Consider the following 55,401-nt stretch of genomic DNA (forward strand, 5'->3'; position numbering starts at 1 on the left):
TCCAGACCAACTCGCAGGGCCAGCTCGTGACGTCGAGCGGCTACCAGGTGATCCCGGCCATCACGATTCCGTCGAACGCCACCTCGCTCACCATCGGCAGCGACGGCGTGGTCACGATCACGACGCCGGGTTCGTCCAGCAACACGACCGTGGGCTCGCTGCAGCTCGCCATGTTCATCAACCCGGCCGGCCTGCAGTCCAACGGCGAAAACCTGCTCTCGGAAACGGCCTCGTCGGGCACGCCCACGGTGAGCACGCCGGGCCTGAACGGCTCGGGCACGCTCAACCAGGGCTACGTGGAAGCGTCGAACGTGAACGTGGTGCAGGAGCTCGTGAACATGATCGAGACCCAGCGCGCCTACGAAATCAACAGCAAGGCGGTGACGACCTCCGACCAGATGCTGCAGACGCTGAGCCAGATGTCGGTCTGATGGCGAGCAAGGAATCGAAGCGGTGAACAGCATGGCGCAGTCTTCAAGAACCCACCTTCGCAGGCACGCGGCGGCCCTCCTGGCCGGGGCGGCCTTGATGGCGCTCGCCGGCTGCGCTTACTACCCGAAGCGGGAGCCGATCACGCAGCAGCCGATGACGGCCGTGCCGCCGGCGCCCCCGCCCAATGCGTCGCCCGGCGCGATCTTCAACCCGGGCTACGCGGGCCGTCCGCTCTTCGAAGACCAGCGGCCGCGCAATATCGGCGACATCCTCACCATCGTCATTTCGGAAAACATCAACGCCACCAAGTCGTCCGGCGCCAATACGAACCGCTCGTCCACCACGCAGTTCGGCACCGCGAGCTCGGGCTTCCTGAGCGGCCTGTTCGGCAAGATGAACATGAATTCGACCGGCTCGAACGTGTTCTCGGGCGCGGGCGGCGCGAATGCGTCCAACACGTTCAACGGCGTGCTCACCGTGACCGTGACGAACGTGCTGCCCAACGGCAACCTCGTCGTCTCCGGCGAGAAGCAGATGCTCATCAACCAGGGCAACGAGTTCGTGCGCTTCTCGGGCGTGGTCAATCCCAACACCGTTGCGGGGGACAACTCCGTGCTCTCCACCGACGTCGCCGACGCGAAGATCGAGTATTCCGCGAAGGGCGTGATCGACGAGGCCGAGACCATGGGCTGGCTGCAACGCTTTTTCCTGAATGTCGCGCCATGGTGAAGATCCACTTCCAGCGTGCGCGCCGCTCGCGCGTGAAAGACGTGCTCGCCGCGCTCGGCGTGGCGATGGGCTTCGTCTTCGCGTGCGGGGCGCTCCTCGCCTTCGCCACCCCCGCCCGCGCCGAGCGCGTGAAGGACCTCGTGCAGTTCCAGGGCGTGCGCGACAACCCGCTGATCGGCTACGGCCTCGTGGTGGGCCTCGACGGCACGGGCGACCAGACCACCCAGGCGCCGTTCACGACCCAGACGCTCGCGAACATGCTCGCGAACCTCGGCATCTCGATCAACAACACGTCGAGCGCGACGGGCTCCAGCTCCCAGACGCTCAACAACATGCAGCTGAAGAACGTCGCCGCCGTGATGGTGACGGCGGTGCTGCCGCCGTTCGCGCGGCCCGGCGAGCAGATCGACGTGACCGTTTCGTCGCTCGCGAACGCGAAGAGCATTCGCGGCGGCACGCTCCTGCTCACGCCGCTCAAGGGCGCGGACGGCCAGGTCTACGCGCTCGCGCAGGGCAACGTGGCGGTGGGCGGCGCGGGCGCCTCGGCCAACGGCAGCCGGGTGCAGGTGAACCAGCTCGCGGCGGGACGCATCGCGGGCGGCGCCATCGTCGAGCGCGCGGTGCCTTCGCCCGTGGCGCAGCAGGGCGGCATCCTGCAGATGGAAGTCAACGACATGGACTACGACACGACGCAGCGCATCGTGGCGGCCATCAACAATCTGTTCGGCCAGGGCACGGCCACGCCGCTCGACGGCCGCACGATCCAGGTGCACGGGCCGGCCGATCCGGCGGCGCAGGTGGGCTTCATCGCCCAGATCCAGGACCTCGACGTGCGCCCGGCGCAGCCGGCGGCGAAGGTGATCCTCAACGCGCGCACCGGGTCGATCGTCATGAACCAGATGGTGACGCTCGAAAGCTGCGCGGTGGCGCACGGCAATCTTTCGGTCGTCGTCAACACGCAAACGGTGGTGAGCCAGCCCGGGGCGTTCTCGAACGGCCAGACCGTGGCGGCGCGCCAGTCGCAGATCCAGTTGAAGCAGGACAACGGGTCGCTCAAGCTCGTGACGGCGGGCGCCAATCTCGCCGATGTCGTGAAGGCGCTCAACGCGCTCGGCGCGACCCCGGCGGACCTCATGTCGATCCTGCAGGCGATGAAGGCGGCGGGCGCGTTGCGCGCCGACCTCGAAATCATCTAGGGACTACGCGATGGACAATTCTTCGATCGGCGGTAACTTCGACCTCACGAACCGCTTCGCGCTCGACGTGCAGGGCTTCGACGCCATGCGCGCCGCGGCCAGTGCCTCGCCGCAGCAGGGCGTGAAGATGGCCGCAAAGCAGTTCGACGCGGTGTTCACGCAGATGATGCTCAAGAGCATGCGCGAAGCGACGCCCGAGGACGGTCCGCTCGACTCGCGCGACGGCGCCCAGTTCACCTCGATGCTCGACCAGCAGCTTTCGCAGCAGATGTCCAACAAGGGCATCGGCGTGGCCAACGCGATGATCAAGCAGCTCATGCGCGCCATGGGCGGGCAGGGCGCCGATGGCGCCGGCGCAGCCGGCGGCGTGGGCGATGCGCTTTCGGGCCTCGCGGGCCAGGGCGGCGGCGGCAGCGCGGGCAACCTCGCGATGCTCAACGCGCTCGGCCGCGCCTACGGCAACGCGGCGGCCAATGGGGCGCTCACGCATGGTTCGGGCTACGGCCCGAACAGCGACCTCGTGCCTTCGGGCAACAGCGGCGACGCCTCGGTGGACGCCTTCGTCGGCAAGCTCGCCAGTGCGGCGCAGCAGGCGAGCTCCGCCACCGGCATTCCGGCGCGCTTCATCATCGGCCAGGCGGCGCTCGAATCGGGCTGGGGCAAGCGCGAGATCAAGAAGGCCGACGGCTCCACGAGCCACAACGTGTTCGGCATCAAGGCCACCCGGGACTGGGCCGGCAAGACCGTTTCGACCATCACGACCGAGTACGTGAACGGCGCGCCGCACCGCGTGGTGGAGAAGTTCCGCGCCTACGATTCCTACGAAGACGCGATGGCCGACTACGCGGGCATGCTGAAGAACAACCCGCGTTATGCCTCCGTCATCAACAGCTCGCACAGCGCCGAAGGCTTTGCCCAGGGCATGCAGCGCGCCGGTTACGCCACCGACCCGCACTACGCGCGCAAGCTCATTTCGATCATGCAGCAGATGGTTTGACGGGCCGCACAGTCGGCCCGGATGGCCCAAATTCGGTGCACGCAAACGTTGCTACGCCGCGAGTACGCCGAAGTTAGCGGCAAGCCGGCGCCGGCAGCGGGCGCCGAAGCGGCGCGAAATGGCCGCAAAGCCCCGCCGGGCGGCGCTTTTGTCCGAAAATATTTCAGCCGTAACCCTAAATTTTCCCGCCGCCCTGCCGCTAAAGCTGACGAGATGGGAAGAACATGGGGCGGCGGCTTTTGCCGCCCGGATGGCGCGCGCCGGGTCCGTCTCACGCGCGCCGGCACGTTCACGAAATTCCGGCAGCCCGATGAATACCGTTCAGTCGAATCAACAGGACCAGGCAGGGGACGAAGGCGAGATCCCCGACTTTGGTCGCCGCAACCCGCTCGAAGTGGGCGTGCAGTTGCGCAACCTCGCCAATCGCGGCGATTTCCTCACCCTCCAGTACCGCGGCGGCCAGCTCGTCACGCGCATCCTGGAGGTCGATCCGCGCGCGCGCACCTTCGTGTTCGACTGGGGCGCGCTCGCCGAGCAGAACTCGGGCGTGCTCGAGACCGCGCAATGCCAGTTCCACGCTTCGCCCGACGGCGTGCGCGTGGAATTCACCACCCTCACGCCGCGGCGCACCGAATTCGAAGGCCGGCCCGCGTTCGAGGCGTCGTTTCCCGACGTGCTCTTCTACGTGCAGCGCCGCGAGTACTTCCGCGTGGATACGCCGGTGCTGGACCCGTGCGTCTGCCGCGGCACGCTGGCGGACGGCGAGCGCTTCGCCTTCGAGGTGCACGACGTTTCGCTGGGCGGCGTGGGCCTGCGCACGAACGACGATCGCGCCGCCACGATCGTCAGTGGCGAAGTGCTGGCCGACGTCGAGCTCGACCTGCGCGCGCACGGCAAGCTGCGCGTGGATCTGGCGCTCGTGGTGATGCGCTTCATCGACCTGCCCAACGGCGAGCGCCGCTACCACCTCGGCCTGCGCTTCGAGTCGCTGCCGGGTTCGACCGAAAACAGCCTGCAGCGCTACATCACGCAGCTCGAAATGAAGCGCCGCTCGCTCGCGCGCGCCTGATAGACCGCACGGTCCCGTTCTCCGGAACCGTCCCGCGCATTTGCCCAGCGCAGCGGCCCGGCCGGGCCGCTTCGGCCAAACGTTTTCGAGGCGGATTTCGCGCGCCCCGGCACTCAATTTTCGTCGCGTTCTGCCGTTATAAGAGGGAGTCCACCCAACGTGGCCGCCCCCGGCGGACGGACGTTCACGAGGATCACGCATGACCACGAATATCTACTCGATCGGTTTGAGCGGTTTGCAGGCGGCCCAGATCGGGATCGCGACTTCGGGCGAGAACATCAGCAACTCGTCCACCCCGGGTTATGACGTCGAGTCGCCCGTTTTCGCCGAGGCAAGCGGCCAGCAGACGGGCTCGGGCTATCTCGGCAACGGCGTCACCACGGCGACGGTCCAGCGCGCCTACAGCCAGTACCTCACGACCGCGCTCAACAACGCGCAGTCCAGCAACAGCTCGCTCACCGCGTCGTACAACCTGGCTTCGCAGCTGTCGAACCTCGTCGGCAGCCCGACCTCGGGCATCGCGACCTCGATCACCTCGTTCTTCACCGGCCTGCAGTCGGTCGCGAACGCGCCGTCGAACACCTCGACGATGCAGACCGCGCTCTCGAACGCGCAGACGCTCGCCGCCCAGATCAACGCGGCCGGCCAGCAGTACGACTCGATGCGCCAGGGCGTGAACACGCAGCTCTCGAACTCGGTCACGCAGATCAACTCGTACTCGCAGCAGATCGCGCAGCTCAACGCGCAGATCACGACGGCCACCACGAACGGCCAGCAGCCGAACCAGCTCCTCGACGCGCGCGACCAGGCCGTGGCGAACCTTTCGCAGCTGGTCGGCGTGCAGGTGGTGCAGAGCAACAACGGCTACAGCGTGTTCCTCGGCAACGGCCAGCCGCTCGTCGTGAGCAACCAGAGCTACAACCTCGCCACGCAGCCGTCGAGCACCAACTCGGCCGAACTCACCGTGACGTGGACGGGCCTCGCGGGTTCGAATTCCACGCCCCAGCCGCTTTCCTCCGCTGCGCTGCAAGGCGGTACCGTGGGCGGCCTCGTCTCGTTCGTGCAGAACACGCTCGATCCGGCCGAGGCGCAGCTCGGCGCCATCGCCACGAGCTTCGCGGCGCAGGTCAACAACCAGAACGAACTGGGCTACACGCTCAACGGCCAGCCGGGCGGCGCGCTCTTCTCGGTGAGCCCGGCGCTCGTCACGGGCAACACGGCGAACACGGGCAATGCGGCCGTGGGCGTGACGCTCACCAACCCGACGCAGCCGTCCACCGACACCTACGCGCTCTCGTATTCGACCGCGAGCGGCACCGGCACCTGGACGCTCACCGATACGACGACCAACACGGTGATGGGCTCGACCACCACGGCGCCCAGCAGCACCACGCCGTTTACCGCCGGGGGGCTCAGCATCACGGTGAGTTCGGGCACGATGAACAACGGCGACTCGTACACGATCCAGCCGACCGGCAACGCGCTCGACAGCTTCGCCGTGGCCGCCACGAGCGCCACCGCCATCGCGGCCGCCGCGCCGGTGCTGGTTGCGGCGGGCACCGCGAACACGGGCTCGGCCACGGTCACGCCGGGCACCGTTACCTCCGGCTACACGGTGCCTTCGACGCCCGTCAAGCTCACCTACACGGCGCCGGCCTCGGGCACCGTGGGCACGCTCTCGGGTTTCCCGGTTGGCACCACGGTCAGCATCACGACGCCCGGTTCGTCCACGCCGACCTCGGTGGCGATCACCTCGGCCACGCAGACGGTGAACTACGATTCGAGCACGGGCGCCACGTTCACGATCACCGGCCCGGCGGCCGACGGCGTGAACAACGTGAGCTTCACGATGAGCGGTGCGCCGGCCAACAACGACACCTTCACGATCTCGGCGAACACGAGCGGCTCGCAGGACGGCCGCAATGCGCTCGCGCTCGCGAACCTCACGTCGAGCACGCAGTTCAACGGCTCCGCCACGCTCACGAGCGCCTACGCGAACTACGTGAACTCGGTCGGCAACACGGCCACGCAGTTGCAGGCTTCCAGCACCTCGCAGCAGTCGCTCGTCACGCAGCTCACCTCGCAGCAGCAGTCGGTGCAGGGCGTGAACCTCGACGAAGAGGCGGCCAACCTGATGCAGTACGAACAGCTTTATCAGGCCAACAGCAAGGTGATCCAGACGGCGGCCACGCTGTTCCAGACCCTGATCGGCATTTTCCAGTGAGGCGCTGACCCATGCGTATCGCGACTTCCCAGCTCTACACCACCAGCGTCTCCAACATGGAGAGCCAGCAGTCGCAACTGCTGCAGATCGAGCAGCAGATCTCGTCGGGCGTGGCGCTCACGAACCCGGCCGACGATCCGCTCGGCGCGGCCGAAGCGGTGCAGCTCTCGGCCACGAGCGCGACGCTCTCGCAGTACGCGACGAACCAGAACACGGCGCTCTCGTCGCTGCAGACCGAGGACTCGACGCTCCAGAGCATCACGACCACGCTGCAAAGCGCGAACTCGCTGATGCAGGAAGCAGCGGGCGGCACGCTCAACAACACGAACGACACGGCGCTCGCGCAGCAGCTGGAGGGCTACCGCAACCAGTTGCTCTCGCTCGCCAACACCACCGACGGCCAGGGCAACTACATCTTCTCGGGCTTCCAGAGCACCTCGCAGGTGTTTTCGACCAACTCGGCCGGCGCCGTTACCTACAACGGCGATTCGGGCCAGCGTCTCGTCCAGGTGTCCAGCACGCGCCAGATCGCGGTGGGCGACACGGGCAGCTCGGTGTTCATGAGCGTGCCTTCGGTGGGCTCGGCGCAGGTGCCCGCGGGCAATGCGAACAACACCGGCACAGGCACGATCGGCCCGGTCACGGTGACCAATTCCACGGCCTCGACCAACAACGACAACTACTCGATCTCGTTCAGCGATGCGACCGGCACGCTGCAGTACACGGTGACGGACAACAGCCAGCCGTCGCCCGGCAACGTGGTGGGCCCGACGGCCTACACGGCGGGCTCGGCGATCTCGCTCGGCAGCGGCATGAACGTGACGATCTCGGGCACGCCCGCGAGCGGCGATTCGTTCTCGGTCACGCCCGGTTCGGCGTCGACGAACAGCAACATCTTCCAGACGCTCGACAACGTGATCAACGCGCTCAATACGCCGTCGCAGGGCAACACGGCCGCGAGCGCGAACCTCACCAATGCGCTCACGACCGGCATGACGGCGCTCAGCAATTCGCTGAACAACGTGATTACGATTCACGCTTCGGTGGGCGGGCGCGAGCAGGAAGTGACCGCGCTGCAGTCGGTGACGTCCACGAGCGCGCTGCAGACCACCACCAATCTGTCGAATCTCACGAGCACGGACATGACTTCGGCGATCAGCCAGTACACGCAGCTGGAAAATGCGTTGACGGCTTCGCAGAAGAGTTTCGCTACCACGCAGGGGCTTTCGCTCTTCCAGTACATCAATCCGTAAAGCGGGTCGAGGGAGGGGCGGGGGTGGTGCGCGGTTTCTGGCTGCGGTGCCGCCCTGGACCCTCTGGTCTGCGTGGGGCTGCACGGCGGACCTGCAATGCAACGTCACCGTAGAGGCGCGACAGCCGCCCTACGGCGACGACCTTTCTCGCCATTCATTTGCCAGGGGGCGGTGTGTCGCCCCGTTCCTGCAAGCTCTGGCTATCCCAGATACCCCGGTCAATGGCACGTTGGAGCATCGAGACGTTGAGCGATTGCCTGACGTATTGGCGTGCGCCCAATATCCTTCTTTTAATCCATTTGTCTAAAAATGGGATGGGAAAACCGGATGCTTCCATTTCGAAGTATCGATGAAAATCGTAATCCCCTCGCTCAACGGGAAATTCTCTAAAGAACGCATCCATTAAAATATTGGCATCATCTCCGGTTATTCCGAAGTCGTCCTCGATAACGCTCGACGGGAGTATTTCCAGTTTGTCCGGGACCCCCGCTTCTTTGCGGAAAAAAGCTTCCAGCTCAACCGAAACTCCCTTCTGTTGCGTCATTTATACGATCCTCTTCATCGACAATATCGTTGTAATGCGCCAGGGAGCGGGCGGCGATCTTCACCACATCATAAGCCGTCAGCATTGCGCCGGCCCACGGTATCCAGCGGCCGATAAACGCGCCCAGATTTCGCGTCATGGAAAATTGAAATCGCCTCGCTGACCGGGTTGTCAGTGTAGGTAAAATGGCTTTTTCGAAATTGATATCGACCAAAGCCCGAAGGACAAGCGAAGCGATCGAGGTTCCCGCAGTCGCTCCCCCAGGCTTTGCGCGCGTTGAAATCCACGGACGACCCAGTAAAATCATCACTACGCCAGTCACGCCGTTATAGTCTTTTATGTGGAAATATTTGCAAATTTCCTCGGCCGTTACGCACAGGAAGAGTGTCTGGGCGTCTATGGACTTCCCGTCATAGCTGTACCTGCGTGCCTTCTCCGGCGTCGCGTCGCTTATGAGCCGTTCGTAATCGTTCATCGTCGCCTCAGCCAAAAAGCCGGTTCGAGGCGGCACTGTTCTGTTTCACGTCAATTAGCGCAGTTACCGTACCCTGGCTGCCGCCCGTTGCACCTTGTACGACATACTCTTGCTTCATTCGCGCAAAAGATAGCGCGACGTGTTCCAGTACTAGTCCGGCGCCCGCGGCCGGTTCAACACGCGTGACCATCACCTCGGACAGGGTGTATCTCAGGTATTCGAGCGGCACACCACCGGCTTTGCGCATGGTCAGCACGACTCTCGGAACAGGCTTTCCCTGAAAGCAGTAGCTCGCCAGATTGGGGCTTGCACGGTCTATCGCGTGCGTGAAATGTAAATCCGAAACCGAGGCCTTTGCCGCCCCGCCTCCTGAACCGGAATGCATGCCGGATTGTTGCGCTATATGCCAGCCCCAATGAAGCACCTCGACTTCGTCAGGGTGCGCTGCATCCCGCGACTCTCCAGAAATACCGTCAATCTTGATAAAGATATCCGCCATTGCAATTCCAGCCAAGGTTCAGGAGCGTCCAGCGTACTCCGTACTTCCATCGGAATTTGCAAAACAACGGTGAGGTCTTGTGCCATGTCATGCCCTGCTGTGCAACCCAGGGCAGGACGAGCGCAGGGAAGGGGCGGGGCGGGAGGCTACCCCGCCGGCCGCAACCCGCCGGCCACCCGCCCCATCTCGTCGATTCCGATATCGAAGAGCCGCCCGAAGAACGGAATCAGATTGGGCACCATCATCAGCGTGAGCGTAATCCCCACGAGCGTGGTCAGCGCGAACCCCACCTGAAAGATGCCGATCTGCGGCGCCGCGCGGTTCAGAATGCCGAGGCACAGGTTGGCGATCAGCAGCGCGACCACCACCGGCAGCGAAAGCAGCAGCCCCGTGGCAATCACGATCGAACCGAAATCCGAGATCTGCCGCCAACCCGCGGCACCGAGCACGTCTGCGGAAACCGGCACCGACTGGAACGAGGCGACGAGCGCCGCGATCATTTGCAGATGACCGTCGAAGACGAGAAAGGTCATCATCGCGATCATGTTGAAGAGGCTCGAAACCGCCGAGGCATTGGTGTCCGCCATCGGGTCGAAGAACGAGGCGAAGCCGAGCCCCATGCCGAGTCCCATGAGGTCGCCCGCCGCCGTGACGACGCCGAACACGATCTGCATGGTGAAGCCGAGCGCAAGTCCGATCAGGACCTGGTTCGCGAGGATCCACACCCCGGACGCCGAAAACACCGTGACCTGCGGCATGGGTCCGAGCGTGGGCGCGACGATGAGCGTGGTGAACGCCGCGAGGCCGATCTTCACGCGCGACTGCAGCGACTTGTTGCCGAGCACGGGCGCCGCCGCGATCAGCGCGAGCATGCGCGTGAACGGCCACAGGAACGCGGTGAGCCAGATGTTCAGCTGCGCATAGGTGACCGAGAACATCGCGCGGCGAGCCTGAAGGCGGGCTTTAGCCCGCGACCGCCGGAATGCTCGCGAACATGCGGTGCATGTAGTCGAGCAGCGTCTGCAGCATCCACGGCCCGATCAGCACGAGCGTGAGCGCGATGGCGATGAGCTTGGGAATGAACGTGAGCGTGGTTTCGTTGATCTGCGTGGCGGCCTGAAACAGGCTCACCAGCAGGCCCACCACGAGCGAGACGAGCAGCAGAGGCGCGGCCACCAGCATCGCGACGTACATCGCGTCGTGGGCCATCGTCATGACCATTTCGGGCGTCATGGGCGTCTCTCCTTACGTGAAGCTCTGCGCGAGCGAGCCGATCAAAAGCTGCCAGCCGTCCACGAGCACGAACAGCATGAGCTTGAACGGCAACGAGATCGTGATGGGCGAGACCATCATCATCCCCATCGACATCAGCACGCTCGCCACCACCAGGTCGATGATGAGGAACGGGATGAAGATGGTGAAGCCGATCTGGAAACCCGTCTTCAGCTCGCTCGTCACGAACGCCGGCACGAGCAGCGTGAGCGGCACGTCCTCGGGGCCCTGCATGGGCGCCGCGTGCGAAATGCGCGCGAAGAGCGCGAGGTCCGATTCGCGCGTCTGGCGCAGCATGAAGGTCTTGAACGGCGCGACGCCGCGCGAGACCGCCTCGTCCATCGGCAGCGTGCCCGCCGAGAAAGGCTTGTAGCCGTCGTTGTACGCCTTGTCGATCACGGGCGACATGATGAACAGCGTGAGAAAGAGCGCAAGGCCCACCAGCACCTGGTTGGGCGGCGTGGTGGTCGTGCCGAGCGCCTGGCGCAGCAGCGAAAGCACGATGATGATGCGCGTGAAGCTCGTCATCATCAGCAGCATCGCCGGCAGGAACGACAGCATCGTGAGCAGCAGCATCGTCTGCACGCTCAGCGAGTACGTCGTGCCGCCGCCGGGGCCCGCGCTCGTGGTGAAGGCGGGCAGGCCCATGGGCTGTGCGGCCTGGGCCCAGGCCGCGTGCGGCAGCGTCAGCGCAAGGGCCGCGCCGCCGAAGCCCAGTACGAGGGGCAGGACGCGACCGGGTGCGATACGGGCGCGGGCGGTGCCGCGCGCGTCGCAACCGTGCGTTGCGTGGAGGGAACTGCTGTGCATTTACTGCGCTCCGCCGTCGTGACGCCTGAATCGTTTGCCGGCTTCGTTTTTCAGCGCGTCACGAAAGCGTTGTCCGAAGCTGCCTGCGAGAGGACCTGCTGGGTCCGCGAGGGGACCGGCAGGCGCGCCCTGCGGCGCGGTGCCGGCGGGCATGGTGTGGAGAAGCCGCACGTTGCCGGGTGCGGCGCCGAGTACGAGCCAGGTGTCGCCGATCTCGACGACGGCCACGCGCTCCTTGCCGCCGAGCGAAGCGCCGCCCACGGTCTTCACGAGCGCATTGCGCGGCGCGCCTTGCAGGCCGAGGCGCCGGGCGAGCCAGGCGCAGCCGAACACCACGGCGATCACCACCGCCAGGCCGAACACGGTTTGCAGCACGGCGCCGAAGCCGAGTGCGGGCACGGCGCTGCCTGCGCCGAGCACCGCGGTGCCCGAGGCCGCCGAAGCCGCAACGGCGCCCGATGCACTGGATGCACTGGATGCACCCAACGCCGCGGCCTCGTTCACGGCCTTGAGGTCCGCCGCCTGCGCGGCGAGCGGTGCGAACGCGGCGAGCATCGGGATGGCGGCGCAGGCAATGGCGGCGCTCGCCCCCTTCAACGCGTTCACGGCCCCGATCGTGCGGCGCCGGCAAGACGCGAGCGCCGCCTTGCCGCCGCGTCCTGCCAGCGGTTTCATCGGTTGAGCTTCCGGATCCGCTCGGACGGCGTGATGATGTCGGTCAGGCGAATGCCGAACTTGTCGTTCACCACCACCACTTCGCCCTGGGCGATCAGGCAGCCGTTCACGAGCACGTCCATGGGCTCGCCCGCGAGGCCGTCCAGTTCCACCACCGACCCCTGCGCGAGTTGCAGCAGGTTGCGGATCGCGATCTTGGTGCGCCCGAGCTCGACGGTCATCTGGACCGGGATGTCCAGGATCATGTCGATGTCGTTGCGCGTATTCGTGGCGCTCACCTTCGAGAGCGGCTGGAACACGCCCGCGGTGGTGGCCGACGGCGCGCTCACTTCGTTGCCGTTCTGCTCGGCCAGCGCGCTCGCCCAGTCGTCCATCGCGTCGTCGTCCTGGGCTTGCGCAGCGGCTTCGGCGCCGGCACCGGCTGCTGCGGGGATCGGTTCGTCTGCGGGCGTGGCGTTCACGTCACTCATATCCACCTTCCTTCATCGTGTCGGCTGCGCTGATCATCTTCTGGACCCTCAACGCGTATTGACCATTGAAAATTCCGTAGCCGCATTCCATCACCGGCACGCCGTCCACCTTGGCGACGATGTGTTCGGGAATGTTCAGCGGCAGCACGTCGCCCTTCTGCATGTTCAGGATCTGCTCGAACGTCACGGGCACCTGCGCGAGATCGGCGGTGAGCTCCACCTCGGCGGCCTGTACCTGCTGCGAGAGCACGCGCACCCAGCGGCGGTCCACGTCGAGCACTTCGCCCTGGATGGGCGAGGCGAGCACGTCGCGGATCGGCTCGATCATCGAGTAGGGCATGCAGATGTGCAGCGTGCCGCCCGTGGGCCCGAACTCGATCGAGAACTGCGTGACGATCACGATCTCGTTGGGCGTGGCAACGTTGGCGAACTGCGTGTGCATCTCGGAGCGCACGAATTCGAACTGCAGCGGCCGCACGCTCTTCCACGCGGTGGTGTAGTGCTCGAACACGAGGTTGAGCAGTTTGCCGATGATGCGCTGTTCGGTCTGCGTGAAGTCGCGGCCTTCCACGCGCGTGTGAAAGCGCCCGTCGCCGCCGAACAGGTTGTCCACCACGAAGAACACGAGGTTCGGGTCGAACACGAACAGCGACGTGCCGCGCAGCGGCTTCACGTGCACGAGGTTCAGGTTCGTCGGGATCGGCAGGTTGCGGGTGAATTCGCTGTACTTCTGCACGCGCACGGGCCCCACCGAAATTTCGGCGGTGCGGCGCATGAAGTTGAAAACGCCCACGCGCAACAGACGCGCGAAGCGCTCGTTGATGATCTCGAGGCCGGGCATCCGGCCGCGGACGATGCGCTCCTGCGTCGCGATGTTGTAGGGGCGAACACCTTGCTTCTCGGTCTGGCTCGGGTCGGAATCGACCTCCCCGGTGACGCCCTTCAGGAGGGCATCGACCTCCTCCTGGGACATGAACTCGCTGTGGTTCATGCTCATGATGCGTGGCTCTCCCCGCGAGAGACGCGGCCGCTCGCGGGCCGCGTGCGTAGCTCTGGTGCGCGCTGAGTCATGGGTGTGCCGCTCACTGCACGACGAATTCGGTGAACAGCACGTCTTCGACGTGCGCGGGCGTGCCGTGCGGTTCGGTGGGCTGCGCGATCAGCGCGGCCAGCTCGGTGGCGAGCGCGTGCTTGCCGTCGAGCGTCGCGAGGTCTTCGGGATGCTTGTTCGAGAGCGCGAGCAGCAAGCGGCTGCGGATCTCGGGCATGCGGTCGCGCAGTTCGTCCTGGGTCTTCAGGGTGTCGAGCTTGAGCGTGAGGCCGATGCGCAGGTAGTGCGTTTCGCCGTCGTCGGACTGCAGGTTCACCGTCATCGGCTCGAGCGCGAAATACACGGGCACGGCCGGCACCGGCGCGGTGGGCGCGGCGGGCTCGCTCGCGGCGTGGCGCTGCATCACGAACCACGTCGCGCCGGCTGCGGCGCCGGCGGCAAGGATCGCAATGACGGCGATCACGAGAAGGCGCTTCATCGGGCCGGGTTTTGCGCTCTGCGGCGCGGCTTGCTGGTTTGCGGTCGTGGTCGCCATGTCGGTTTTAAGCCTGCGGGTGTGCCTGCGGTGTGCCTTGCGTACATGCCGGGCAAGGGCCTGGGGCCGTTAATGCCGGTAGCTTGCATTGTTCTGGCTTTTGGCTTGCAGCGATGGGAGGAATAGAAGGGGGATTTCCGGCTATCTCGTGCTTTTGTCGCACAAGCTGCGAAAGGCGATGGAAAGCTGGCGGTGCGCCGTTGCGCGCGCAAGGATCGGCTGCGCGGCCGGACGGTCGCCGCTCCCCGCGCGAGGCGGGGCGGCGGGCGGCGGTGTGGTGGGGGCGTGGGTTGTGTCGGCGGTCGGGTCGGGGGCGGGCGGGGGCGGATCGAGGCGGCGGTATGCGCGCCGTCGCCTCGTTTGCGCCGCTTGCGCCGGTCAGGCGAACGTGTCGATCAGGCCCACGCTGCGCTGCGTGGCCGTGGCGGCGGTCACGGGCGCGGTGTCGTCGAGGGTCGTGCCGCCGTTGCTGGCCGTGCGCGTGCCGCTGCCGCTGCTGCCGTTGCCGCCGCTGTTCTGCTGCCCCTGCTGGTTCGCCTGGCGTGCGAAGCTGTCGCTCACGCTCGTGCTGCCAAGGCCAATGCCGTTCTGCTCCATCGCCTCGCGCAGCTTCGGCAGGGCCGCTTCCACGGCTTCGCGCACCTGCTGGTGCTGCGAGACGAAGAGCGCATGAGCGTGGCTTTCGGAGACCTGCAGCACGACCTGGAGCGGGCCGAGATCCTTCGGATTGAGCGTGAGTTCGGCGCTCGACTGACCCGAGTTCGAGAGGAACACCACCTTCTGGCTGAGCGCGTCTTCCCAGTCGGAGGTGCCCACTTGCGGGGCCAGGGCGGCGCCGTTCGCGCCGGCGGCCGCGGCGGCCGTGGGCGCCAGCGTGGTGGCCTGGAGCTGGGCCGCCGCGGCGGCGGCCGCCTGGGTGGCCGTGAGCGCGTCTGCGGCGCTCTGGCCCGTGCCGCTTCCGGCCGTCTGGGTCGTGCCCTGCTGGGCGGCCGCGGCCGCGGCGACGGCTTCTGCCGTAGTCTGGGCGGGGCTCCCGCCCGCACTCGCGCCGGAGGCGACGTTGACGTCGCCCGCGCCTTTGTCGGCGGTATGCGTCGCGAAGTGAGCCGCGAAGCTGCTGGCCGTGCCGGTCGTCGCGCTGCCGGCGCCGTTGGTGGCATTGGCGCCCGCGCCCGCGGTGGCGGTGTTGCCCGCGCCGCCGCCCGTCGCGGAGAGGCGGGCCGAGATGGCGCCCTGGCCGCCGCGCAGCGAAGACAGCGCGGCTTGCAGCGCGTCGTGAACCGATTTCGGATTGCCGGAGGCGCCGCCGTCCGCCGTGGCGCCGCCCGAACCGCCGGTGGCCGCGCCTGCGGCGGCTGCGGCCGCCGTGGAGGCGAGGCCCTGAAGCGCGGCGTCCGCGCCGGCTTCGCCGGCCGCGGCCGTGCCCGCCGCGGCTTGCGCTTGCGCCTGAGCCTGGGCTTGCGCCTGCATGGCCGCGGCTGCGGCCTGCGCGCCGGCGGCATCGGCCTGCTGCTGGGTGGCGGTCCCGTTGCTGTGCTGCTGCCCTTTGCCCCATGTGTGCTGCACGCCCTGCGCGCCCGAGCCCGAGGCTTGCGAGCCGCTGCTGGTCGAGGCCGTCTGCTGCCCGCTGCTGCCCTGCGCATTGCCGGAGGACGCCGTCTGCGAGGAGGAGGATGAAGCCGACGACGCACTCTGCTGCGCTTGAGCCGGCGAACTGCTGCCCGCACTCTGCTGCGGCGAGGGCGCGCTGTTTTGCTGCTGCGCGTCCATGCTTTGCTGGAGTGTCTGCGCGAAGCCCTGGCTTGCCTGGCTGGCCTGGCTGGCGGTGGCGCCCGAAACGGCGTCCCCGACGGCGCCGAGCAGCGAGCTGATAGCTAAGAGGATCGTCATGCCGATTCCTTCGGATGCGGTGCGGTTGCGGGTGTCACGGGTGCTGCGCCGCACGCATGCGCAGGATGCGCGCGGCGTGCTCGTCGGCGTCGCGCTGTTCGCGGCGCGCTTCGTTGCGGGCGGCCACGTCGTCCTGGCGCGCCTGCAGCACTTCGTAGGAGCCGAGTTTCTGCTTGCTGCGCTGCCATTCCGGCTTCGCCGCCTCGAGGCGCGCGCTCGCCTGTTCGACGAGGCGGCGCTGCTGTTCGATGGCGCTGTCGAGCGTGTCGATGAACGCCTGGAAGTTGCGCACGTTGCCCGCCGCCATGCCGTGGCGGGCCGACTCGGTGAAGCGCGTGTGGTACTCGTCGCGATACGTGACGAGCGACTGGAGCTGCGTTTCGGCCTCGGTCTTCTCGCGCTGCATGCGGCCGAGCCGCTGCGCGGCGGCGTCCAGCTCGTCCTGCGCGAGTCCGATGAGGGTTTGCAGCGGTGATTGCTTCGTCATGTCCTGGCTCCTTTGTCGGCCGGCCCGCGGGCGTCAGCCCTGCGTCCTGCCCCGTCCGGTTGCGCTCATCCCTGCTGGCCCTGGCCCATCCTGGGTCCGCCCGCCTGGCCGATGAGCGTGCCGAGCGCATCGAGGCTCGCTTCGTAGCTGGCCGTCTCGCGATAGCCCTGCTGCAGGAACGCCTCGATGCGCGGATACAGTGCGATCGCCCGGTCGAGCACCGCGTCGCGCCCGCTCACATAGGCGCCCACATTGATGAGGTCGCGGTTGCGCTGGTAACGCGAGAGCATCTGCTTGAACGCTCGCGTGCGATTCAAATGCTGGTCGTCGATCAGCGCCGTCATCGCGCGGCTGATCGAGGCTTCGATATCGATGGCCGGGTAGTGACCGGCCTCCGCGAGCGTTCTGGACAGCACGATGTGGCCGTCCAGGATCGCGCGCGCCGAATCGGCGATGGGGTCCTGCTGGTCGTCGCCTTCGGTCAGAACAGTATAGAACGCCGTAATCGAACCGCCGCCTTCCGGGCCATTGCCGGTGCGCTCGACGAGCGCGGGCAGGCGCGCGAACACCGAAGGCGGGTAGCCCTTGGTGGCGGGCGGCTCGCCGATGGCGAGCGCGATCTCGCGCTGCGCCATGGCGTAGCGCGTGAGCGAGTCCATCAGCAGCAGCACGTGCTTGCCCTGGTCGCGGAAATACTCGGCGAGCGTCGTGGCGTAGGCGGCGCCCTGCATGCGCAGGAGCGGCGAAACGTCGGCCGGCGCGGCCACCACCACCGAGCGCGCGAGCCCGTCGGGCCCGAGGATCTGCTCGATGAACTCCTTCACTTCGCGGCCCCGTTCGCCGATCAGGCCGATCACGATCACCTCGGCGCTCGTGGCGCGCGCCATGGTGCCGAGCAGCACCGACTTGCCCACGCCCGAGCCCGCGAAGAGGCCCATGCGCTGGCCGCGCCCCACCGTGAGGAGGGCATTGATCGCGCGCACGCCCACGTCGAGCACCTTGTGGATGGGCTCGCGGTTGAGCGGGTTGATCGAGGGCGCGGTGAGCGGCGCGTCGGCTTCGGTCGCAAGCGGGCCGAGGCCGTCGAGCGGCTTGCCCGAGGCATCCACCACGCGGCCGAGCATGCCCCAGCCCACCGGCAGGCGCTTGGCGCCCGCCATGGGGTCGGCGATGGGCGCGGTTTCGAGCGGCCACACGCGCGCGCCGGGCAAGAGGCCCGCGAATTCGGTCGTGGGCATGAGAAAGAGCTTGTCGCCCGCGAAGCCCACCACCTCGGCTTCGGCCATCGCCAGCGTGCTGCCCGGCGGCAGTTCGATCATCACTTCCGCGCCCACCGCGAGGCGCAGGCCCACGGCTTCGAGCACGAGTCCCGCCGCGCGCGTGAGGCGGCCGCAGGCGCGCAGCGGCCGCGCCCGCACGTTGCGCTGGCGCACGTCCGCGAGAAGCGCGTTCCAGGACTTCAGATGCGGGTTGGCGGGATCGAAGTGGGGCGGCGGGGTAAAGGGCGGGAACGGGGAGGCATCGTCGGCGGCTTCGGCGGGTGTGCCGGCGGCGTGCGCCGCATCGTGCGCGGCCGGCCCGAACGAGGCCAGCGCGAGTTCCTGTTCGAGCGGCGTCATGCCGTTCGTGTGGATCGTGCCCACAGACCCGTTCGGCGGCGTCACCACGTCCGCACCTTGCCGAGCGCGGCGGCCACACGCTCCCAGCGCGAGGCGACGCCTGCCTCCACTTCACCGGTCGCGGCCTGGGCGCGGCAGCCGCCGCGTTCGAGCGCCGGGTCGGTCCGCACGGTCCAGCCGCGCGCTTCGAGTTCTTCCTGCAAATAGGCTTCCACCACCGGCAGATCGGCCGGGCTCACCACGAGCTGCGGCGAGCCGGCGAGCGCGGGCTCGGCGGCCAGCACTTCGCGGGCCACCGCGACGAGCGCGGTCGGGTCGTGCTGGACGTGCTGGCGCACGACCTGCTGGGCGATGTCGAGCGCGAGCTCGACGAGCGAGTCGGCCACGCCCGCTTCGACAGTGGTGAGCGCATCGGAGAAACGCTGGGCGATCTGCGCGAGCTGGCGCGCCTGGGCGCGGGCGTCGGCGAGACCCTGCTCGAAGCCCTGCTTGTGGCCCTGCTCATAGCCGGCCTGGTAGCCGAGCGCCTGGCCGGCCACGTGGCCCGCCGCCACGCCTTGCGTGTGCGCTTCGTCGCGCAGGCGCTGGAGTTCGGCTTCGAAGGCGGCCTCTTCGTCGGGCGAAGGCGGCGGGGGCGGGGGCGGCGGCGGGTCGAACGACGCCATCTCCCAGCGCTGGTACGCCGAGGCTTTCGCTTTGGCCTGGGCCGTGGCTTGCGCCGTGGCCGCCGTTTCGTCAGACATACGCGTCTTCCGCCTTGCCGCCGATCACGATCTGGCCGCTCTCGGCCAGATTGCGCACGATCTGCAGGATGCGCCGCTGCTGGGCTTCCACTTCCGACACGCGCACCGGGCCGCGCGCGTCGAGGTCTTCGGCGAGCAGTTCGGCCGCGCGCTGCGACATGTTGGCGAGGAACTTCTGGCGCAGCGCGGGCGGCGCGCCCTTGAGCGAGATGATGAGCGACTCCGACTCCACTTCCTTGAGCAGGAGCTGGATCGCGCGGTCTTCGAGGTCGAGCAGGTTCTCGAACACGAACATCTGGTCGATGATCTTCTGCGCGAGTTCGGCGTCGTACTGGCGCACGTTCTCGAGCACGCCTTCCTCGTGCTGGCTCGTCATGAAGTTGAGGATTTCGGCCGCCGTGCGGATGCCGCCCATCGGGCTGCGCTTGAGGTTGTCGCTGCCCGAGAGCAGGCCCGTGAGCACGTCGTCGAGTTCGCGCAGCGCCTGCGGCTGAATGCCGTCGAGCGTCGCGATGCGCAGCAGCACGTCGTTGCGCAGGCGCTCGCTGAAGCACGAGGCGATTTCGGAGGCCTGGTCGCGGTCGAGGTGCACGAGGATCGTGGCGATGATCTGCGGATGCTCGTTCTTGATGAGCTCGGCCACCGACCCCGAGTCCATCCACTTGAGCCCTTCGATGCCGCTCGTGTCGCCGCCCTGCAGGATGCGGTCGATGATCGCGCCGGCCTTGTCCTCGCCGAGCGCCTTGTTGAGCACGTTGCGGATGTAGTCGTTCGAGTCGAGCGAGAACGCCGTGTGCTGCTCCGCCTCCTTCACGAACTCCTGAAGGATGACTTCGATCTCTTCGCGCTTGACGTTCTTCAGCGTGGCCATGGCCGTGCCGATCTTCTGCACTTCGCGCGGGCCGAGGAACTTGAAGACCTCCGCGGCCTCTTCCTCGCCGATCGACATCAGCAGCAGTGCACTCTTGACAGCCCCTTCAGCGCTCATCGTTCACCCAGTTCTTGACGACGGTTGCGACGATCTTCGGATCCTGGCGCGCGATCGTGCGCGCGTATTCCAGGTTCCGCTCGAATTTGTTCTTCTCGCTTTCGAAGGCGAGCAGGGCGGCTTCGCTGTCCGTGTCCTCGTGCTTCCGGTCGGCGGGGGGCAGCCCGTCGAGCAGCAGCGGTTCGGCGTCGTCGGCTCCGGCCAGGGCCGGCGCGGCGGCCTCGGGCGGCGGGAATGCGCGGCGCAGCGCCGGCTTCACCATCACGAAGTAGAGGAACAAGGCGACCGCGCCGATGCCGAGCCACGTTGCGACCTGCTTCGCGAGCGCGACGATGTCGGGCTGGCGCCACCACGGCAGGTTCGCGTTCGCGTCGGTATCGGGGATGAAAGCGGCGTTCACCACGTTCACCGAGTCGCCGCGCTTCGCGTCGTAGCCCATGGCGTCCTTCACGAGCTGTTCGACCTGCGCGAGCTTTTGCGCGTCGAGCGGCTGCATGCTCGCGTGGCCCTTCGCGTCGAGCTTCGGCTGGTAGTTCACGATCACCGCCACCGACAGCCGCTTGACGTCGCCCGGGGCCTGGCTGTAGTGGCGCACGGTCTTGTCGAGCTCGTAGTTGGTCGTGGTGTCGCGGTGGTCCGAGATCGGCGTGGCGGGTGCCGCGCCGCTTGCGCCCGCGGGCGCGTCGATCGGCGCCGAGGCCGGCTGCGGCGGCTGGTTCGAGAGCGCGCCGGGCACGCCCGAGGCGCCGCCTTGCTGCATTTCGGTCGAAATGCTCTGCTGCTGGCTGCGAATCGCGCTTTGCTGCGGGTTGCCGTTCGGGCCGTAGGCTTCGGAGGTCTGCTCGAGCTTGGAGAAGTCCACGTCGGCGCTCACCTGCGAGCGCGCGTTGCCGGCGCCGAAGAGGGGCGCGAGGATCGCGTCGATGCGCGACTGCGTGTCGTGCTCCACCTGGTGCACATACTTGAGCTGCGAGGCGTCGAGCCCGGCGCCCGAGCTGTTCTGCGTGAGCAGGTTGCCGTCCTGATCGACCACGGTGACGTTGCGCACGGGCAGGTCCGGCACCGCCGAAGCCACCATGTGCGTGATCGCGGCCACCTGGCCGTCGTCGAGCGCGCGGCCCGGGTACAGGTTCACGAGCACGGAGGCGGTGGGCGCCTCGCGGTCGCGCACGAACACGGTGGGCTTCGGAATGGCCAGATGCACGCGCGCCGACTTCACGCTCGCGACCGATTCGATGGTCTGCTCGAGCTCGCCCTCCAGCGCGCGCTGGTAGTTGACCTGCTCGGCGAACTGGCTGATGCCGAACTTCTGGTTGTCCATCAGCTCGAAGCCGACCGAACCGTTCTTGGGCAGGCCCTGGGAGGCGAGGCGCAGGCGCATTTCGTTCACTTCGTCGGAGGGCACGAGGATCGCGCCGCCGCCGTCGGAAAACTTGTAGGGAACGTTTGCGGCCTGGAGCGCCGTAATGATCGCGCCCCCGTCACGGTCGGAGAGGTTGCTGTACAGCACCTTGTAGTCGGGCGCGCGCGACCACAGCACGAGCGCGGCCACGACCGCGACGAGCACTGCGACCGCGACGATGAGCGGCGCGCGCGGGTTGCCGCGCATGCCGCCCAGCGACGAAAGCGACCCGAGGCGCTGCGCGAAGCCGCCGCCGGTGCCGAATTCGTCCGCGGCACCGGGCGTCGCCGCGCCGGCTGCGGCGCCCGTGGCGAGGCCCATGCGGGCGTCGGGGTTGATCAAAGAGTTGGCTGACGAATCCATGCGTCGGGTTTCTCCGGGAAGCCTGCTGCGTCCCGCGCGCGGCGCGCGCAAGGCGGGACTTTCACACTGGGGATTATCCGCAGGCCCACGCAAGCCGATTGCGCGAATAGAGCCGGGTTTCCCCCCTAGTTTCGGCGCTCCCGCCAGGACCCCGCTGCTATGCTCTGCACCAGACTCGGCGCCCTGTATTCGCCGGCTGCGGCGGCCGGTGGCCGGCGGGCCAGGCCCGGCGCCGGGGGCGCCCTTCCTTCCTTACCGTGGAGCAACCATGACAATCTCTCCGCTCACTTCCGCGCTCGCGCAGATGCAATCGATGGCGGCGCAGGCGGCCGGCGGCACCAGCGCCGCCGACGAGTCCTCCGGCGCGGCGACGGCGGGCGGATTCGCCGCGGCGCTCAAGGCCTCGCTCGACAAGATCAGCGACGACCAGCAAAAGGCGGTGGGCGAGTCGCAGGCGTTCGAGCTGGGGTCGAACAACGTCTCGCTGAACGACGTCATGGTGGACATGCAAAAGGCCAACATCGGCTTCCAGTTCGGGCTGCAGGTGCGCAACAAACTGGTCTCGGCGTACACGGACCTCATGCAGATTCAGGTCTGAGGCCGGCGGCGGCCGTGGGTCTCGCAGGCGGGCCGGGCGTCTGGGCACGCCTCGCGCCCCCCGGCCTCGCGCGTTCCCCGGGCGATTTTTGGGGCCAGTTTGCGGGCCGTTTCGAGGTCATCCTCGGGATTGCCCTGCAGGCCGGCCTGCGGGGCCTTGCCGCCGAAGTGGACCGAAAGCGCACCTAAAGCTTCTCCCGCTTCTTTCCGATAACCCGGCTACAGGCCGGCCGGCGCACCGTGCGCGCCTCGGCCGACGAACCGTATCCACCGCCGCACGTATCGAGGAGAAGCACCGATGTTTTCCCCTGCACATTCAGGAGCCAACGCTTACGCACGCGTGGGTGTCGAAACGGGGGTCATGGGTGCGAGTCCGCACAAGCTGATCGCGCTCCTGTACCAGGGGGCGCGCAAGGCGGTTGCACAGGCACGCATGCATTTGCAGATGGGCAATGTCGGGCCGCGCTGCGAAGCGATCAGCAAGGCGATCCGGATTGTCGAAAGTGGGCTCCAGCTGGCGTTGAACGTTGAGGCGGGCGGGGAAGTCGCGCAGCGCCTGAACAGGCTGTATGGCTACATCACGCGGCGTTTGCTGGAAGCAAATATTGAACAGAGCGAGTCCAAGCTGGTCGAGGTTGATGGCCTCCTGGCAACGCTCGAAGAAGCCTGGCTGGGGATTGCACCGGAAGCCGAACGGCTGGCCGCCATGCCAGCCGCTCCGGGGTCCGGTTCATTGACGAGATGAGTTCGAAAGCAGACTACTTCGCCCGCTATGAAGCGATCGCGGCGGTATCAGAGCGCATGCTCTGCGCGGCACGCGATTCGCACTGGAACGATCTGATCGGACTCCAGGAGGAGTACCGGATCCTCGTCGATGCGCTCAAGGCCGCCGACGGCGGCATACGGCTCACCGTCGCCGAACGTGCACGCAAGTTCGAGCTGATCAGTCAGATCCTCGCCGATGACGCGGCCATCCGCGATCTCGCGAGTCCGTGCATGGCGCGTTTGTCGGCGTTGTTCGCCGGCACCGCGCAGCCTTCGCGGGTCTTGCAGGAACTGTACGGCGCGCGCTGACGCGCGGTACCGCCTGCCGTACACCATAGACAGTCGGGCGAGGCGCAGGGCGCCCAGGACCCGCCGGCCTCGGGGAGCGCATGAACGGAATCGATACGGGAGCCTCCGCGCTCAGCGCAGGCCGCGTGAGCGCGCTCAATCCAGTGGGCTCGCAGGGCAGCGCCGGCGCCGCGCAGACGGGCCAGACGGGGGTGAGCGCGCTCGCCGGCGGCGCGGCCGCGCTGCCCGATGCGCAGAGCCCCAACCCGCAGGCCTCGACCCAGACCGTACTCTCCGCCGTCGCGCTCGCGCTCGACGCGATCATCCGCTCGGGCGGCGAAGCCACGCCCGCCGTGGTGGGCCAGGCGCCCGTCTGGAGCGACCCGGACGCGGCCGATTCCGCCGGCCAGGGTTCGCTGCCGCTGCCCGGCATGCCGGCCGGCGCCGCCCAGCTTGCCTCCGAACTCGAAACCATCGAGTCCACGCTCCTCGCCGACGATGCCGCCGCGCTCGCGCAGAGCGAGGGCGGGGCGGCGAATCTCGCGGCGAATCCGAACGGCACCGCTGCTGCCGGCGCCAATGCAGCCGCCGCGGCCAACGCAGCGACTGCCGACGGCGCCGCGGCCGGCGCCCAGGCGCCGTCTTCCCCGGCAGCCCAGGCCACGCAGGCAGCCACCGCCGCCCAGTCGGGCGCCGTGGCGGCACTGGCTGCCGCGCTGGAACAAACCGTGACCGGCAGCGGCCTCTTCTACGAATCGCATCTCGCGCAATGGCTGCTCGGCCAGCGCACCCCGGCCGAGCTCGCGGACGAACCGCAGAACCGGCTCATGAACGCATCGGCGCAACTGCCGCTCGACTGGACCGAGGCCCTCGACGAAGCCGACGACGTGCTCTGGGCCGAAACGCCCGCGCCGGGCGGGCGCGGCACCCCGGCGGGCGGCGCGCGCGCGGACAGCGCGAACGCTTCCCCCCAGGGCTATGCGGGTCAGGAGAGCGGCGCCGCGACGCTCGCTTCGAATGCGGCGCTCGTGCGCGCGAACGGTTTGCTCTCCGAAACGATGCTGCTGCCCGCGGCGCAGGATCAGGCGGCCGCCGGCCAGGTGGTGCACGCCGCCGTGATTCCGCTCGTGCGCCAGCAACTCGACCTGCTCGCCACCGGCGAATTTCGCTGGACCGGCGAAGCGTGGCCCGGCGTGCGGCTCGACTGGAGCATTCAGCAGGACCGCTACGATCCGCGCGATGGCCACCACGGCGCCGCCGACGCCGACGAACCGCCCTGGCGCACGCGTCTCACGCTCGCGCTGCCGTCGCTCGGCACGGTGGATGCGGAACTCACGCTCTCGGGCGAGGCGCTCGCCGTGCGCGTGCAGGCGAGTTCGGACGGCGCGGCGCGGCTCACGGAGGGCAGCGAGGCGCTGCGCAGCCGGCTCGAAGCCCTGGGTCTTGCGCTGACCTCGCTTGCGATCCGCGAGATCGGCGCTGCGCCCGGTCCCGCCGAGGCCTCGAAAGCCGCGCATGCGTATGCGCGCGCGGCCGCGGCGGCGGCCGCGCAGGACGCCCAGGAGGCGCAGGCCCACGCGCATGCGCAGGCCGGCGCCACCGGTGATTTCGACTGGGAGCTGAGATGAGCCGCACGCACCGCAGGACCGCCGCCGCGCTCGCCTACGACACGCCTGCCGATCAGGCACCGCGCGTGGTCGCCAAAGGCTATGGCCTCGTCGCCGACATGATCGTGCAGCGCGCGAAAGAGGCCGGCCTTTACGTGCACCAGTCGCCGGAAATGGTGTCGCTGCTGATGCAGGTCGATCTCGATTCGAAGATTCCGCCGCGGCTCTACCAGGCCGTTGCGGAACTGCTCGCCTGGCTGCATCAACTCGAAGCTGCGGACGCCGAGCGAGCCGAGGCGGCGCAGAAGGCCGCGGCAGCCGCGGCCTCGCAGTCGGCAACGATCGATCCGCCGCAGCCGGCGCGTCTCGCGCGGTGGCCCGCGGCGCTGCCCGCGCCGTTCAGAACTTCATCATCATCCTGATTACGGCGTTGAAGAGCCGGCCGTAGGGCGGCGCGATGAGCCCGCGCCCGTTCAGGCGCGCCTGGGTGAAGACCGGCTTCATCTGCGAGAACGTCACGAAACCCGCGTAGCCGTGGTAGGCCCCCATGCCGCTCGCGCCGACGCCGCCGAACGGCAGCCCCTCCGCCGCGATATGCATGAGCGTGTCGTTGACCGACATGCCGCCCGCGACCGTTTCGTGCGTCACGCGCGCGACGGTGCGCGCGTCGTCGGCGTAGAGGTAGAGCGCGAGCGGGCGGGCGCGCGCATTCACGTAGCGCAGCGCCTCGTCGAGCGTCTCGTAGGTCACGAGCGGCAGCAGCGGCCCGAAAATCTCTTCCTGCATGAGCGCCGTGTGGGCGGGCGCGCCCGTCACGATCACGGGCGCAAAGCGCCGCGACGCAATGTCGTGCCCGGCCAGCGGATGCAACTGTGCGCCCGCTTCCTGGGCTTCGTCGGCGAGGCGCAGCAGGCGATCGAAATGGCGCGGCGAGATGATCGACGTGTAGTCGCCGTTGTTCAGGAAGTCCGGGTAGAGCTGCGCGAAGCGCGTGCGCGCGCGTTCGATGAAGGCCCGCTCCCGGCCCTCCGGAAGCAGCACGTAGTCGGGCGCGATGCAGGTTTGCCCCGCGTTGAGCGTCTTGCCGAGCAGCAGGCTGTCCACGGCATGGTCGAAGCGCGCCTGCTCGCCGATGATCGCGGGCGACTTGCCGCCCAGCTCCAGCGTGACGGGCGTGAGATTGGCCGACGCCGCGCGCATCACCTCGTGACCGACGCGCGTGGAGCCCGTGAAGAGCAGATGATCGAACGGCAGCGCCGTGAACGCGGCACCCACGGCGGAGTCGCCGTTCACCACCGCCACGTGGTCGCGCGCGAAGGTCTTGCCGATCAGTTCCTCGACGAGCGCCGAGGTGCGCGGCGTGAGCTCGGACATCTTGATCATGGCGCGATTGCCGGCCGCGAGCGCGCACACGAGCGGCCCCGCGGCGAGCAGCAGCGGATAGTTCCACGGCACCACGATGCCCGCCACGCCCAGCGGCTGCGGCACCACCTTCGCGCGCCCGGGCCGCAGCCAGCGGCCCACGCTGCGCCGCTGCGGCTTCATCCAGCGCGCGCCGTGCTTCAGCGCCGAATCGATTTCCTGCTTCAACGTGACGAATTCGGCGAAGGTGATTTCGGCCTTCGAACGCTGGCCGAAATCGGCGTTCATGGCTTCGGCCAGGGCGTCGCGGTTCTCGAGCAGCATCGCGCGCAGCGCCTTGAGGTGGCGTACGCGCGTATCCCAGGCGGGAAACGGCTCGCGCAGGAAGGCTTCGCGCTGCACCGCGAGAAGCGCATGGAGGTCGTCGTGAGCGTCGCGCGAGACGGCGTCGGGCAGGTCTTGCTTCATGGTCGGGCGGTCCTCGGGGCGAGTCTTGTTGTGGGCGTTGCGGCGTTGCGCGTGTGGCGGTGAACGGTACGCGCTGCGGCGCCGTGTGCGGGTGCGTCTGCTGGTGCGTTTGCTGGTGCGATGCGGCCGGGCGCGGTCAGCGCGCCGTCACAGCGCGGGAAACGCGCGTGCGACAAGTGCCCCGTGATCGAAGCGCGCCGGCAGCGTGCCGAACACGCGGCCGCAGTCGGCACCGTGTTCGTCGAGGCGCGTGGCGATGAACGCATCGGCGACTTCGGCGGGGCCTTCGCGCAACAGCATGGCCTGCGCGATCAGCACGAGCTGCTGCGCGATATGGCGCGCGTTCGCTTCGCGGGTGCCGGGCGCACCGTTCAGGAGTGCAGACAGACGGTCGAGCGCGGCTTCCAGCACCGCATGGCCCTGCGCTTCGCGGCGCCACGCGAGGAAGAGCGCCTGCGCGGCATCGGCTTCGCGCTCGAGCGCGCGCAGCACGTCGAGGCACATCACGTTGCCCGAGCCCTCCCAGATCGAATTCACGGGCGCCTCGCGGTAGAAGCGCGCCATCGGCCCTTCTTCGACGTAGCCGTTGCCGCCCCATACCTCCATCGCCTCGCCCGTGAACGCGAGCGCGCGCTTGCAGACCCAGAACTTCGCCGCGGGCGTGACGATGCGGCGCCAGGCGCGCGCCTGCAAGGCCACGTCGCCGGATACGGCTGCGCCGGCGTCGCTGACGGCACCGGACGCGGGTTCGCTTTCTTCGAATGCGCGGGCAAGACGCATGAAGAGCACGGTGGCGGCTTCCGATTCGAGCGCGAGGTCGGCAAGCACGTTCTGCATGAGCGGCTGCGCGGCCAGCAGGCGCCCGAATGCGCTGCGGTGCCGCGCATGATGGATGGCCTGCACGAGCGCTGCGCGCATGAGCGCGGCGCTGCCGATCACGCAGTCGAGCCGCGTGTAGTTCGCCATTTCGATGATGGTGGCCACGCCGCGGCCTTCCTCGCCGATCATGAGGCCGTACGCATCGAAGAATTCCACCTCGCTGCTCGCGTTCGAACGGTTGCCGAGCTTGTTCTTCAGCCGCTGCACGTTGACGGCGTTCTTGCTGCCGTCGGGTGCGAAGCGCGGCACGAAGAAGCAGGAGAGGGCGTCGTGATCCGCGCTGCGCGCGAGCACGAGATGGGCGTCGCATTGCGGCGCGGAGAAGAACCACTTGTGCCCCGTGAGCCGGTACTCGGCGCCGCGGCCGGTGGCCACGCCCGCGGCGCGCGCTTCGGTGCGGTTGCTGCGCACGTCGGAGCCGCCCTGCTTTTCGGTCATGCCCATGCCGATCATCATCGACGACTTCTGCTGCCACGGCAGATCGCGCGGATCGTGCTCGCGCGCATAGAGGCGCTCGCGCAGCGCTTCGAAGAGCGCGGGCTCGCGCTGCAGCACGGGAATGCTCGCGAAGGTCATCGTCATGGGGCACAGCGACCCCGATTCGAGCTGGGCATGCAGGAAGTAGCCCGCGCTGCGCGCGGCCATCGCACCGGGCTGCGGGTGCGAGAACGGCAGCGCGTGCAGGCCCTCGGCGCGCAGCAGCGCAAGCAGGCGGTGCCAGGCCGGATGGAATTCGAGCGCGTCGATGCGCTCGCCGCGCGGGCTGTGCGTGAAGAGTTCGGGTTCGTGGCGGTTCGCGAGGTCGGCCAGCGCGAGGGTTTCGGCGGCACCGAGCCGCGCGCCGTCGCGCGCGAGCGCTTCGCGGTGCCAGCCGGCGCCGGCGCGTTCGAGCGATTCGGCGAGTGCGCTATCCGCGGCGAACAGGTTGTAGTCCGCGAGCGGCGGCGCCTGGTTCGTCACGTCGTGGGTCGTGCCGGGGCGATGCGTGTTTTCCATCTGCCTCTACCTCATGCAAAAGGTGTCGGGCTCTCTGGCCCATGGCTGTTCCAGCGCTCCCTGAGTGCTTGCCGGAACCGTTCAGTCTCGATGGCGGGACCGTCTTTCATCTTAGGCGCGCGAGCGCGCCGCGTTTTAGAGGGAACGCTCTGAGATAAATTGCGCCGGGCGCGCCGGACGCTTCCTACAATGCGCGAACCAGAATTATCGAACGAGCGTGCGCCTGGCGCGACCAGGTTCAACGCGAAGAACCTGGGAGGAGACGATGCAATACGACTACATCATCGTAGGCGGCGGCTCGGGCGGCGCATCGCTCGCGGGCCGGCTCGCCGCGCGCTGTCCCGAAGCGACCATCGCGATCATCGAAGCGGGGCCGCACACCGGGCGCAATCTGCTCGTCAACATGCCCGTGGGCGTGGCCGCGCTCGTTCCGCGTCGCATGAAGAACAACTACGGCTACGAAACGGAGCCGCAGCCGGGTCTCGCGGGCCGGCGCGGCTATCAGCCGCGCGGACGCGGCTTCGGCGGATCGAGCGCGATCAACGCGATGATCTATACGCGCGGCCACCCGCTCGACTACGACGAATGGGCGCAACTGGGCTGCACGGGCTGGTCGTTCGCCGACGTGCTGCCGTACTTCCTGCGCGCCGAGGACAACTCGCGCGGCGCGAGCGCGCTGCACGGGGCGGGCGGGCCGCTCGGCGTGTCGGACCTGTGCGAGCGCAACCCCGTGGCGGAGCGCTTCGTGCGCGCGGCGCTCGAAGCGGGCTTTCGCCCCAACGACGATTTCAACGGCCCCGACCAGGAAGGCGTGGGCTTTTACCAGGTGACGCAGCGCGGCGGCGAACGCTGCACGGTGGCGCGCGCCTACCTGTACGGGCACGCGCGCCCGAACCTGCACCTGATCGCCGATGCCACCGTGCTGCGAGTGACCTTCGACGGCGCGCGGGCCAGCGGCGTCGAAGTGGCGCGCGGCGGCCAGATCGAGCGGATGGCCGCGCGCGCGGAAGTGATCCTCGCGGCGGGGGCGTTCAACACGCCGCAACTGCTGATGTGCTCGGGCGTGGGCCCCGCCGATCAACTGCGCGCGCACGGCATTGCCGTGCAGCACGACGCGCCCGAAGTGGGCCGCAACCTGATCGACCATATCGACTTCACCTACAACAAGCGCGTGCATACGAGCGAGACCATCGGCTATTCGCTGCGCGGGATCGCGAAGATGGTGCCCGGCCTCGCGCGTTATTTCGGCGCGCGGCGCGGCATGTTCACGAGCAACGTGGCGGAGGCGGGCGGCTTCATCAAGAGCCAGCCCGGGCTCGAGCGGCCCGATCTGCAACTGCACTTCTGCACGGCACTCGTGGACGACCACAGCCGCAAGCTGCACTGGGGCCACGGCTACTCGCTGCATGTGTGCGTGCTGCGGCCTCACAGCCGCGGCAGCGTGACGCTCGCGAGCGCCGACGCGCGCGTCGCCCCGCTGATCGACCCGCGCTTTCTCTCGGATGCGCGCGACGTGGACCTGCTCGTGGAAGGCGCGCGCGTGGGGCGCCGCATCCTCGAAGCGGCGCCGCTTGCCGAGCTGGGCGGGCGCGAGATCTATACGCATCCCGGGCAGTCCGAGGCCGAGTTGCGCGCGACCATCGCCGCGCGCGCCGACACGATCTATCACCCGGTTTCGACCTGCCGCATGGGCGGCGATGCGCAGTCGGTGGTCGATACGCAACTGCGCGTGCGCGGCGTGAACGGCCTGCGCATTGCGGATGCCTCCGTCATGCCGACGCTCATCGGCGGCAATACGAATGCGCCTACCGTGATGATCGGCGAGCGGGCGGCCGATTTCATCGTCGAAGCGCGCCGCGCGCACGATGCGAGCAGCGCGAGCGTGGTGGCCTGACGGGCGCTGTTTCGTTTTCCTGCCTGTTCTTGCCCGTTTCTGCCAATGGCGCCGAAGCCTTCGAACGTCTCCACAAAACGGGGCGTTCGAGGGCGTTGTCGCGCTTGAAGCCGGCCTCGCGTGCGCGGGCTTTTTCAGCCCCTTCTATTTCCGCTTCGCACCCGCTTCCAACCCCGGCGGCCGCACGAAATCGTCGAGAAACGATGAAGGCTTGCCGAACTCTTCGCGCGCCACGTCCAGCCACGCGCGCGCCGCGTGCGAGAGGTAGGCGCTGCGCTTCCACCCTATCGCCATGTCCCATGCGATCTCCGGTTCGCTCACCGGCAGGCACGTGAAGCGGGCCGCGTCGAGCCGCCGGCAATAGGGCGCCGGCAAGAGCGCGATGCCCACGCCGGCCAGCACCAGTGCCGCCATCAGGTCCCAGTGCCCGCTGCGCCCGACGATCTGCGGCGCGAAGCCCGCCGTGCGGCACGCATGCAGCACGACGTCGTTCAGCGCCAGGCTTTCGCCGTAGAACACGAACGGCTCCGACGCGAGATCGACGAGCGGCACGCTCGCCGCGCCGTCCCAGCGCGAGCCCTTCGGCGCGACGAGCCACAGCAGTTCATGCGAAATCGGCAGGACGTCGATCGTTGCCGGATCCACGGGCTGCAGCACGCCGCCCAGTTCCAGCTCGCCCGCAATCAGCGCCGCTTCGATCGCGCGCGAACCCTGCTCGAAAAGCTTCAGCTCGATCTTCGGGTAGCGCTGGCGGAACGCCGCGATTGCCGGCATGAAGAGCGAGCCGCCCATGGGGGGAATGCCGATCGTCAGCTCGCCGCGGCCGAGCGTCTCCAGATCGGCCAGTTCGGCTTCCAGTTGCGCCTGCGCGGCGAGCACGTCCTGGCCGCGCTGATACACGATGCGGCCCGCGTCGGTGAGCACCATCTGCCGGGCGTCGCGCAGCAACAGCGGGGTGCCGGTTTCGTCTTCCAGCGCCTTGACCATCTTGCTGATGGTGGGCTGGGTGACGTGCAGTTGTTCGGCGGCGGCGGTGAAGCTCTGCTGCCGCACCACCTCGATGAAATAGCGAAGCGCGCGCAGTTCCACAGTCAGGCTCCCGATTCAAGATTCCAGATTGGAATGATTTCAATAATTCTAAGTCATTTTATTTATGTTGCGGCGCAACCTATACTCGCTTTCATCGAAAGTCACCAGGGTTTTCCATGAGCACGCCGACCTCTCTCTCTTCCAGCCGGGCGCCGCAACACGCGGGCGGGATGGCGCGCGTCGGCCGGATTGCCGCGCAATCGGCGCTGCTGGCCGGCGTCTGGTTCGTGGCCGACGCCCTCGTGCGCGTGACGCACCTGCCCGTGCCGGGCGGCGTGGTGGGCCTCGCGGCGCTGCTCGCGCTGCTCTTCTGCGGCGGCGTCGCGCCGCGCTGGGTGAAGGCCGGCGCCGACTGGCTGCTCTCCGACATGCTGCTCTTCTTCATCCCGGCCGCCGTGGCGGCGGTCCAGTACGGCGGCCTGTTCCGCGCCGACGGCTGGCGCCTCGCGCTCGTCGTGGTGGGCGGCACGCTGATGGTGATGGTGGCGGTGGCGTTTGCCGTCGAGCAGGCCGCGCGCCTCGAGCGGCGCCTCGCGCTGCGGCGCGTGCAGCAGGCGCGCCATTCCCACGCGCGCGCCTGAACCGGCCGCCCGACCGTTTGCCCTTGAGTTTGCCATTCAGGATGATCCCGTCATGAACGCGTTTTTCTCCGCCCTGTTCGCCGACGACGCCTCGCGCCTGATCGCCGCCGGCTGCTTCATCCTCACCATCGCGCTCTATTTCGCCGCGAAGTCGCTCTACGCGCGCTTTCGCTCGCCGTGGCTCACGCCGCTCGTCGCCGTGCCCATCGTGCTGGGCGCGATCGTGCTGATGCTGCACATTCCGTATCCGGTCTATTTCGAGGACACGCGCTGGCTCATGTGGCTGCTGGGGCCGGCCACCGTCGCCTTCGCGGTGCCGATCTACGAGTATCGCGCGCTGCTCAGGCGTCACTGGATCTCGCTCATGGTGGGCGTGACGGTGGGTATCGTCGTGGCCGTGGGCGGCTCGCTCGTGCTCGCGAAGCTGCTGCATCTCTCGCCGGATCTGCAGCGCAGCCTGATGACGCGTTCGATCTCCACGCCCTTCGCGCTGGCCGTCTCCGACAAGATCCACGCGCCGCGCGACCTCACCGCGCTGTTCGTGATCGCCACGGGCGTGTGCGGGATGCTGTTCGGCGAGATCGTGCTGGCCCTCGTGCCGCTGCGCACGCGGCTCGCGCGCGGCGCGCTGTTCGGCGCGGCCGCTCACGGCGTGGGCACCGCCAAGGCGCGCGAGCTGGGCAGCGAAGAGGGCGTGGTGGCGAGCCTCACGATGATGATTGCGGGCGTGGTGATGGTGCTGCTCGCGCCCGCGCTCGGTTTCCTGCCGGTCTGAGGGCGCCGCCGCGCCGCGCGGCTGCCATCCAGGCGGCCGTCCCGATTTGCTACAATCACGCCTCGTCTTCGAGGAGCGTTGCGACGGGCTGCAGTTCGACACTGCGGGACCTGCCAGGCTCGAAGGCGCTCAATCCGGTCGGATTCCCTGAATTCACCGCACTGAAACGGCGCTCACGTCTTTAATTTCTAGGTCAATTTTAGAAAGGAGGGCGTGATGAACGCCGCAATTCCGCAAGATAAAGCTCAGGATTTCGTCGTCGCCGATCTGTCGCTGGCCGGCTGGGGCCGCAAGGAACTCGACATCGCCGAAACCGAAATGCCCGGTCTCGTGCAGATCCGCGAAGAGTACAAGGCGCAGCAGCCGCTCAAGGGCGCGCGCATTGCCGGCTCGCTGCACATGACGATCCAGACCGGCGTGCTGATCGAGACGCTCGAGGCGCTGGGCGCCGACGTGCGCTGGGCTTCGTGCAACATCTTCTCGACCCAGGACCACGCGGCCGCCGCAATCGCGCAGGGCGGCACGCCCGTGTTCGCGTTCAAGGGCGAATCGCTCGACGAATACTGGGAGTTCTCGCACCGCATCTTCGAATGGCCGAACGGCGAATTCGCCAACATGATCCTCGACGACGGCGGCGACGCCACGCTCCTGCTGATCCTCGGCTCGAAGGCGGAGAAGGACCGCTCGGTCATCGCGAAGCCCGCCAACGAAGAGGAAGTCGCGCTCTACAAGTCGATCGCCGCGCACCTCGACATCGACCCGCAGTGGTACTCGAAGCGCCTCTCGCAGATCAAGGGCGTGACCGAAGAAACCACGACCGGCGTGCACCGCCTCTACCAGATGGAAAAGGAAGGCCGTCTGCCGTTCCCGGCCATCAACGTGAACGATTCGGTCACGAAGTCGAAGTTCGACAACCTGTACGGCTGCCGCGAGTCGCTCGTGGACGGCATCAAGCGCGCGACCGACGTGATGATCGCGGGCAAGATCGCCGTCGTGGCCGGCTACGGCGACGTGGGCAAGGGCTGCGCGCAATCGCTGCGCGGTCTCGGCGCCACGGTGTGGGTCACCGAAATCGACCCGATCTGCGCGCTGCAGGCGGCGATGGAAGGCTACCGCGTCGTGACGATGGAATACGCCGCCGACAAGGCCGATATCTTCGTGACGGCAACGGGCAACTACCACGTGCTGAACCACGACCACCTGAAGGCGATGCGCCACAACGCGATCGTCTGCAACATCGGCCACTTCGACTCGGAAATCGACGTTGCCTCCACGCGCCAGTACCAGTGGGACAACATCAAGCCGCAGGTCGATCACATCATCTTCCCGGACGGCAAGCGCGTCATCCTGCTGGCCGAAGGCCGCCTCGTGAACCTGGGCTGCGCCACGGGCCACCCGTCGTTCGTGATGTCGAACTCGTTCACGAACCAGACGCTCGCGCAGATCGAACTGTTCACGCAAGGGCAGAAGTACGAGAACAAGGTGTACGTGCTGCCCAAGCACCTCGACGAGAAGGTCGCGCGTCTGCACCTCGCGCGCATCGGCGCGAACCTGACCGTGCTGTCCGACGAGCAGGCTTCGTACATCGGCGTGGAGAAGAACGGTCCGTTCAAGCCCAACCACTACCGCTACTAAGCCAGGCGGTTACAAGCGGTCACAAGCCGCGATTCGGCGCGGCGCTGATTTAAGCCGCCGTTAAGCCATCGGCAGGATGCTGGGGGCGGGCACTGTCCGCCCCCGGCCTGTCCGTCAAGAACAAGGAGCTAACCATGACCGTGCTGCTGACCTGGTTGATCAACGCGCTCGCGCTCTTGATCATTACCTGGCTCGTTCCGTCGATCCACATCCGCAGCTTCGGCACCGCGCTGATCGTCGCGCTCGTGCTCGGCCTCATCAACGCCGTGCTGCGCCCGGTGCTGATCCTGCTCACGCTGCCCGTGACCATCGTCACGCTCGGCCTCTTCATCCTCGTGGTGAATGCGCTGTGCTTCTGGCTCGCGGCTTCGCTGCTCAAGGGCTTCGAGGTGTCGGGTTTCTGGTCGGCGTTCTTCGGCTCGATCCTCTACAGCATCGTGTCGTGGCTGCTGTCCGCCCTGATTTTCGGCAACCGCAGCCTCTGATGCGCCGCTGCGGTCATTCATCATGAAACCGATCGAACTCTCATTCGAATTTTTCCCGCCGAAGACGCCGGACGGCGTGGACAAGCTGCGCGCCACGCGCGCGCAGCTCGCCACGCTCGCGCCGAAGTTCGTCTCGGTGACGTTCGGCGCAGGCGGCTCGACGCAACAGGGCACGCTCGACACCGTCCTGGATATCGCGAAGGACGGCGTCGAAGCGGCGCCTCACCTGTCGTGCATCGGCGCCTCGAAAGAGGGCCTGCGCGAGATCCTCGCGGCCTACCGGTCGCATGGGGTCCGCCATATCGTCGCCCTGCGCGGCGACCTGCCTTCGGGCATGGGCGAGATGGGCGAGCTGCGCTATGCGTCGGACCTCGTCGCGTTCATTCGCCAGCAAACCGGCGACGCGTTCCACATCGAAGTGGCCGCGTATCCCGAGTACCACCCGCAGGCGCGCTCGCCGCGCCACGACCTCGAAGCGTTCGCGCAGAAGGTGAAGGCGGGGGCGAACTCGGCGATCACGCAGTACTTCTTCAACGCGGACGCCTACTTCCGTTTTGTCGAAGACGCGAAGAAGCTGGGCGTGGACATTCCGATCGTGCCCGGCATCATGCCGATCACGAACTACTCGCAGCTCATGCGCTTCTCCGAAATGTGCGGCGCCGAAGTGCCGCGCTGGGTGGCGAAGCGCCTCGAGAGCTACGGCGACGACCGCGAGTCGATCCGCGCGTTCGGCCTCGACGTGGTGACGGACCTGTGCCGCCGCCTCGTCGAAGCGGGCGTGCCGGGGCTGCACTTCTACACGCTCAACAACGCGGTGGCCACCAAGGCGATCTGCGAGCGCCTCTTCCCCTGACGTCGACATAGAGATTGACGCTGCGCGGGTTTTCCCGCGCATGCGCCGCGAACCGCGCGGTGCCGCTTAGGCGGCCCGCGCGGTTTTTTTGCGTGCGCGGCGGGCGATGTCGCGGGGGGCGGCGATCCGATCCGCATCGGCGGGGGAAATTTGAGATCCGGCAAAAACCGGCGCGCGCCGCAGCATGAACCTCGCGCGCAGCCTGTCAACCCGGCGTTCCCCCACACGCCGGGACTTTTGGCTTGCTTGTGACCGCGGCACTTGCTCAAGTAAGATCGCGCTACGCCGGCTCCGGCCGGCACTGAACCGGAGGAAACATGATAGAAAACAAACTGTTGCGCGCAGCACGACGGTCGTCTCTCGTCGCGCTCGCAGCGGCAACGATTGCTGGAGCCCCTCTCGCGCACGCCGACAGCATTCCGAACAAGACGCTCGTCTATTGCTCGGAAGGCAGCCCGGCCGGCTTCGACCCCGCCCAGTACACCACCGGCGTCGATTTCACCGCGAATACCTTCACCGTGTACAACCGCCTCGTCGAATTCGAGCGCGGCGGCACGAAGGTCGAACCGGGCCTCGCGCAATCGTGGGATGTTTCCCCCGACGGCAAGACCTACACCTTCCATCTGCGCCATGGCGTGAAGTTCCAGACCACGGCCTTCTTCAAGCCCACCCGCGAATTCAACGCCGACGACGTGGTGTTCACGTTCGAGCGCATGCTGGATCCGAACCAGCCGTTCCGCAAGGCGTACCCGGTGTCGTTCCCGTACTTCACCGACATGGGCCTCGACAAGCTGATCGCGAAGGTCGAGAAGGTCGATCCGTACACCGTGAAGTTCACGCTGAACGAGCCGAATGCGCCGTTCATCCAGAACATGGCGATGGAATTCGCGTCGATTCTCTCGGCCGAATACGCCGACCAGCTGCTCAAGGCCGGCAAGGCCGCCGACCTGAACCAGTACCCGGTGGGCACGGGCCCGTTCATCTTCAAGAGCTACACGAAGGACGCGACCATCCGCTTCGACGGCAATCCCGACTACTGGAAGCCGGGCGCCGTGAAGATCTCCAGACTGATTTTCTCGATCACGCCGGACGCGAGCGTGCGCGTGCAGAAGCTCAAGCGCGACGAGTGCCAGGTGATGAGCTATCCGCGCCCCGCGGACATCGCGCCGCTGAAGCTCGAGCCGAACATTGCGATGCCCTCGCAGCCGGGCTTCAACCTCGGCTACCTCTCGTACAACGTCGAGCACAAGCCGCTCGACAAGCTCGAAGTGCGCGAAGCGCTCGACATGGCGATCAACAAGAAGGCGATCATCGACTCGGTGTACCAGGGCGCGGGCCAGCTCGCGACCAACCCGATGCCGCCCACGCAGTGGTCCTACGACAAGAACCTGAAGTCCAACGCCTACGACCCTGAAAAGGCGAAGGCGCTGCTCGCGAAGGCGGGTCTTGCCAACGGCTTCGAGATCACGCTCTGGGCCATGCCGGTGCAGCGCCCGTACAACCCGAACGCGCGCCTGATGTCCGAAATGATCCAGGCCGACTGGGCGAAGATCGGCGTGAAGGCGAAGATCGTCACCTACGAGTGGGGCGAGTACATCAAGCGCGCGCACGCGGGCGAGGACGACGCCATGCTGATCGGCTGGACGGGCGACAACGGCGACCCCGACAACTGGCTCGGCACGCTGCTCGGCTGCGAGGCCGTGAACGGCAACAACTTCGGCAAGTGGTGCTACAAGCCCTTCGACGATCTCGTGCAGAAGGGCCGCACGACCTCCGACCAGGCGCTGCGCACGAAGTACTACATGCAAGCCCAGCAGATCTTCGCGCAGCAACTGCCGTTCTCGCCGATCGCTCACTCCACCGTCTATCAGCCGGTCAGCAAGAAGGTGATCGACATGCGCATCGAGCCGCTCGGCTATGCGCGCTTCGACGGCGTGGGCGTGCAGTAACGTTTATCGGGTAAGTCATCCGGCCAGGCGTTCACATACTCGAAACGCCGGCCGGATCAGGTCCGGCGACCGGGGTCACGAGCCCCCGTCGCCGGTTGCGTTTCAAGCTCAACTCAAGTTTTCGGGGGAACGAACCATGTTCCGCTTCGTACTGCGCCGTGTCGGCATGGTGATACCCACCTTCATCGGTATCACGCTGCTGGCCTTCGCGCTCATCCACCTGATCCCGGGCGACCCCATCGAAGTGATGATGGGCGAGCGCGGCGTCGATCCGCAGATGCACGCCGACGCGATGCATCGCCTGGGCCTCGACGAACCGCTGCCGATGCAGTATCTCCACTACGTCGGCCACGCGCTGCAAGGCAATCTCGGCACCTCGATCATCACCAACACGAGCGTGATGGACGAGTTTCTCGCCCGCTTTCCCGCCACCGTCGAACTCTCGATCTGCGCGCTCCTCTTCGCGCTCGTGATCGGGCTGCCCGCGGGCGTGCTCGCGGCGCTCAGGCGCGGCTCGATCGTCGATCACGGCGTGATGGGCGCCGCGCTCACCGGCTACTCCATGCCGATCTTCTGGTGGGGCCTCATCCTCATCATGGTGTTCTCGTCGAAACTCGGCTGGACGCCGGTCTCGGGCCGCATCGCCGTGGAGTTCGACATTCCGCACGTGACGGGCTTCATGCTGATCGATTCGCTCTTGCCCGGCACCGACGAAGGCTCGTTCCGCTCCGCGCTCTCGCACCTGATCCTGCCCGCCATCGTGCTCGGCACGATTCCGCTCGCGGTGATCGCGCGCATGACGCGCTCCTCCATGCTCGAAGTGCTGCGCGAGGACTATATCCGCACCGCGCGCGCCAAGGGCCTCTCGCCCCTGCGCGTGATCGTCGTGCACGCGCTGCGCAACGCGCTCATTCCCGTCGTCACCGTGATCGGCCTGCAGGTCGGCACGCTGCTGGCGGGCGCGGTGCTCACCGAAACCCTGTTTTCGTGGCCCGGCATCGGCAAGTGGCTGATCGACGCGATCAGCCGCCGCGACTATCCCGTGGTGCAGGGCGGCATTCTCATGATCGCGACGCTCGTGATCCTCGTGAACCTCGTCGTCGATCTGCTGTACGGCGTGCTCAATCCGCGCATCCGGCATACGAGGTAATCGCGCCATGAAGCCAGCAACCCCACACACCATTCGACCCAACCAGGAGGCGTGATGGCTGACATTCAGAACACCGCGCCCAAAGCGCTTACGCCGCCTTCGGGCCGCGCGCTCGTGCTGCGCGAATTCTGGGCGAACTTCTCGCGCAACAAGGGCGCCGTTGCCGCCGGCATCATCGTGCTCGCGCTGATCTTCGTGGCGATCTTCGCGCCCGTGATCGCGCCGCACAGCCCCATCGAGCAGTATCGCGACTACGTGAAAATCCCGCCCGCCTGGCTCGACGGCGGCAACTGGAAGTTCATTCTCGGCACCGACGAAGCGGGCCGCGACATCCTTTCGCGCCTCATGTACGGCGCGCGGCTGTCGCTGTGGATCGGCTGCGTTTCGGTGATGCTCGCGCTGATTCCGGGCATCGTGCTCGGCCTCGTGGCCGCGTTCTTCGAGAAGTGGGCCGACACGCCCATCATGCGTCTCATGGACGTGCTGCTCGCGCTCCCGTCGCTGCTGCTCGCCGTGGCCGTGGTCGCGATCATCGGCCCGGGCCTCACCAACACCATGTTCGCCATCGCGATCGTGGCGCTGCCGGGTTATGTACGGCTCACGCGCGGCTCGGCGCTCGGCGAGTTGCACAAGGAGTACGTGACCGCCTCGCGCGTGGCCGGTGCCGGCACGCTGCGCCTGATGTTCTCGCAGGTGCTGCCCAACTGCACGGCGCCGCTCATCGTGCAGGCCACGCTCGGCTTTTCCTCGGCGATTCTCGACGCCGCCGCGCTGGGCTTTCTCGGCCTCGGCGTGCAGCCGCCCGCCGCCGAGTGGGGCGCCATGCTCGCCTCGGCGCGCGACTACATCGACAGCGCATGGTGGATCGTCACGATGCCTGGCCTTTCGATCCTGATCTCGGTGCTCGCGATCAACCTGCTCGGCGACGGGCTGCGCGACGCCCTCGATCCCAAGCTGAAACGGATGGCCTGATCATGACTCAAGACCTTCTGACCATCCGCAACCTGGCGGTGAGCTTCAACGGCCTGCCTGCCGTGGACCGCGTGAACTTCTCGGTGGCGCCGGGAGAGGTGCTCGGCATCGTCGGCGAATCGGGCTCGGGCAAGAGCGTGACGATGATGGCGCTGATGGGCCTGATCGACGCGCCCGGCAAGGTGAGCGCCGACTCGATCACGTTCGACGGCCGCGACCTGCTCAACGCCACCGGCAAGGAGCGCCGCCGCATCGTCGGCAAGGACATCGCGATGGTGTTCCAGGACGCGCTCACGAGCCTGAACCCGAGCTACACGGTCGGCTACCAGATCAAGGAAGTGCTCAAGCTGCACGAAGGGCTGCGCGGCGCGGCACTCGAGCGCCGCGCGCTCGAACTGCTCGACCAGGTGGGCATACCCGACGCGAAGAACCGCATCGACAACTTCCCGCACCAGATGTCGGGCGGCATGAACCAGCGCGTGATGATCGCGATGGCCGTGGCCTGCAACCCCAAGCTCCTGATCGCCGACGAACCCACCACGGCGCTCGACGTGACGATCCAGGCGCAGATCATGGATCTGCTCGTGCGCCTGCAGAAGGAGCGCGGCATGGCGCTCGTGCTGATTTCGCACGATCTCGCCGTGGTCTCCGAGGTGGCGCAGCGCGTGGCGGTGATGTACGCGGGCGAGGTGATCGAGACGAACCGCGTGCCCGACATCTTCGCGAAGCCGCATCACCCGTACACGGAGGCGCTGCTCGCCGCCATTCCCGAGCACAACAAGGGAGCCAAACGTCTTGCCGCGCTGCCGGGCATGGTGCCGGGCCGCGACGACCGGCCCACGGGCTGCCTCTTCGCGCCGCGCTGCAAGTACATGGTGGACGACTGCAGGAAGGCGCGCCCCGCGCTCGAACCCGTGCCCGGCACGGCGGGCGGCGTGGAGCAGGTCCGCTGCATCAAGCCGCTCAATCTCGCGGCAACCCTCACCGACGGAGGCGTGCAATGAACGCAACGCATCACCACACGCCTCACGGTGACGACGACCGCGTTCTCGTCGCCGAGGATCTGAAGAAGCACTACACCGTCCGGCGCGGCCTCTTCGGCCAGGGCACCGTGAAGGCGCTCAACGGCGTGTCGTTCGCGCTCACGCGCGGCCGCACGCTGGCCGTGGTCGGCGAATCGGGCTGCGGCAAGTCCACGCTCGCGCGCCAGCTCACGATGATCGAGCCGCCCACGGCGGGGCGCCTCGTGATCGACGGCGAAGACGTCACGCACGCGGGCGGCGACAAGATGGCCGCGCTGCGCCGCCGCGTGCAGATGGTGTTCCAGAATCCGTATGCCTCGCTCAATCCGCGCAAGACGGTGGAGCAGACGCTCGGCGAGCCGCTCGCGATCAATACGCAGCTTTCGGCTGCCGAGCGCCAGGACCGCATCGCGCACATGATGCGCATCGTCGGCTTGCGGCCCGAGCATGCCAGGCGCTATCCGCATATGTTTTCGGGCGGGCAGCGCCAGCGCGTGGCGATCGCGCGCGCGATGATCCTCGATCCGCAGATCGTCGTGGCCGACGAGCCGGTCTCCGCGCTCGACGTGTCGATCCAGGCGCAGATCCTGAATCTCTTCATGGACCTGCAGGACCAGTTCCGCACGAGCTACGTGTTCATCTCCCACAACCTCGCGGTGGTGGAGCACGTGGCCGACGACGTGATGGTCATGTACCTGGGCGGCGTGGCCGAACTGGGCGACAGGAAGACGGTGATCGAGCGGCCGCGCCACCCCTATACGCGCTCGCTGCTTTCGGCCACGCCCGCGATCTTCGCCGCCGACCGGCGCGCGAAGATCAAGCTCGAAGGCGAATTGCCTTCGCCGCTCAACCCGCCGGCGGGCTGCACGTTCCACCAGCGCTGCCCGTATGCGATCGAGCGGTGCCGCAAAGAGGTCCCGGTACTTCGCGAAGTGGACGGGCGTCAGGTATCCTGCCATCGTGCTGAGGAGGTGGGGGAACAGGATGGGCGGCTCATGCCGGCCTGATGAGACAGCGGCGCGCCGCGCAGCGCGCCGCTTGCGTACAGCCGGTGGCCGTACCGTCGGGATGCTGCGCGCGGCGGCGCACGGGGTCCTGGGTGCGTCGCTCGTGCTGGCGGCTGCGTTCGGGACCTTCGAGCCCTCGTCGGCGCCGTCGCGGCCGCCCTCGCTGCCGTTCTCCTCGCCGTTTTCCCGCTTTTTCCTGCCGGCCGCGTTCTCAGCGGGCGCCGCCGCCGAAACCCCCGGCGTACGGCCGCCCGTGCCGGTGCCCGCCGGGCCCTCGACGGGCGCCCGCCTGCCGGGCTTTCACTCGCCGCCCGCCGTGCCGAGCTATGCCTCGGGCACGACCGCCGGCGGCCCGGTGCGCCAGCAGCCGGCACGCATGCCGTTCTATGTCGCCACGCGCGGCACCACCACGATCTACGTGCTCGGCACGCTCCACGTGGGCGACCCGGCCGACTACCCGCCCAATCAGCCGTTTCGCCCGTCGATTCTCGCGGCGCTCAACGCCTCGCCCACGCTCGCGCTCGAACTCTCGCCCGACGACCTGCTGGTTTCCCAGGACGACGTGTCGAAGTACGGCGTGTGCTCGAACCCGTGCCTGCCGAAGCTGCTGCCCGAGCCGCTCTGGCAGAAGCTCGAGGCGCGCCTGCGCGGCAACCCCGAGGCGCTCGACGAGATCCGCCGCATGCGCCCGTGGCTCGCCTCGCTGCTGGTGGAAACCTACGATTCGCTGAGCGCGGGCCTCCTGACCGACTACGGCACCGAGGCGCAATTGCAGAACGTGTTCCTGCGCCTGAAGGGGCGCCGCATCGTGGGGCTGGAGACGCTCGGCGAGCAGATGCGGGCGTTCACGAATCTCTCGCTCGCGCAGCAGCGCGAGATGCTGGCTCAGGACCTCGCGCAAACGCCGGCGCAGAACGCCGCCGACGTGCAGACCCTGCTGCGCCTGTGGCGTCTGGGCGATGCCGATGCCATCGCCGCGTGGGAAAGCGCGCGTTCGGAGAAGCTCGCGCGCGACAAGCGCATTTCGGATTCGATCGACAACCGCATCGTGTACGAGCGCAATCGCCGCTTCGTCGCGCGCGCGCTGCAGATCGCCGCGCCCAACAAGCCGCTCTTCGTCGCGGTGGGCGCGCTGCATCTGGGCGGGCAGAAGGGCGTGCTGGCGCTCTTGCGCCAGCACGGTTTCACCGTCGATCCGGGCTGAACGATGGCCCGGCAGCCCGGCGCCAGGCCGGGCGCGCGCTCAGAAGCCGAACGTGTTGAGCAGCACGATATTGCAGGCGAGCACGCACAGCGCGGTGGGCACCTGCACGCGGATCACGGCGTTCTTGTCGGGCAGTTCGAGCAGCGCCACGGGCACCATGTTGAAGTTCGCCGCCATCGGCGTCATGAGGGTGCCGCAGTAGCCGGAGAACATGCCGATCGCGGCCATCATCGCCGGGTTCACATGGAACATGCCCACCAGCACCGGCACGCCCACGCCGCCCGTCATCACCGGGAACGCCGCGAAGCCGTTGCCCATGATGACCGTGAAGAGCGCCATGCCGACGCAGTAGACGGTCACCGCCACGAAGCGCAGGTCCATGTCGATGTACGCGGTCGTGACGTGCGCGACGGCCTTGCCCACCCCCGCGTCCGAAAACACCAGCCCGAGCATGCCGAGCATCTGCGGCAGCACGGCGGCCCACGAGAGCGCGTCGACGAGCCGGCGCGTTTCCTGCATCGACTGGCCGACGCTGTCACGCGTGATGAGGCAGGCGATGGCGAGCGCGATCACGCAGCCCACGCCGAAGCCGACCAGCGTGACGTTCTTCGGATCGAAGAGCGGCGTGCCGCCGAACACGAGATGGCTCGCAGCGAGCGTGACGATAACGGTCACGAGCGGGATGGTGAGCGCGGGCACGAAGAGTCGGTTGCCGAGGCGCTTCGCGCTCGCCATGCGGGCTTCGAGCGAGAGCACCTTGGGCTTTGCCGCCGTCACGCCGCCGAAGCCGGCGATCAGCGCCATGGCGATCACGAGCACGCCCACGACTTCGGCGGGCAGCTTGTCGCCCACGAGGAAGATCAGCGCGTAGAGCAGCCAGAAGCCGCCGGCCGTGAAACGCCGCGGATGCGCGCGGTCCGCGACGATCATGCCGCCGACGATCAGCAGCACGATCCCGAGCAGCCAGAACAGGTAGTCGATGGTGAGGGTCATGCTTCGTCTCCTTGTCCATCCCGCGCCGGGACCTGGCTCGGGGCCTGACTCGGGGCCGCGCGATCTTCCGTGCGCGCCGCGCCGCCCAGTTCCCGTTCGAGCTTGCGATCGAGCAGCCAGAGGCGCGTGGCGTGAATCGCGAACGCGCACAGCGCCGTGGGTATGCCCCACAGCGCCACGTGCATCGGCTCCGCGGAAACGCCGGCCTCCTTGAGCAGCGTGACCATCAGCACGACCGCGCCGAAGGCGACGAAGATGTCCTCGCCGAAAAAGAGCCCGACGTTGTCGGTCGAGGCGGCGTAGGCGCGCAGCTTGTAGCGCACGGCGTCGGGGAGCTTGCCGAAGCGGTTTTCGGTGGCGCCTTCGGCCATCGGCGCGATCAGCGGGCGCACCATTTGCGGATGGCCGCCGAGGCCCGTGAGGCCGACGGCGGCCGTGATCTCGCGCACGAACAGATAGACGATCAACAGGCGCCCGGCCGTGGCCGCCTTGATGTTGCCGATCCAGATCTGCGCGCGCTCGCGCAGGCCGTGCCGCTCCAGCAGGCCGATCACCGCGAGCGGCAGCAGGATGATGAGCGGAATGTTGCGGGTTTTGATGAACCCGGTGCCGATGGCGGCGAGGACCTTGCCGGGCGGGAATCCGGCGGCGAAGCCGGTGGCGATGGCGGCGGCGGCGACGATCAGCATCGGGTTGAAGCGCAACAGGAACCCGGCGATGATCACGGCCACTCCAATGAGCGGCCACAGGCTGACGGTGCTTGGCATCTCGATCTCCAAACGTATGGGCTTGTCGTGAATGCCGCCTGCGCGAAGCGCGAAGGCGGCGTAGCGGCCGCCCGGCTCATGGCAGGGCGGTCCGGACGAACGGCGGCTCTTGCGGCCGCTTGGGGTAGTGCCGATGCGGGTAGTGCTGATGCGGTACTGCGTAGAACGCCAGACCAAACGCCGGGGGGGCGTATGGCCTGACGCTCTCAAGGCCCTCGGATTTTGCTTGCGTCTACGTGCTTTCCTGCTTGCGCGGGGGACGCGCGAGCGCGCCGTTCCCCGCTGCCGTGTTCATGCCGTGTTCAATCCTCCGCAGGCCCCACGGCGCGCACGCCGATGCCCGCGTCGTCGAGCGCCGCGCGAATGCGCTGCGCGAACGCCAGCGCGTGCGGTCCGTCGCCGTGCAGGCAGATGGTCTGGGCGTTCAGCGGCACCCATGCGCCGTCCACGGCCTGCACGCGCTGCTCGCGGATCATCGCGAGCGTGCGCGCGAGCACGAGGTCTTCGTCGTCGAGCAGGGCGCCGGGCTCGCTGCGCGGCACGAGCGAGCCGTCCGCGCGATAGCCGCGGTCGGCAAACACCTCTTCCACGGCGACGAGCCCCGCATTGCGCGCGGCGCTCACGAGGCCGCTGCCCGCGAGCGCGAATACGACCACCGAAGGGTCGAAGTCGTGCACCGCGGAGACGATGGCGTCCGCGATCTGCGGATCGCGCGCGGCCTGGTTGTAGAGCGCGCCGTGCGGCTTGACGTGCGCGATGCGGCCGCCCTCGGCCTGGGCGATCGCTGAAAGCGCGCCCAGTTGATAGAGCACGCCCGCGTAGATCTCGCTCGCCGGCAGGTTCATCTCCTTGCGGCCGAAGTTCTCGGGATCGTTGAAGCTCGGGTGGGCGCCGATCGACACGCCCTTGCCGACGGCCCAGCGCACGCATTCGCGCATCGCGTTGGCGCCGCCCGCGTGCCAGCCGCACGCGATGTTCGCGGAACTGACGAGGTCGAGCAGCGCCTCGTCGGAGCCGCAGCCTTCGCCGAGATCGGCGTTCAGATCGATGGTGGTCATGATGGTCCTCTTGCTGCTATTGCCTTGCTTGCTGCGTTGCCTGTTGCCTTGCTGACGGATTGCCTGCGTCTGCCGTGCCCGGCAGACGCCCGGCTCAGACGCGGGTCAGGCACGTTGCGCCTGGCGGCTCGCGTGCCGTTCGTCGCGCATGGTGATCGCGTTGTCGATCTGCCTCAGGTAAGCCTGCTCGTCCGCGAGCGCCTTGCGGGCGACGGCGGGCGTGGTCTCCACGAAGCGCACGCCGCCGTTCAGGCGCACTTGCGCGAGCTTCCAGAGGTCGGCGCGGATCACCGAGCCGATCTTCGGATAGCCGCCCGTGGTTTGTGCGTCGCTCATCAGCACGATCGGCTGGCCGTTGGGCGGCACCTGGATCGTGCCCGGCAGCACGGCATGGGACAGCAGGTCCATGCCGTTCGCGCGTTCGAGCGCCGTGCCGGAAAGCCGGTAGCCCATGCGGTTGCTGTTGGGCGTGACGAGCCATTCGTCCGACCAGAACGCGCGCTGCGCCTCGGGCGTGAAGCCGTCGAATTCGGGGCCGCGCAGCACGCGCACGGGCACCGCCCACGCCACGCCCGCGGGATGGCGGCCGCGCCGGTGATCCGGTTCGTCGACGAGCGCCCAGTTGCACAGCACCGGCGCCTTCACGCCGAAGGGCGGGGCGCCGGGCGCGAGCGCCGCACGCTCGCCGCCGGGCGCGGCGCTCGCGCCCGTGGCGAGGCGGTCGCCGTCCTTGAGCGCGCGGCCCGCGAGGCCGCCGAAGCCGGCGGCGAGGTCGGTGCTGCGCGAACCCAGCATCGGCAGCACGTCGATGCCGCCCGCCACGCACACATAGGCGCGCATGCCGCCGCTCATGTCACGTTTAGCGCCGTTCAGCACGAGTTCTTCGCCCGCCGCGACGGGCAGGCTCCACCACGACCACACCGGGCGGCCGCCGAGCGTCGCGCCGAAATCGGCGCCGGCGATGGCGATGCGCGTCGCGCGCGCAAAGCGCAGCGCGACGGGGCTGAAGGTCACTTCGATCCCGGCGGCGTCGGGGCGGTTGCCGACCAGCCGGTTGCCGACCTCGAGCGCGAGCGGGTCGAGCGCGCCGCCCGTTGCGATGCCCAGATGCCGGTAGCCGGGCCGGCCGGCGTCCTGGATCGTGGTGAGCAAGCCTGCGCGGAGCACTTCGATCATGCGGCGAGCTCCGCAATGGTGAAGCGCACGCGGTCGCCGGGCAGAAGCAGCGTGGGCGGCGTGCGCGCGGGGTCGAAAAGGGCGAGGGCGGTGCGGCCGATCAACTGCCAGCCGCCCGGCGACTGCGCGGGGTAGATGCCGGTCTGCTCGCCGCCGATGCCCACCGATCCGGCGGGGACGGCGAGGCGCGGCTCGCGGCGGCGCGGCGTGTGCAGCGCGGCCTCGAGGCCGCCCATGTAGGCGAAGCCCGGCTGGAAGCCGAGGAAGAACACGACGTAGACGCCCGCCGCGTGGCGCGCGGCCACGTCCGCGGCGGCGAGACCCGTGTGCTGCGCCACGACTTCGAGGTCGGGGCCGGCCTCGCCGCCGTAGGACACCGGAATCTCCACGTCGCGGCCCGCGTGCGGCGCGGCTTCGGCGTCGTGCCAGGCGGCTTCGAGCGCCTGCGCGAGCGCCTCGGCGTCGGCGGCGAGCGGGTCGAAGGTCACGGTGAGGTTGTTCATGCCGGGCACGACTTCGCGCACGGGCGGCCAGTCGCGCGCGAGCGCGGCGACGGCCCAGATGCGGCGCTGGACTTCGAGCGTGGCGGGCGGCGGTGCTTCGCAGACGAGCGCCGCGTCACCGAGCGGAAAGATGCGTGGAATAGGGTTCGGCATGACGATGACTGGGTGCGGTTCCTGGCTGGATTGTGCCTCGCCGCGCCGCAAACCGCTGTGACGGCTCGCAGCACGGCAAGGAGCAGCGGCCGGACCGGACGCCGTTCCTCACTAGCGTACATTGTCGATAAATTATCTACAATTTATCAATAAGCGTTTTCGCCAGGCGCGTGCGGCCGCGCGCGCCACTACACTCTCGCCACGACCTTTTTCGTCCACGGATTCCTGTCATGTCGCGCCAGCCGACCAAGATCGTTTCGTCCGAACATCTCGTTTCCGAGACGAGCGCCGAGCTCTCCGAGTTCGAGTACGCGCTCATCATGGCGAGCAATGCCTTCAATCGCTGGATGGTGCGCTGCATGTCCGCGGCGGGCGTGAAGGACATGACGCCGGTCGAGGTGTCGCTGCTGCATCACGTGGGGCACCGCGAGCGCCGCAAGAAACTGGCCGACATCTGCTTCGTGCTCAATATCGAAGATACCCACGTGGCGACCTACGCGCTGAAGAAGCTCGTTTCCAGAGGGTATGTAAAAAGCGAAAAGACCGGCAAGGAGGTCTTTTTCTCGGTCACGCCCGAGGGGCGCGACCTGTGCCTGCGCTATCGCGACGTGCGCGAGAGCTGCCTCATCGCCACGCTCAAGGAGAGCGGGCTCACCAACGTGCAGATCGGCGAGGCCGCGCAGTTGATGCGCAATGCGTCCGGCCTGTACGACACGGCCGCGCGCGCGGCGGCCTCGCTGTAGGCTGGGTGCGGCGCTCGTTCTGGCTTGGCCGGGGCGCCGGCGCCTCAGGCGCGCGGCGTTGCGTGCGGGCGCAGCCTTTCGGCGAGGTGTGCATTGAGGTGCGGGGTAAGGTGCGTGGCGGAATCGGTGACGATGGCGTCGAGCGGCAGGTCGTGCGCCTCGCGCTCGAGCGCGCCGGTTTCGATCCGGCACGCTTCATAGGCGATGCCGATGGTGACGGGCAGCGCCGCGCCCGGCCACGCGGCGAGCGTGCGGTCGTAATAGCCGCCGCCGTAGCCCAGCCGGTAGCCGTCCGGGTCGAATCCCACGCAGGGCACGAGCAGCAGGTCGGGCACCGTGCGTTCCTGCGAGGCCGGTTCGGGGATGCCGTGGTGGCCTTCGCGCATGGGCGCGTCGGGGGTCCAGCGGTGGAAGGCGAGCGGCGCGTTGCGCCCGGCGATGACCGGCAGCGCCGCGCTGCGCGACGCATCGGCGCGCAGCCAGGCGGCGACCCAGCCGCGCGCGTCGAACTCGCCGGAAAGCGGCCAGTAAAAGCCGATCGAGCGCGGCGCGAAAGGCGCCGCAACGCGCGCCGCCAGATGCTCGACAAGCCGGCTCAAACGCGCCGCCAGCGCGGCGTTCAATGCGGCGTCGGAAGCCGCTTCCAGACGGGTCGCAAGCAGGGTTGCACGCCATGTCTTTTTGGCTTGGGCGCCGGGGTTGCGTGCTATGCTTGGGTTCACCTCGTGCTCCAGAAATAACGATGTCCAAACGCCTTGTCCGAGTATATCGCGCGGCCGGTTTAGCGCTGGCCGCCGCGGCACTCGTCGCATGCAGCACGGCGTCCGCCGTACGCCCCGTTGCGCTTTCCGCAGACGCCCCCCTTTCTCCCGACGACCAGACTTTCATCCAGCTTCGCGAAGCCGCGCGCAACAACGATCCGGCGCGCGCCGCGCAACTGGCAGCGATGATTCCGGACTACCCGGCGCCTTCGTATCTGGAGTATTTCCAGATCAAGCCGCAGTTGTTCGACTCGCAGGGCCATGCGCGCATCGACGCGCCCGACGCCCCGGTCCTCTCGTTCCTGCAGCGTCACGACGGCGAGGCGATTGCCGACCGCCTGCGCAACGACTATCTGCTCGTGCTGGGCGCGCGCCACGACTGGGCGAACTTCGACCAGCAATACCCGCGCTTCGTGCTCAACGACGACACGCAGGTGAAGTGCTACGCGCTCGAATCGCGCGCGGCGCACGGCGAAAACGTGGCGAACGACGCGCGGGCGCTGCTCACCGATCCGCGCTACTACGGCGACGGCTGCGTGGACCTCGTCACGGCGCTGGCCATCAAAGGCCAGTTCACGAGCGACGACGTATGGCAGCAGATTCGCCTCGCCTACGAACAGAATCAGACGGGCACGGGCTACAAGCTGCTGGGCGGCCTCGCGAACCAGCCCGACGCGACCGCGTTCGCGCAAGCCGTGAACACGCCGCCGATCACGCTGGCGGGGGGCGTGAGCCCCGATCCGGCCTCGCATCAACTGGCCCTGCTCGCCGTCACGGTGATGGCGCGCAACGATCCCGCCATGGCCGCCGCCACCTTTGCCGCGGTTGCGCCTTCGCTTTCGTCGCCCGAGCGCGCGATCGGGTGGGGCACGATCGGCTATCAGGCCGCGCAAAAGCGCATTCCGGGCGCGCTCGACTGGTATCGCCTCTCGGTCAACGCGCCGCTTTCCAATCCCGCTTACGAGTGGCGCACGCGCGCCGCGCTGCTGGGCGGCGACTGGACCATGGTGCGCTGGTCGATCGAGCAGATGCCCGCCGCGCTGCGCGCGCAACCCGCGTGGGTCTACTGGCATGCACGCGCGCTCAAGCAGGCCGGCGACGTGAACGGCGCCAACCAGGAGTTCGCGCAGATTTCGCAGGGCTATAACTTCTACGGCCAGCTTGCGCTGGAAGAACTGGGCCAGAAGATCACGATTCCGCCGAAGACCACGGTGAGCGACGCCGAAGTCGCCGCCGCGGCGCAAACGCCGGGCTTCGCGCTCGCGCAGCGTTTCTACGCGCTGAATCTGCGGCTCGAAGGCAACCGCGAGTGGAACTGGCCGCTGCGCAACATGACCGACCGTCAGCTGCTGGCGGCCGCCGAATACGCGAAGCGCATCCATCTGCTCGACCGTACCGTCAACACGGCGGATCGCACGGTGAGCGAGCATGACTTCTCGTTGCGCTATCTCGCGCCGTTCCGCGACATCGTGGACCGCGACGCGCAGTCCAACGGCCTCGACGTCGAATGGGCCTACGGCCTGATCCGCCAGGAGTCGCGCTTCATCATGAACGCGCGCTCGGGCGTGGGCGCGAGCGGCCTCATGCAGATCATGCCGGCCACGGCGCAGATGGTTGCGAGGAAGATCGGCCTCGGCCCGCTCTCGCGCGACCAGCTCAACGACATCGACACGAATATCCTGCTCGGCACCAACTATCTGTCGATGATCTACAATCAGTTCGACGGCTCCGCCGTGCTCGCCACCGCGGGCTACAACGCCGGACCGGGCCGCCCGCGCGCGTGGCGGCAGACGTTGCAGCAGCCTGTCGAGGGCGCCATTTTCGCGGAAACCATTCCGTTCCAGGAAACCCGCGACTACGTGAAGAATGTGTTGTCGAACACGGTCTACTATGCGGCGCTGTTCGAGGGCCGCCCGCAGTCGCTGAAGGCGCGCCTCGGTTATATCGCGCCTTGAGTGCCGCGCCGCCGCGCCCGTTGCCGGGCACCGGCGGCTCGGCTCGGCGCCCGGCTGCCATGCCATGCGGTCTCTGCGCGACGAGCGTGCCATAACCGCGTGACCACCGCGTGACCACCGCGCGGCACCCGCGCGCCGGCCGGCCGAGTCCCGTTTCCGGTTGCGCCGCCGCCTTTGCAAGAGGTCTGCACAAGGGAGGTCGGAGATGCGACATCAAACCATTGCCGTCGTCGGCGGTTCGGGGTTTATCGGCAGCCATCTCGTCAACGCGCTCGTCGAAGCGGGCAAGACCGTGCGCATCGCCACGCGGCGCCGCTACAACGCCCGCCATCTCACCCTGCTGCCCATCGACGTGATCGAGACCGACGTCTTCGATCCCGTTGCGCTCGCGGCCTTCGTCGAAGGCGCCGACGCGGTCATCAATCTCGCGGGCACGCTCCATGGCGGCCGCGGCGATCCCTACGGACCCGGCTTCGCGAAGATCCACGTCGAACTGCCCACGAAGATCGTGGCCGCCTGCGAAGGCAAGGGCGTGCACCGGCTCATCCACATCAGCGCGCTGGGTGCCGATCCGCACGGGCCCAGCATGTATCTGCGCTCGAAGGGCGACGGCGAGAAGGCCGTGCACGCCTCGGCGTCGCTCGCCACCACGATCTTCCGTCCTTCGGTGGTGTTCGGCCCCGACGACACCTTCCTCAATCGCCTCGCACTGCTCGAAAAGCTCTTCCCGGTGATCCCGCTCGCCATGCCCGACGCGAAGTTCCAGCCCGTCTACGTGGGCGATCTGTCGAAGGCCATCGTCAACGTGCTCGATCTCGACGCCGCGAGCGGGCACACTTACGAACTCGGCGGCCCGAGCGTCTATACACTCGAGCAGTTGCTCGCGTATTGCGGCGAAGTGCTGGGCCGCCACGCGCGCATCGTGCGGCTGCCCGGGGCGTTCGCGCGCATGCAGGCGCTTTCGTTCGAGCTGGCGCCGGGCGAGCCCATGCTCACGCGCGACAATCTCGATTCGATGTCGGTCGATAACGTGCTTTCGGGGCCTCTCGCACCGGAACTCGGCATCGAGCCCGCGAGCATCGAAGCCATTGCGCCGCTGTACCTGGGCGACGCGTCGCAGCGTTCGCGGCTGAATCTCTTCCGCGCGAGCGCGGGACGTTAGCCTTTCTCTTCCACCCTTAAATCTGATGCCTGTGATGAAACTCGTAATCGGAGACAAGAACTATTCGTCGTGGTCGATGCGGCCGTGGCTGCTGCTCACGCATTTCGGCATTCCGTTCGAAGAAGTGCTGATCGAGCTCGACGAGCCCGGCACCAAGGCCGCGATTCTCGAATACTCGTCGTCGGGCAAGGTGCCGTGTCTCGTGGCGGACGACGGCTTTGCCGTGTGGGATTCGCTCGCCATTGCCGAAACGCTGGCCGACCGCTATCCGCAGCACGCGCTGTGGCCGCGCGAGCCCAATGCGCGCGCCCGCGCACGCAGCATCAGCGCCGAAATGCATTCGGGCTTCGGCGCGCTGCGCAACGCGTTGCCGATGAATATCCGTCTCACGCGCCCGGGCGTCGGCAACACGCCGGACGTGCTGGCCGACGTCGCCCGCATCGACACGCTCTGGCGCGAGTGCCTCGCCGCGAGCGGCGGCCCGTTCCTGTTCGGCGAATTCGGCATTGCCGACGCGATGTATGCGCCGGTCGTGATGCGCTTCAACAGCTATCAGCCGAAGCTCTCGCCCGAAGCTGCCGCGTACGCCGGGCGTGTGACCGCGCTGCCGGCGGTGGCTGCGTGGATCGCGGCGGGGCGGCGCGAAACCCACGTGGTCGCAGACGACGAACTGCCCGAATGAAGATCTATGTCGTAGGCGGTGCCATCCGCGACGAAATGCTCGGGCTGGACGTGCGCGACCGCGATTACGTGGTGGTGGGCGCGACGCCCGAGCAGATGGCGGCGCAGGGCTATCGTCCGGTGGGCAAGGATTTTCCGGTGTTCCTGCATCCGCAGACGAACGAGGAATACGCGCTCGCGCGCACCGAGCGCAAGACCGCCGCCGGCTATCACGGCTTCCAGTTCTTCTATGCGCCCGACGTGACGCTCGAAGAGGATCTCGCGCGCCGCGATCTCACGATCAACGCGATGGCGCGCGAGGTGTTGCCCGGCGACGTGATGAGCGGCCCGGTGATCGATCCGTTCGACGGCGCGGGCGACCTGAAAGCGCGCGTATTCCGCCACGTGAGCGGGGCCTTTCTCGAAGACCCCGTGCGCATCCTGCGCGTGGCGCGCTTTGCCGCGCGTTTCGCAGACTTCACCGTTGCGCCCGAAACGATGGCGCTGATGCGCCGCATGGTCGAAGCAGGCGAGGCCGATGCGCTCGTGCCCGAACGCGTGTGGCAGGAAGTGGCGCGCGGCCTCATGGAGGACAAACCTTCGCGCATGTTCGAAGTGCTGCGCGAGTGCGGGGCGCTCGCGCGCGTGCTGCCCGAAGTGGACAGCCTCTTCGGCGTGCCGCAGCGCGCCGACTATCACCCGGAAATCGATACCGGCGTGCACGTGATGATGGTGATCGACCACGCGGCGGCGCAGGGTTACGCACTGCCGGTGCGCTTCGCCGCGCTCACGCACGACCTGGGCAAGGCGACCACGCCCGAGGACGTGCTGCCGCGCCATATCGGCCACGAAGGGCGCAGCGTCGATCTGCTCAAGCCGCTGTGCGAGCGGCTGCGCGTGCCCAACGAATGCCGCGATCTGGCGATGCTCGTCGCGCGCGAGCACGGCAACGTGCACCGCGTGATGGAGATGGGCGGTGCCGCGCTCGTGCGCATGCTGGAGCGCTGCGACGCGCTGCGCAAGCCCGCGCGTTTTGCCGAGGCGCTGCAGGCCTGCGAAGCGGACCTGCGTGGCCGGCTCGGCTGGGAGCGGGCGCCGTATCCGCAGGCCGAACGGCTACGCGTGGCGCTCGTTGCGGCCCGCGCCGTGGATGCGGGCGCCATCGCGCGCGACTGCGGCGGCGGGGCGGAGAAGATCAAGGAAGCCGTGCACCGCGCGCGCGTGAAGGCGGTGGAGGACGCACTCGCGGCGGCCTGATGTGGCTGTGAGCGGGTGGCTGTGAGCGGGTGGCTGTGAGCGCGCGGCTATGCGCGTGCGGTCTGCGCGCTCATAGCGCGCGCACGATCAGCGAAAGCGCCATCGAAAGCACGAGCGTGGACATGAACGGCAGCGGGTACTCGCGGCCGAAGAGGCGCAGCGTGATATCGCCGGGCAGCCGGCCGATGCCGAGCTTGCGCAGCCATGGCTGCGCGCTCGACAGGATCGCAACGGCGATGAACGTGGTGAGGAACCAGCGGATCATGGTGTGGGCTTCGCGTTCGATGCGTTCGATGCGTTCGGCGAGTTCATGGCGGGTCTAGAGCGTGTGGCTGCGGTCGCCGCGCGCGAACGCCGCAAGCGTTTCGCCGATGCCGCGCGAAAACGCGATCACCTTGAAGAGCTCGCCCATCTCCGATTCGGCAACCAGCTTTTGCACGGCATTCGCCGCCGGCAGGAAGCGCTCCACGTCGCGCGGATCGATTTCCGAGAGCACCTCGGTGATGCCGGCGTTCATCAGAAAGCGCGCCTGCGAGGTGTAGCCGAGCAGGTCGGCGCCGGCTTCCACGCCCGCTTCGGCAATGCCGGTGAATTCCACGTGCGCCGTGATGTCCTGCAGGCCCGGCCAGACGAACGGGTCGCCGTGCGCGCGATGGCGGTAGTGGCACATGAGCGTGCCCTGTGCGCGCTGCGGGTGATAGAACTCGTGGCGCGGGAATCCATAGTCGATGAAGAACGCCGCGCCGCGCGCGAGCATCGTGCAGACGGTGCGCGTGAACGCGAGCGCCGCTTCGTGCGTCTCGGTCACGTAGTCCTCGCTGCCTTCGATGCCGGCGAGCACGCCTTCGGGCCAGTGCGCGTCGAGCGCGCTCATGGCGGGGCGGTCGGAGAAGGCGAACGCGCCGGCCGCAT

General features: G+C 67.9%; 56 protein-coding genes and 1 riboswitch (2 of these 57 running past the window's edge). Of the genes, 29 read left to right on the forward strand and 27 right to left on the reverse strand.

The window, feature by feature from the left end; all coding sequences use genetic code 11:
* The 7 genes from flgG to flgL form a co-directional block, all read left to right on the forward strand.
* Nucleotides 1-431: the 3' portion of a flagellar basal-body rod protein FlgG gene (gene flgG / locus BFE01S_RS23505; protein WP_028227605.1), read on the forward strand. The gene continues 358 nt to the left of window position 1, outside the view; only the last 431 of its 789 coding nucleotides appear in the window; the start codon falls outside the window, past its left edge; the stop codon is at nt 429-431.
* Nucleotides 432-462: 31 nt separating this feature from the next.
* Nucleotides 463-1,161, forward strand: a complete 699-nt coding sequence (locus BFE01S_RS23510) for a flagellar basal body L-ring protein FlgH (protein ID WP_028227606.1) — start codon at nt 463-465, stop codon at nt 1,159-1,161.
* Nucleotides 1,155-2,357 carry a flagellar basal body P-ring protein FlgI gene (locus BFE01S_RS23515; protein WP_042338335.1) on the forward strand — a complete coding sequence of 401 codons (1,203 nt, stop codon included), beginning with the start codon at nt 1,155-1,157 and terminating at the stop codon, nt 2,355-2,357. Before BFE01S_RS23510 ends, BFE01S_RS23515 begins: the two co-directional genes overlap by 7 nt.
* Before the next feature lie 10 nt (nt 2,358-2,367).
* Nucleotides 2,368-3,354 (forward strand): flagellar assembly peptidoglycan hydrolase FlgJ, encoded by a 987-nt coding sequence (flgJ, locus tag BFE01S_RS23520; RefSeq protein WP_028227608.1) that lies wholly within the window; start codon nt 2,368-2,370, stop codon nt 3,352-3,354.
* A gap of 310 nt (nt 3,355-3,664) precedes the next feature.
* Nucleotides 3,665-4,423, forward strand: coding sequence for a flagellar brake protein (locus BFE01S_RS23525; protein WP_028227609.1), 759 nt, complete (start codon nt 3,665-3,667; stop codon nt 4,421-4,423).
* Nucleotides 4,424-4,622: 199 nt separating this feature from the next.
* On the forward strand, nt 4,623-6,647 hold the full coding sequence (gene flgK, locus BFE01S_RS23530) for a flagellar hook-associated protein FlgK (RefSeq protein WP_028227610.1): 2,025 nt from the start codon (nt 4,623-4,625) through the stop codon (nt 6,645-6,647).
* Nucleotides 6,648-6,658: 11 nt separating this feature from the next.
* Nucleotides 6,659-7,900 (forward strand): flagellar hook-associated protein FlgL, encoded by a 1,242-nt coding sequence (gene flgL / locus BFE01S_RS23535; RefSeq protein ID WP_028227611.1) that lies wholly within the window; start codon nt 6,659-6,661, stop codon nt 7,898-7,900.
* 154 nt (nt 7,901-8,054) lie between these two features.
* Here flgL and BFE01S_RS23540 read toward each other — a convergent pair whose 3' ends face one another.
* The 16 genes from BFE01S_RS23540 to fliF form a co-directional block, all read right to left on the reverse strand.
* On the reverse strand, nt 8,055-8,444 hold the full coding sequence (locus BFE01S_RS23540) for a DUF1493 family protein (RefSeq protein WP_028227612.1): 390 nt from the start codon (nt 8,442-8,444) through the stop codon (nt 8,055-8,057).
* Nucleotides 8,416-8,919, reverse strand: a complete 504-nt coding sequence (locus tag BFE01S_RS23545; protein ID WP_156967130.1) for an STM2901 family protein — start codon at nt 8,917-8,919, stop codon at nt 8,416-8,418. The genes BFE01S_RS23540 and BFE01S_RS23545 overlap by 29 nt, the downstream gene beginning before the upstream one ends.
* A gap of 7 nt (nt 8,920-8,926) precedes the next feature.
* Complete coding sequence (locus tag BFE01S_RS23550; RefSeq protein WP_028227614.1) at nt 8,927-9,418, reverse strand: Hcp family type VI secretion system effector; 492 nt, start codon at nt 9,416-9,418, stop codon at nt 8,927-8,929.
* A gap of 146 nt (nt 9,419-9,564) precedes the next feature.
* Nucleotides 9,565-10,356 (reverse strand): flagellar biosynthetic protein FliR, encoded by a 792-nt coding sequence (fliR, locus tag BFE01S_RS23555; protein WP_028227615.1) that lies wholly within the window; start codon nt 10,354-10,356, stop codon nt 9,565-9,567.
* Between the two features lie 25 nt (nt 10,357-10,381).
* Complete coding sequence (gene fliQ, locus BFE01S_RS23560) at nt 10,382-10,651, reverse strand: flagellar biosynthesis protein FliQ (RefSeq protein ID WP_028227616.1); 270 nt, start codon at nt 10,649-10,651, stop codon at nt 10,382-10,384.
* Nucleotides 10,652-10,663: 12 nt separating this feature from the next.
* Nucleotides 10,664-11,500, reverse strand: a complete 837-nt coding sequence (gene fliP, locus BFE01S_RS39880; protein ID WP_042338336.1) for a flagellar type III secretion system pore protein FliP — start codon at nt 11,498-11,500, stop codon at nt 10,664-10,666.
* Nucleotides 11,501-12,175: a flagellar biosynthetic protein FliO gene (gene fliO, locus BFE01S_RS23570; protein WP_084170113.1), complete on the reverse strand. Its 675-nt coding sequence runs from the start codon at nt 12,173-12,175 to the stop codon at nt 11,501-11,503.
* A complete protein-coding gene (fliN, locus tag BFE01S_RS23575; RefSeq protein ID WP_028227618.1) occupies nt 12,172-12,645 on the reverse strand; it encodes a flagellar motor switch protein FliN in 474 nt (157 codons plus the stop codon). Before fliN ends, fliO begins: the two co-directional genes overlap by 4 nt.
* The gene (fliM, locus tag BFE01S_RS23580; RefSeq protein ID WP_028227619.1) at nt 12,638-13,636 is read right to left on the reverse strand and encodes a flagellar motor switch protein FliM; all 999 of its coding nucleotides are present in this window, start codon (nt 13,634-13,636) and stop codon (nt 12,638-12,640) included. The genes fliN and fliM overlap by 8 nt, the downstream gene beginning before the upstream one ends.
* A 91-nt stretch (nt 13,637-13,727) precedes the next feature.
* Entirely contained in the window at nt 13,728-14,231 is a 504-nt protein-coding gene (fliL, locus tag BFE01S_RS23585; RefSeq protein ID WP_028227620.1) for a flagellar basal body-associated protein FliL, read from the reverse strand.
* Nucleotides 14,232-14,609: 378 nt separating this feature from the next.
* Entirely contained in the window at nt 14,610-16,121 is a 1,512-nt protein-coding gene (locus tag BFE01S_RS23590; protein ID WP_028227621.1) for a flagellar hook-length control protein FliK, read from the reverse strand.
* Between the two features lie 34 nt (nt 16,122-16,155).
* On the reverse strand, nt 16,156-16,608 hold the full coding sequence (gene fliJ / locus BFE01S_RS23595; RefSeq protein WP_028227622.1) for a flagellar export protein FliJ: 453 nt from the start codon (nt 16,606-16,608) through the stop codon (nt 16,156-16,158).
* 65 nt (nt 16,609-16,673) lie between these two features.
* Complete coding sequence (fliI, locus tag BFE01S_RS39885; protein ID WP_042338337.1) at nt 16,674-18,275, reverse strand: flagellar protein export ATPase FliI; 1,602 nt, start codon at nt 18,273-18,275, stop codon at nt 16,674-16,676.
* Nucleotides 18,269-18,970 carry a flagellar assembly protein FliH gene (gene fliH, locus BFE01S_RS23605; protein ID WP_028227623.1) on the reverse strand — a complete coding sequence of 234 codons (702 nt, stop codon included), beginning with the start codon at nt 18,968-18,970 and terminating at the stop codon, nt 18,269-18,271. The genes fliI and fliH overlap by 7 nt, the downstream gene beginning before the upstream one ends.
* Entirely contained in the window at nt 18,963-19,958 is a 996-nt protein-coding gene (gene fliG, locus BFE01S_RS23610) for a flagellar motor switch protein FliG (protein WP_028227624.1), read from the reverse strand. Before fliG ends, fliH begins: the two co-directional genes overlap by 8 nt.
* Nucleotides 19,948-21,723 (reverse strand): flagellar basal-body MS-ring/collar protein FliF, encoded by a 1,776-nt coding sequence (gene fliF, locus BFE01S_RS23615; protein ID WP_028227625.1) that lies wholly within the window; start codon nt 21,721-21,723, stop codon nt 19,948-19,950. Before fliF ends, fliG begins: the two co-directional genes overlap by 11 nt.
* A gap of 268 nt (nt 21,724-21,991) precedes the next feature.
* Between fliF and fliE the strand changes: the two genes are divergently transcribed.
* The 5 genes from fliE (at nt 21,992) to BFE01S_RS39890 (ending at nt 25,402) form a co-directional block, all read left to right on the forward strand.
* The gene (gene fliE / locus BFE01S_RS45935; protein WP_028227626.1) at nt 21,992-22,321 is read left to right on the forward strand and encodes a flagellar hook-basal body complex protein FliE; all 330 of its coding nucleotides are present in this window, start codon (nt 21,992-21,994) and stop codon (nt 22,319-22,321) included.
* Between the two features lie 297 nt (nt 22,322-22,618).
* Nucleotides 22,619-23,065: a flagellar export chaperone FliS gene (gene fliS / locus BFE01S_RS23630; RefSeq protein WP_028227627.1), complete on the forward strand. Its 447-nt coding sequence runs from the start codon at nt 22,619-22,621 to the stop codon at nt 23,063-23,065.
* A complete protein-coding gene (locus tag BFE01S_RS23635) occupies nt 23,062-23,394 on the forward strand; it encodes a flagellar protein FliT (protein WP_028227628.1) in 333 nt (110 codons plus the stop codon). The genes fliS and BFE01S_RS23635 overlap by 4 nt, the downstream gene beginning before the upstream one ends.
* 80 nt (nt 23,395-23,474) lie before the next feature.
* Entirely contained in the window at nt 23,475-25,001 is a 1,527-nt protein-coding gene (gene fliK, locus BFE01S_RS23640) for a flagellar hook-length control protein FliK (protein ID WP_028227629.1), read from the forward strand.
* Nucleotides 24,998-25,402 (forward strand): EscU/YscU/HrcU family type III secretion system export apparatus switch protein, encoded by a 405-nt coding sequence (locus BFE01S_RS39890; protein ID WP_084170115.1) that lies wholly within the window; start codon nt 24,998-25,000, stop codon nt 25,400-25,402. The genes fliK and BFE01S_RS39890 overlap by 4 nt, the downstream gene beginning before the upstream one ends.
* On the opposite strand, the gene BFE01S_RS23650 is transcribed toward BFE01S_RS39890, so the two are convergent.
* Both BFE01S_RS23650 and BFE01S_RS23655 read right to left on the reverse strand, forming a co-directional pair.
* Entirely contained in the window at nt 25,380-26,810 is a 1,431-nt protein-coding gene (locus BFE01S_RS23650; protein ID WP_028227630.1) for a coniferyl aldehyde dehydrogenase, read from the reverse strand. The genes BFE01S_RS39890 and BFE01S_RS23650 overlap by 23 nt on opposite strands.
* A 147-nt stretch (nt 26,811-26,957) precedes the next feature.
* Nucleotides 26,958-28,685 carry an isovaleryl-CoA dehydrogenase gene (locus tag BFE01S_RS23655; RefSeq protein ID WP_028227631.1) on the reverse strand — a complete coding sequence of 576 codons (1,728 nt, stop codon included), beginning with the start codon at nt 28,683-28,685 and terminating at the stop codon, nt 26,958-26,960.
* 265 nt (nt 28,686-28,950) lie between these two features.
* Between BFE01S_RS23655 and BFE01S_RS23660 the strand changes: the two genes are divergently transcribed.
* On the forward strand, nt 28,951-30,579 hold the full coding sequence (locus tag BFE01S_RS23660) for a GMC family oxidoreductase (RefSeq protein WP_028227632.1): 1,629 nt from the start codon (nt 28,951-28,953) through the stop codon (nt 30,577-30,579).
* A 144-nt stretch (nt 30,580-30,723) separates the two neighbouring features.
* On the opposite strand, the gene BFE01S_RS23665 is transcribed toward BFE01S_RS23660, so the two are convergent.
* Complete coding sequence (locus BFE01S_RS23665; protein WP_028227633.1) at nt 30,724-31,668, reverse strand: LysR family transcriptional regulator; 945 nt, start codon at nt 31,666-31,668, stop codon at nt 30,724-30,726.
* Nucleotides 31,669-31,784: 116 nt separating this feature from the next.
* On the opposite strand from BFE01S_RS23665, the gene BFE01S_RS23670 reads away from it, so the two are divergent.
* The 11 genes from BFE01S_RS23670 (at nt 31,785) to BFE01S_RS23720 (ending at nt 43,301) form a co-directional block, all read left to right on the forward strand.
* Nucleotides 31,785-32,249, forward strand: a complete 465-nt coding sequence (locus BFE01S_RS23670; protein WP_028227634.1) for a CidA/LrgA family protein — start codon at nt 31,785-31,787, stop codon at nt 32,247-32,249.
* Nucleotides 32,250-32,301: 52 nt separating this feature from the next.
* Nucleotides 32,302-33,024 (forward strand): LrgB family protein, encoded by a 723-nt coding sequence (locus BFE01S_RS23675; protein ID WP_028227635.1) that lies wholly within the window; start codon nt 32,302-32,304, stop codon nt 33,022-33,024.
* A gap of 64 nt (nt 33,025-33,088) precedes the next feature.
* Nucleotides 33,089-33,206, forward strand: a riboswitch (S-adenosyl-L-homocysteine riboswitch).
* A gap of 34 nt (nt 33,207-33,240) precedes the next feature.
* A complete protein-coding gene (ahcY, locus tag BFE01S_RS23680; protein ID WP_028227636.1) occupies nt 33,241-34,659 on the forward strand; it encodes an adenosylhomocysteinase in 1,419 nt (472 codons plus the stop codon).
* 134 nt (nt 34,660-34,793) lie between these two features.
* On the forward strand, nt 34,794-35,144 hold the full coding sequence (locus BFE01S_RS23685) for a phage holin family protein (protein WP_028227637.1): 351 nt from the start codon (nt 34,794-34,796) through the stop codon (nt 35,142-35,144).
* 22 nt (nt 35,145-35,166) lie between these two features.
* On the forward strand, nt 35,167-35,997 hold the full coding sequence (gene metF / locus BFE01S_RS23690) for a methylenetetrahydrofolate reductase [NAD(P)H] (RefSeq protein WP_028227638.1): 831 nt from the start codon (nt 35,167-35,169) through the stop codon (nt 35,995-35,997).
* A 317-nt stretch (nt 35,998-36,314) separates the two neighbouring features.
* On the forward strand, nt 36,315-37,946 hold the full coding sequence (locus BFE01S_RS23695; RefSeq protein WP_028227639.1) for an ABC transporter substrate-binding protein: 1,632 nt from the start codon (nt 36,315-36,317) through the stop codon (nt 37,944-37,946).
* Nucleotides 37,947-38,082: 136 nt separating this feature from the next.
* Nucleotides 38,083-39,096, forward strand: coding sequence for an ABC transporter permease subunit (locus BFE01S_RS23700; protein WP_028227640.1), 1,014 nt, complete (start codon nt 38,083-38,085; stop codon nt 39,094-39,096).
* A gap of 54 nt (nt 39,097-39,150) precedes the next feature.
* Nucleotides 39,151-40,068 (forward strand): ABC transporter permease subunit, encoded by a 918-nt coding sequence (locus tag BFE01S_RS23705; protein WP_028227641.1) that lies wholly within the window; start codon nt 39,151-39,153, stop codon nt 40,066-40,068.
* A gap of 2 nt (nt 40,069-40,070) precedes the next feature.
* Nucleotides 40,071-41,072 (forward strand): ABC transporter ATP-binding protein, encoded by a 1,002-nt coding sequence (locus BFE01S_RS23710; RefSeq protein WP_028227642.1) that lies wholly within the window; start codon nt 40,071-40,073, stop codon nt 41,070-41,072.
* Nucleotides 41,069-42,097 (forward strand): peptide ABC transporter ATP-binding protein, encoded by a 1,029-nt coding sequence (locus BFE01S_RS23715; protein WP_028227643.1) that lies wholly within the window; start codon nt 41,069-41,071, stop codon nt 42,095-42,097. Before BFE01S_RS23710 ends, BFE01S_RS23715 begins: the two co-directional genes overlap by 4 nt.
* 31 nt (nt 42,098-42,128) lie before the next feature.
* Nucleotides 42,129-43,301: a TraB/GumN family protein gene (locus BFE01S_RS23720; protein ID WP_028227644.1), complete on the forward strand. Its 1,173-nt coding sequence runs from the start codon at nt 42,129-42,131 to the stop codon at nt 43,299-43,301.
* 39 nt (nt 43,302-43,340) lie between these two features.
* Here the strand turns inward: BFE01S_RS23720 and BFE01S_RS23725 are convergent, their stop codons facing one another.
* From BFE01S_RS23725 to pxpB, 5 genes are all read right to left on the reverse strand, one after another.
* Nucleotides 43,341-44,294: a DUF979 domain-containing protein gene (locus BFE01S_RS23725; RefSeq protein ID WP_028227645.1), complete on the reverse strand. Its 954-nt coding sequence runs from the start codon at nt 44,292-44,294 to the stop codon at nt 43,341-43,343.
* Nucleotides 44,291-45,061 carry a DUF969 domain-containing protein gene (locus BFE01S_RS23730; protein ID WP_028227646.1) on the reverse strand — a complete coding sequence of 257 codons (771 nt, stop codon included), beginning with the start codon at nt 45,059-45,061 and terminating at the stop codon, nt 44,291-44,293. The genes BFE01S_RS23725 and BFE01S_RS23730 overlap by 4 nt, the downstream gene beginning before the upstream one ends.
* 302 nt (nt 45,062-45,363) lie before the next feature.
* Nucleotides 45,364-46,119 (reverse strand): 5-oxoprolinase subunit PxpA, encoded by a 756-nt coding sequence (gene pxpA, locus BFE01S_RS23735; protein WP_042338338.1) that lies wholly within the window; start codon nt 46,117-46,119, stop codon nt 45,364-45,366.
* Between the two features lie 105 nt (nt 46,120-46,224).
* Nucleotides 46,225-47,295 (reverse strand): 5-oxoprolinase subunit C family protein, encoded by a 1,071-nt coding sequence (locus BFE01S_RS23740; RefSeq protein WP_028227648.1) that lies wholly within the window; start codon nt 47,293-47,295, stop codon nt 46,225-46,227.
* Nucleotides 47,292-47,951, reverse strand: a complete 660-nt coding sequence (pxpB, locus tag BFE01S_RS23745; protein ID WP_042338339.1) for a 5-oxoprolinase subunit PxpB — start codon at nt 47,949-47,951, stop codon at nt 47,292-47,294. Before pxpB ends, BFE01S_RS23740 begins: the two co-directional genes overlap by 4 nt.
* 230 nt (nt 47,952-48,181) lie before the next feature.
* On the opposite strand from pxpB, the gene BFE01S_RS23750 reads away from it, so the two are divergent.
* Nucleotides 48,182-48,694: a winged helix DNA-binding protein gene (locus BFE01S_RS23750; protein WP_028227650.1), complete on the forward strand. Its 513-nt coding sequence runs from the start codon at nt 48,182-48,184 to the stop codon at nt 48,692-48,694.
* A 44-nt stretch (nt 48,695-48,738) separates the two neighbouring features.
* On the opposite strand, the gene BFE01S_RS39895 is transcribed toward BFE01S_RS23750, so the two are convergent.
* On the reverse strand, nt 48,739-49,416 hold the full coding sequence (locus BFE01S_RS39895) for a 5-formyltetrahydrofolate cyclo-ligase (protein ID WP_042338341.1): 678 nt from the start codon (nt 49,414-49,416) through the stop codon (nt 48,739-48,741).
* Between the two features lie 20 nt (nt 49,417-49,436).
* Here BFE01S_RS39895 and BFE01S_RS23760 point away from each other — a divergent pair, with 20 nt between their 5' ends.
* The 4 genes from BFE01S_RS23760 (at nt 49,437) to BFE01S_RS23775 (ending at nt 54,489) form a co-directional block, all read left to right on the forward strand.
* Complete coding sequence (locus BFE01S_RS23760; protein ID WP_028227651.1) at nt 49,437-51,410, forward strand: lytic transglycosylase domain-containing protein; 1,974 nt, start codon at nt 49,437-49,439, stop codon at nt 51,408-51,410.
* 205 nt (nt 51,411-51,615) lie between these two features.
* A complete protein-coding gene (locus BFE01S_RS23765; RefSeq protein WP_028227652.1) occupies nt 51,616-52,572 on the forward strand; it encodes a complex I NDUFA9 subunit family protein in 957 nt (318 codons plus the stop codon).
* A 34-nt stretch (nt 52,573-52,606) separates the two neighbouring features.
* A complete protein-coding gene (locus BFE01S_RS23770; protein WP_028227653.1) occupies nt 52,607-53,254 on the forward strand; it encodes a glutathione S-transferase family protein in 648 nt (215 codons plus the stop codon).
* On the forward strand, nt 53,251-54,489 hold the full coding sequence (locus BFE01S_RS23775) for a multifunctional CCA addition/repair protein (RefSeq protein ID WP_028227654.1): 1,239 nt from the start codon (nt 53,251-53,253) through the stop codon (nt 54,487-54,489). The genes BFE01S_RS23770 and BFE01S_RS23775 overlap by 4 nt, the downstream gene beginning before the upstream one ends.
* A 70-nt stretch (nt 54,490-54,559) precedes the next feature.
* Here the strand turns inward: BFE01S_RS23775 and BFE01S_RS23780 are convergent, their stop codons facing one another.
* The gene (locus BFE01S_RS23780; protein ID WP_028227655.1) at nt 54,560-54,754 is read right to left on the reverse strand and encodes a DUF2905 domain-containing protein; all 195 of its coding nucleotides are present in this window, start codon (nt 54,752-54,754) and stop codon (nt 54,560-54,562) included.
* Nucleotides 54,755-54,808: 54 nt separating this feature from the next.
* Nucleotides 54,809-55,401, reverse strand: the final stretch of a protein-coding gene (locus BFE01S_RS23785; protein ID WP_028227656.1) for a class I SAM-dependent methyltransferase. It continues 610 nt past the right edge of the window; 593 of the gene's 1,203 nt are visible here — the last part of the coding sequence; its start codon lies off the right edge, out of view — the gene reads right to left on this strand; it ends in the stop codon at nt 54,809-54,811.

It is taken from the genome of Paraburkholderia ferrariae NBRC 106233 (assembly GCF_000685035.1).
Lineage (GTDB): Bacteria > Pseudomonadota > Gammaproteobacteria > Burkholderiales > Burkholderiaceae > Paraburkholderia > Paraburkholderia ferrariae.

Excerpts from the sequence above, each read along its gene's own strand:
- flgK (WP_028227610.1), top strand. The coding sequence starts at position 4,623 with ATGACCACGAATATCTACTCGATCGGTTTGAGCGGTTTGCAGGCGGCC.
- fliO (WP_084170113.1), bottom strand. The coding sequence starts at position 12,175 with ATGAAACCGCTGGCAGGACGCGGCGGCAAGGCGGCGCTCGCGTCTTGC.
- fliL (WP_028227620.1), bottom strand. The coding sequence starts at position 14,231 with ATGGCGACCACGACCGCAAACCAGCAAGCCGCGCCGCAGAGCGCAAAA.
- metF (WP_028227638.1), top strand. The coding sequence starts at position 35,167 with ATGAAACCGATCGAACTCTCATTCGAATTTTTCCCGCCGAAGACGCCG.
- BFE01S_RS23715 (WP_028227643.1), top strand. The coding sequence starts at position 41,069 with ATGAACGCAACGCATCACCACACGCCTCACGGTGACGACGACCGCGTT.
- BFE01S_RS23525 (WP_028227609.1), top strand. The coding sequence starts at position 3,665 with ATGAATACCGTTCAGTCGAATCAACAGGACCAGGCAGGGGACGAAGGC.
- BFE01S_RS23695 (WP_028227639.1), top strand. The coding sequence starts at position 36,315 with ATGATAGAAAACAAACTGTTGCGCGCAGCACGACGGTCGTCTCTCGTC.
- BFE01S_RS23540 (WP_028227612.1), bottom strand. The coding sequence starts at position 8,444 with ATGACGCAACAGAAGGGAGTTTCGGTTGAGCTGGAAGCTTTTTTCCGC.
- BFE01S_RS23780 (WP_028227655.1), bottom strand. The coding sequence starts at position 54,754 with ATGATCCGCTGGTTCCTCACCACGTTCATCGCCGTTGCGATCCTGTCG.
- ahcY (WP_028227636.1), top strand. The coding sequence starts at position 33,241 with ATGAACGCCGCAATTCCGCAAGATAAAGCTCAGGATTTCGTCGTCGCC.
- BFE01S_RS23675 (WP_028227635.1), top strand. The coding sequence starts at position 32,302 with ATGAACGCGTTTTTCTCCGCCCTGTTCGCCGACGACGCCTCGCGCCTG.
- BFE01S_RS23685 (WP_028227637.1), top strand. The coding sequence starts at position 34,794 with ATGACCGTGCTGCTGACCTGGTTGATCAACGCGCTCGCGCTCTTGATC.
- fliM (WP_028227619.1), bottom strand. The coding sequence starts at position 13,636 with ATGAACCACAGCGAGTTCATGTCCCAGGAGGAGGTCGATGCCCTCCTG.
- BFE01S_RS23660 (WP_028227632.1), top strand. The coding sequence starts at position 28,951 with ATGCAATACGACTACATCATCGTAGGCGGCGGCTCGGGCGGCGCATCG.
- pxpB (WP_042338339.1), bottom strand. The coding sequence starts at position 47,951 with ATGCCGAACCCTATTCCACGCATCTTTCCGCTCGGTGACGCGGCGCTC.
- BFE01S_RS23635 (WP_028227628.1), top strand. The coding sequence starts at position 23,062 with ATGAGTTCGAAAGCAGACTACTTCGCCCGCTATGAAGCGATCGCGGCG.
- BFE01S_RS23725 (WP_028227645.1), bottom strand. The coding sequence starts at position 44,294 with ATGACCCTCACCATCGACTACCTGTTCTGGCTGCTCGGGATCGTGCTG.
- fliK (WP_028227629.1), top strand. The coding sequence starts at position 23,475 with ATGAACGGAATCGATACGGGAGCCTCCGCGCTCAGCGCAGGCCGCGTG.
- fliR (WP_028227615.1), bottom strand. The coding sequence starts at position 10,356 with ATGTTCTCGGTCACCTATGCGCAGCTGAACATCTGGCTCACCGCGTTC.
- BFE01S_RS23740 (WP_028227648.1), bottom strand. The coding sequence starts at position 47,295 with ATGATCGAAGTGCTCCGCGCAGGCTTGCTCACCACGATCCAGGACGCC.
- fliN (WP_028227618.1), bottom strand. The coding sequence starts at position 12,645 with ATGAGTGACGTGAACGCCACGCCCGCAGACGAACCGATCCCCGCAGCA.
- pxpA (WP_042338338.1), bottom strand. The coding sequence starts at position 46,119 with ATGACCACCATCGATCTGAACGCCGATCTCGGCGAAGGCTGCGGCTCC.
- BFE01S_RS23515 (WP_042338335.1), top strand. The coding sequence starts at position 1,155 with ATGGTGAAGATCCACTTCCAGCGTGCGCGCCGCTCGCGCGTGAAAGAC.
- BFE01S_RS23710 (WP_028227642.1), top strand. The coding sequence starts at position 40,071 with ATGACTCAAGACCTTCTGACCATCCGCAACCTGGCGGTGAGCTTCAAC.
- BFE01S_RS39890 (WP_084170115.1), top strand. The coding sequence starts at position 24,998 with ATGAGCCGCACGCACCGCAGGACCGCCGCCGCGCTCGCCTACGACACG.
- fliQ (WP_028227616.1), bottom strand. The coding sequence starts at position 10,651 with ATGACGCCCGAAATGGTCATGACGATGGCCCACGACGCGATGTACGTC.
- BFE01S_RS23590 (WP_028227621.1), bottom strand. The coding sequence starts at position 16,121 with ATGACGATCCTCTTAGCTATCAGCTCGCTGCTCGGCGCCGTCGGGGAC.
- BFE01S_RS23730 (WP_028227646.1), bottom strand. The coding sequence starts at position 45,061 with ATGCCAAGCACCGTCAGCCTGTGGCCGCTCATTGGAGTGGCCGTGATC.
- BFE01S_RS23510 (WP_028227606.1), top strand. The coding sequence starts at position 463 with ATGGCGCAGTCTTCAAGAACCCACCTTCGCAGGCACGCGGCGGCCCTC.
- fliP (WP_042338336.1), bottom strand. The coding sequence starts at position 11,500 with ATGCACAGCAGTTCCCTCCACGCAACGCACGGTTGCGACGCGCGCGGC.
- BFE01S_RS23650 (WP_028227630.1), bottom strand. The coding sequence starts at position 26,810 with ATGAAGCAAGACCTGCCCGACGCCGTCTCGCGCGACGCTCACGACGAC.
- BFE01S_RS23765 (WP_028227652.1), top strand. The coding sequence starts at position 51,616 with ATGCGACATCAAACCATTGCCGTCGTCGGCGGTTCGGGGTTTATCGGC.
- BFE01S_RS23760 (WP_028227651.1), top strand. The coding sequence starts at position 49,437 with ATGTCCAAACGCCTTGTCCGAGTATATCGCGCGGCCGGTTTAGCGCTG.
- fliS (WP_028227627.1), top strand. The coding sequence starts at position 22,619 with ATGTTTTCCCCTGCACATTCAGGAGCCAACGCTTACGCACGCGTGGGT.
- fliF (WP_028227625.1), bottom strand. The coding sequence starts at position 21,723 with ATGGATTCGTCAGCCAACTCTTTGATCAACCCCGACGCCCGCATGGGC.
- BFE01S_RS23770 (WP_028227653.1), top strand. The coding sequence starts at position 52,607 with ATGAAACTCGTAATCGGAGACAAGAACTATTCGTCGTGGTCGATGCGG.
- BFE01S_RS23700 (WP_028227640.1), top strand. The coding sequence starts at position 38,083 with ATGTTCCGCTTCGTACTGCGCCGTGTCGGCATGGTGATACCCACCTTC.
- BFE01S_RS23545 (WP_156967130.1), bottom strand. The coding sequence starts at position 8,919 with ATGAACGATTACGAACGGCTCATAAGCGACGCGACGCCGGAGAAGGCA.
- flgJ (WP_028227608.1), top strand. The coding sequence starts at position 2,368 with ATGGACAATTCTTCGATCGGCGGTAACTTCGACCTCACGAACCGCTTC.
- BFE01S_RS23750 (WP_028227650.1), top strand. The coding sequence starts at position 48,182 with ATGTCGCGCCAGCCGACCAAGATCGTTTCGTCCGAACATCTCGTTTCC.
- fliJ (WP_028227622.1), bottom strand. The coding sequence starts at position 16,608 with ATGACGAAGCAATCACCGCTGCAAACCCTCATCGGACTCGCGCAGGAC.
- fliG (WP_028227624.1), bottom strand. The coding sequence starts at position 19,958 with ATGAGCGCTGAAGGGGCTGTCAAGAGTGCACTGCTGCTGATGTCGATC.
- BFE01S_RS23775 (WP_028227654.1), top strand. The coding sequence starts at position 53,251 with ATGAAGATCTATGTCGTAGGCGGTGCCATCCGCGACGAAATGCTCGGG.
- BFE01S_RS23705 (WP_028227641.1), top strand. The coding sequence starts at position 39,151 with ATGGCTGACATTCAGAACACCGCGCCCAAAGCGCTTACGCCGCCTTCG.
- BFE01S_RS23670 (WP_028227634.1), top strand. The coding sequence starts at position 31,785 with ATGAGCACGCCGACCTCTCTCTCTTCCAGCCGGGCGCCGCAACACGCG.
- fliH (WP_028227623.1), bottom strand. The coding sequence starts at position 18,970 with ATGTCTGACGAAACGGCGGCCACGGCGCAAGCCACGGCCCAGGCCAAA.
- fliE (WP_028227626.1), top strand. The coding sequence starts at position 21,992 with ATGACAATCTCTCCGCTCACTTCCGCGCTCGCGCAGATGCAATCGATG.
- flgL (WP_028227611.1), top strand. The coding sequence starts at position 6,659 with ATGCGTATCGCGACTTCCCAGCTCTACACCACCAGCGTCTCCAACATG.
- BFE01S_RS23550 (WP_028227614.1), bottom strand. The coding sequence starts at position 9,418 with ATGGCGGATATCTTTATCAAGATTGACGGTATTTCTGGAGAGTCGCGG.
- BFE01S_RS23655 (WP_028227631.1), bottom strand. The coding sequence starts at position 28,685 with ATGGAAAACACGCATCGCCCCGGCACGACCCACGACGTGACGAACCAG.